The following is a 57,371-nucleotide window of genomic DNA, read 5'->3' as shown; positions in this document are numbered from 1 at the left end:
CTCGGCCATCGCGGTGAGTCCGACCTGGCGGAGCAGGTCGATCGGGGCGCGGTCGGCGGGGTCGGCGAGCCAGGCGAGCAGTTCGGTCACCGGGGCCTTGCCGCGCGCGGCGGCCAGGAACAGCGCGGTGAGCGTGTTCTGGGCGGCCGAGATCCAGAAGTCCTTCGTCGCGCTGTCGTCGTTGACCGACGCGACGAAGTGGCCGGCCATCCGGCGGGCGCCCTCGATGGTGTGGCACTCGCCGAGGATGTTCCACCACATCGCGCGCGGGGTGTGCGCGATGCCCTGCGGGTCGAACGTCCACACCGTGCCCGCCTTCGCGCGTTCGGCGCGGGTGACGGCGTACACGTCGGCCTTGTTGGACGTGAGCAGGACGGCGCCCTGGGCGCGCAGCACCCGGGGGACGGCGATGCCGGTCGACTTGCCGGCGCGGGGCGCCATGAGGTCGAGTTCCACGTCCTCGTAACTGCTGCGCAGCTCGGGGCCCTTGGGCTCCAGGTCGCCGAGCAGGTTGCCGGTCTCGTCCGGGTGCACCCGTTCGCGGCCCTTGAGGCCGGGGCGCAGGTCGCGGGCGCGGGCCTCGATGCCCTTGGGGCACATCGCGGCGAGCTCCCGCCGCCCGGCCAGCCCCTTGGGGCGGGCCGAACGGTCCGTGAAGAGGCGTACGACGAGGGCGACGGGCAGCGTCACCAGCGCGAGCAGGCCGGCCATGCCCCCGTAGACGGCGGCGGCGGGCGCCTGGGGCCACAGCGCGCCCGGCCCGTCGGAGACCAGGCGGGTGACGGTGGACAGGGCGAACGGCGGGGCGGCCCAGCCGCTGCCGGACAGTCCGGAGCCGAGGGTGCCGCCGGACCAGACGACGGTGAACACCAGCAGACCGGTGCCGGCGAGCGCGACGACGGCCCACGGCAGCAGGTCGTGCGGGTCGCTCCCGCCGCGCGGGCCGCTCACGCGGTCCACCGCCCGGCCGCCTGGGCGCCGGGAGTCGCGGAGGTGCCGGGGGTGCCGGGAGTTCCGGGGATTCCGGGGAATCCGTGGACACCCTCCCGCGCGGCCCGCGCCACCTGCTCGGCGGCGCGGGCGGCGGCCTTCTCGACGGCGTCCTCGTTCGGCGTCCAGCGGGTGTTGGTGTTGTGCAGATGGCGCTCCGCGTCGGTGATGGCCACCTTGATGGGGATGCCGGGACGCCCGCCGACCTTGATGAGGAAACGGCCGCGGCCCGGCGGTTCCTCGTTGTCGCCGCTGACGCCCCAGCCCGGCGGCGAGGACCAGGACGACACGAGCTCGATCTCGCGCCGCGACAGCCCGACCACCTTGCCCAGGTCCTCCATCTCCGTCTTCGGCAGCCCGGCGCACACCACCATCCCGGCCCGCTCGACGAAGCCGCGGGCCTTGGCCCGGTCGGCGTCGGTGCCCAGCGCCTCGGCGTCCTTCAGCGTGTGGGTGATCTTCGCGTCGCCGAGGCCGAGCGAGCGGTTCAGCCGGGTCAGCGCGTCGATGCGGTCGACGATGCCGGACGCCGCGCGCAGCGGGCGCCACAGCTCGTCGAGGACGGTGAAGAACCAGCGCCTGGGCGCGAGTCCGGCGTCCGCGAGGGCGTGCGAGGCGGCCACCGTGCCGAGTCCGTCCGACCAGGCCGCCAGCATCGCCGCGGCCGTGAGCTGGGTGTCCGCCTCGCCGATGCCGGAGATGTCGATGCACACGGCCGGCGCGTCCGGGTCGATCCGGGTGGAGGTCTCGGAGGCGAAGGTGTCGCCGAGCGGGCCGTCGAGGATGCCGAGCAGGGAGCGGTGCAGCGGGTCGACGGCGTCCCGGTAGCGGGCGTCGTCACCCCGGTCGAGCGTGACCGCGCGCACCCGGGGCGGCCCCTCGGTCAGCACCCGCAGCACGTCGGGCAGCAGCAACGCCCGCCCTTCGGGGGTCCGTTCGCGCAGATGGTGCAGGACGGCGGACAGCACGGACTGTTCGTGGTCGTCCATGGGCCGCCCGCGCACGATGGTGATGAGGGCGGCGACCATGTTCAGCACACGTCCGTGGGCCTCGGCCTTCAGGACCTCCCCGGCCTCGCCGCCGATCTTCACGGCGGCCTCGCCCATCGCGCCGGGGTCGAGGACGTTGATGCCGCCCCGGCCGCGGCCGATGGAGATCACCTGGCCGCCCAGCGCGCGGACGGTGTCGGCGTAGTCGGGCTTGAGGTCGCCGAGGACGAGCGGGACCACCCCGGTCGCGGCGAGCCCGATCAGCATGCGGTTGACCAGGGTGGACTTGCCCAGGCCCGGCATGCCGAGCATGAACAGGGAGGGGTTGGAGATGTAGCGGGCCCGGGTGAACCAGTTCAGCGGGTCACCGCAGACGGTGGCACCGGTGAACAGGTGCTGCCCGAGCGGCACCCCGGTCATGGGCGATCCGGAACCGGCGGCGAAGGGCCACATGCCGCACGCCTGCACGGTTGTGGCCCGCCACATGGTGGGCGGATCCATGTAGCCGACGCGCCCGCCGCCCACGCCGTACCAGCCGCGATGCGGCACGAACAGCTCCTTGGGCTTCGCCGCCCCCTTGTCCGCCCCCTTCCCCGAGCCCTTCGCCGAGCCGTTGGCCGAGCTCTTCGCCGCATCCTCGGCCGGGCTCGTCCCCAGACCCGTCCCCGGACCCGACTCCGGTCCCGTCTCCAGGCCCTTCACCGGGTTCTTCGCCGTCCTCCTGTGCGCGGACGTCTCCGCGCGGCGGTCCCCGCGCGCGCCGCGGCCGCCGTCCAGGGCCGTGAGCGCCTGCCGCTCCTCGGCCAGCCGGTCGGCCCGCTCCGCCCGCTTCTGCTCGCGCCGGCTCACAGCGCCTCCTGCAGTTCGTGCGGGACGAGGGTCTGCTCCCAGGGGAGGATCCCGGCGGGCAGCGTGCAGGTGAACGCCGCCGCCTGCATCCGGTCCGCGGGCCGCATCAGCACCCGGGACGCGGCGGTCAGGTTGCGGATGGTCACGCTCGCGTCCGCCAGCTCCTCCATGCTGTCGACGGTGACCGTCAGCATCAGCGAGAACTCCACGAGCCCCGCGCCCGAGGCCTCCTCGTTCGCGGTCTGCTCCGCCGCCCGCACCTCGGAGGCCGCGCGGGCCTGCACCATGCCCTTGCCGGACGAGGCCATGAACTGGGCGCTGCGCCGGTCCGCCTCGACGATGCGGGCCGAGGTGGCCGGGTCGATGGGCCGGTAGACCAGGGCGACCCGCTTGCGGCGGGTGCCGGGGGCCGCCTCCAGCATGCCCCGCAGCACCGAGGAGCGGACGGTGCCGCGCGGCGCCAGGGTCAGCAGCCAGGTGCGCGAGACACCGGAGTCGTGCTGGTAGCTGTTCACGGTCTCCACGGCGGCGGCGGGGCCCGCGTCGTCCCACTCCAGGCCCGTTCCGCCCTGCTGGGCACGGGCGGTCAGGACGTCGGCGGCGACGGCGGGGTCGTAGGCGACCCGGACGACCTCGGCGATCCGCTCGGCCGACAGCGGGTAGGCGGCACCGCCGCCCGCCGCGACGAGCCCGCTGAGCAGGCCCGGGATACGGACGGCGAGATCGGCGATCACGTCGTCCTTCTTGCGCCGCTGGTTCGGTGGGACGCCGTAGGTCAGCGTGACGTAGGTGTGCATCTCCGACGACGCGCTCGGGTACCGCTCCACGACCTCCTCCATGACCGCGCGGGCGGCCGGCGGGGCGTCGGGGTGGATGCGGGGCAGCACCTCGTGGGCGAGCCGGGTGCCCGGGTCGGGGGCGGTCTCCACGATCACGGTGGCGCCCTTCAGACCGGGTTCGTGGGCCAGCCGGGCCAGCCACTCGCCCCACAGCGCCACCCACACGTCGACCTGGTCCGGGTCGATGAGCGAGCCGCCGTCGGGGTCGCAGCCCAGGACGATCGTGTACAGGTTGCGGACCGGGTGGTGCAGCACGCCGAACGGACGGTCGTAGGCGTCCCGGCCCTCGGTCGCGGTCACCTTGTTGAGCAGGCCCGGCGGGCGGAACCGGCCGCCGGGGCGGGCGGACAGCGGGCCGGAGACGTACAGGTGCGCGCCCTTGGCCTTGCGGCGCCACCACCCGACGCGCAGGGTGATCAACTGGTAGACGTTGCGCCCGTCCTGCGTGCGGATCGCGAGTGGCACCAGGAACACGACGACCGGGACGAGTACGACCAGCGCCGCGTACAGCGAGATCAGCGACGCGAGCAGGGTGATGATGAGCCCGCCGAACACCCCGAAGGTGCCGACGAGTCCGAGCGGTCCGAGCCCCGGCCGCCGTGGCCTGCGCCAGTTTCCGTAGGTCGGATGGATGACGGCTTCCGTGGACATGAGTCCGGTTTCCCTTCGTGAAGTGACGTGTTGGGGGGCACAGCGACGGCGAGACCGCCGGGCTCCCAGGGGGGAGCGGGAGCCCGGCGGCCGTTCGGGGGAGGGGAAGACGGCGAAGACCACACCGTCCGGCACCGAGGCACGCCCCGGCCGGTGCCAGGAACGCGCCCCGGCCGGCTACGGGAACGCGCCCGGCCGGTGCCGGGAGCGCGCCACCGGTCAGCGGCGGATCGCGCGCCCCGGCCGACGGAGCACACCCATCGGCCGGTGCCGGAGTGTGCCCACCTGCCGGTGCCGGTCGCGTCCGCGTGGTGCGGACGGTGCCGTCTTCCCGGGGGTCATTTGTTGTGACCCAGTTCGCCGTCGGCGCCCTCGACGGCGCCGGTCACCGTGGAACCGGCGACCTGTGCCGCGGACACCGCCGCGAGGACGGCGATACCCGCGGGTCCGGCGGCAGCGGCGGCACCGCCCGCCGCGGAGGCACCCGAGGCACCGGCCCGGCCCGCAGCGGCCGCGCCGTTCGCGCCGCCCGCCCCGGACGCGCCCGCCTCTCCGCCCGACCCGGGGGCACCCGCCGAGCCGCCCGCCCCGGACGAGCCGCCCGAGCCGCCGGAGCCGGTCGCCCCGCTCGGCCCCATCTGCCCGCCGGACCCGGAGGAGCCGCGGCTGCCGCCGAGCTGGACCGCGCCGCTGGCCAGGCTGGAGCCCGCCTGGCCCATGGAGGACATCGGGTTGCCGGTGCCCAGGCCGGCGGTCGCCGGCACGATGAGCTTGAGCAGCGCGGGCAGGGCGATGGCGGACAGCAGCATGACGCCGATACCGGCGATCCGGGTGTTGATGGTGGCGACGTCCCCGGTTCCGCTGTTCCTGCCCGAATTGATCATCGCCATACCGGCGTTGAGCACGAGGGCGACGGCGGGTTTGTAGAGCAGCCAGGCGATCATCCAGCCGATGTGCTTGCGCCACCAGCCCGAGCCCCAGTCGGTCATCGAGGCGGCGGCGGCCAGCGGGAGCGTGCCCAGCAGCAGCATCATCACACCGAGCCGGATGTACATCAGGACCGTGTGGACGATCCCGGCGATCAGCAGCAGGAACGCGAGGACCAGCAGCAGGAAGGACTGGATCCCGCTGCCGTCCGAGCAGGCCCCGACGTTGTTCAGCGAATCGCGTACGGCGTTGTTGAACAGGTAGTTGGAGTAGCTGTCCCCGACGGCCGCGGCGGCCACGACGACGGTGGTGGCGGCGCCCGAGACGAGCACCACCCGCATGATGCCCTTCAGCGCCGTGCGGCCCGCGTCGCCCTTGCGCTCGATGGCCATGCGGCAGGCGGCGAACAGCAGCGAGCCGACGGCGAGGTAGACCACGATCCACTGCGTGTCGCTGCTGATGTCCTTCGACGTCTGGGTCTGCTCCAGCGTCGGGACGTTGGTGGTCAGCGCCGCGAACACCGCGACCGCGCCCGCGAGGATCGTCTTCGCGATGAGGTCGACGATGGTCCCGATGGGATCGCCGAGAAAGCTGAAGAACCCCTTCACCAGGTCGATGACCGGGTTCCCGGACGTGCAGTTCACGTCAAATCCCCCAAAGGATGAAGCCGTTGGTGCTCTGGACGGCCGACACCGGCGAGTGCAGCGAGCCGTTGTCGTCGGGCTGGACCTTCCAGTCGCCGCCGCTCCAGCGCAGGGAGATGTCGGTCGCCGCGTATCCCTGGGCGCTCTTGAGGAGCAATCTGACCCTCGCCGCCTCGTGCGTGTACGAGCTCACGGAGAAGCCCACGTACGAGGCGACCGCCGTCCCGCTGCTCTGGCTGTCGGTGTTCTGGACGGTGGCCCGCTGGAACTCGAACATGTCGCGGCCCCGTCCGGAGACGACCTGCTGCTCGGTGACGGTGCGCCAGTCCGAGCCGCTCATCTGCGAGGGGATGACGTGGGCGGCCAGCGCGGCCCCGGTGGGCGTGTGCGCGTAGCACCACCACAGGGGCCCCTGGATCCGGGTCGGTCCCGCGGATTCGGAGACGGGCACCCGCGTGACACCGAGCGTGCGCCAGCCGACGTCCTGCGGTGCCTTCTCGGGCAGCGTCGTGCCCGCGCTGTCGTCGGTGGTGCAGCCCCGTGGCCGGCCGTCCTTCGCGGACGGGCCGGCCAGGGGGCCCGCGGTGGCCGCGGCGTTCGCGTGGGCCGTGGTCGTGTCCGGGCCGGACAGCAGGGTGACGATCCCGCCCACCACGACCACGACGGCCAGGAACCCGGCCGAAAGCTGCCAACTGCGCTGCCTGTAGTACGGCCCGGATTCCACGGGCCGGCGCTCCCTGCGCTTGAACATCGCGACCGTCCGCCTGGCCTACGCGAAGACGAAGCTGACGAGCGGGCCCGCGGTGGCCACGAGGACACAGCCGCCGAGCACCATGCCGAGCCGGCTCATGTGCTCCGAACTCTCGCCCCGCTTCACGGACATGGCCATCATCGCGCCGGTGATCAGCACGCCGGCCACACCGGCGGCGGTGCCGGCCCAGGCGGCTATGCCGAGGACCGTGTTGACCTTGGAGGTGAGTGCTCCGGGGGCGTTGGCCGCGGGCTGCGGGACACCGGCGGCGAGGATGTTGCTGGCTTCGTACAGCAGAGAGGACATGAGGATCTCCGAAGGGTTCGGTGCCCGCCACGAGCGGTGGGCGGGAGGGTGACGTGCTGGTGCGGGAAGGTGCGTCGGGGGTCAGGGCCCCAGGAGTTGGAGGCTGCCGAGGGCGGCGACGAGCGGACCGGCCGACGTGGCGACCAGGCAGCTCAGGGTCACGAAGAAGACGCCGCGGAAGTGCTCGCCGCCCTCGCCGGGATCACCGCGGCGGAGCTGGAGCGCCATCTGGATGCCGACGATGATCAGTCCGCCGACACCGCAGGCCGAGGCGCACCAGGCGAGCAGGCCGAGGATCGTGTCGGCCTCCACGGGCGGGGTGTACGCGGCCAGGAACCGCGCGTCGAGAAAGGGCTGGGTCACGACGCGGCCCCCTGGCCCTGCTGCTCGGCGCCCACCAGCCGGGCGAGCGTGGCGAGTTGCCTGGGTGCGGACTTGGGGCTGCCGCCCGTACGCCAGGCCGGTATCCACGGCACGCGGTGCACCCGGGCGACGGAGCGCAGGACGCGGATGCGGCGCAGCAGACCGAGCGGGAGCCGGCCCGGAGCGTCGGCGACGAGGACCACGCCCAGCAGTTCGAGCCCCTGGGGGGCGTTGCCGTCGTCGAGGGCGCCGAGCGCCTGGGAGACGGACCGCAGTCCGCGCGCGCTGGTCCGGCCGACCAGCACGACCCGGCGCGGCTCGCCGCGGGCGGGGTCCGGCCAGCGGGCCCCGACCTCCACCCCGCCGAACAGCTCGGCGAGCGAGGTCGCGCCACAACCCCCGTGCGCCTTGACCCATCCGACCTCGTCACGTGACGCGCCGCGGGCCGCCCGGGGCGGCTTCGGCCGGCCCCAGGACGGCTCCCCGCCGGGAGCCGGCGCCGCCCGCCGCCCGGCCCCGGCCCGCGCCGGAACGGCCTTGGACCGCGCGGCGGGGTGCGCACCGGACTGAGCCACGGCTTGAGCCACGGCTTGGGGTGCGGCCTGCGCACCAGGCTGAGCCACGGTCTGCGGTACGGCATGAGCCGCGGCGCGCGGTACGGCTTGAGCCGCGGCCTGCGGTACGGCCTGCGGTACGGGCTGCACCCCTGCCTGCGATGCGGGCTGCGCCCCGGCGTGTGCCGCGGGCCGGGCCGCCGCCTGCGATCCGGCGTGAGCAACGGGCTGCGGTGCGGCTTGGGTCCCGGTCTGCGCAACGGGTTCCGGTGCGGGGGCGGTCGGGGGTTCGGCGGCAGCGGGTCGTGGCTGCGCTGGTGCCGGTTGCGGGTTCTTCGGTCCCCGTACCCATGACCCCGGGCCCGACGGCATCGCCGAAGGAGTGCCCATGTCTGTCCCGCCCCCCTCATCGCTCGTTGATCGGCTGCTCTGGCTCATCTGGTTTCCACTGGTTTGAACTTATTTGCCCCGGGGCCCGTTTGGATCTGTCGAGCCCGACGGACAGCACAACGGGCCATGTGGCCGCAGCGGTTCAAGGCGAGGGGAAGAAGGCGGGCGCTCATGAGCCAAGAGAGCGGGGAAGGCGGTTCGTCGACCGCCGTGCGGAACGGGATCATCGCGGGCACCGGCTGCGGCTGCCTGCTGTCACCGCTCGCCCTGGCCGGAACGCTGGTCGTCGTGGTGATCATGGGCGGGTTCGGCGTCCTGCTGGCCCCGCTCATCGCGCTGTACCTGCTGTTCCACGGAGGCGGGGGCGATCCGCCCAGTCAGGACACCGCCGACCAGACCCTCGGCATCTTCCAGGGCGACGGCAAGGGCGAGCTGGACACCTCCACGGTCCCCGCGGACCTGGTGGACCCCATTCAGAAGGCCGGTGAACTGTGCGGGGCCATCGGCCCGATCGTCATCGCCTCGCAGATCGAGAAGGAGTCCGGCTTCAACAGCGCCCTGACCGGCCCGAACGGCGAACTCGGCCTCTCCCAGCTGCCGCCCGACATCTTCAGCCAGTACGGCAAGGACGACGACGACAACGGCAAGACCTCCGCCCTGGACGCGAAGGACTCGATCATGGCGCAGGGCCGGTACATGTGCGAACTCGCCAAGCAGGGCCAGCAGATGATCGACGCCGGGCAGGTGAACCAGAGCGACGGGAACGGGACCACCAACACCGTCCTGGACCTCGCGCTGGCCGGCTACGACGTCGGGATGGACGCCGTGCGCGCGGCCAAGGGCGTGCCGCAGACGAACGAGGCCCAGGGCTATGTCCTCGCCGTCCGCGCCCAGTTCGCCAAGTACCAGGGCATCGGCGCCCCGCCGTCCGGTGCCACCCCGGGGGTCACGCCCGACCCGGACTCGACCACGACCGGCCCCGCGCCGACCACCACATGAGCATGAGGAGGACGGTCATGGACCGCTTCGATGTGTACATCTCCGGCGACGGGCTCGCCGAGATCGACGGACACACCCTGGTTCCCGAGCCCGGCCAGTCCGTGCACGAGACCGTCCTCGACCGCCTCCAGGGGTACGCGCAGGAGCGGGCCGGCGCCGTCGTGGCGACGGTCTACGACGGCCCCGGCGACGCCCGGTTCCTGCTGGAGGTGCTTCCGGACGGGTCCAGCCACGTCCTGGACCCGGAGGAGGACACCCTCTACGAGCCCTCCGCCGAGGCCCCCGACGCCCCCGCCGGCGCCGAAGCTCCCACCGCCACCGCCACCGCCACCGCCACCGCCACCGCCATCGCTGACGCCCCTGTCCGCGTTGAAGCTTCCTCCGCCGACGGTTCCGCCGTTGTCGGCGCCCCAGCGGTTGCCGGCGCTCCCGCCCCCGTCGTCGTTCCGGCCCCGGTAGCGGCCACCGCCTCCGCCGTCGCCACCGCGGTCGCCCGGGCCCGCGCCACGGCCGCCGCCCGCGCCGAGGTGCCGGACCCGGCCGCCGTCGCGGCCCCCGCCGTCACCGCCGCGCTCCCCGCCGACCTCACCGAACACATCGGCCGGATCAACGCGCTGGCCTCCGGCGGACGGCTCGACGAGGCCTTCGCCGACGCGACCGCGCTGCGCGAGAGCCTGACGGGCTCGATGGGCGCCGACCACCCGTACGCCGTGGAGGCGCGGGCCGTCGAGGCGTACCTCGCGCACCTGCGCGGCGACCACCGGGAGGCCATCGTGCTGGCGCTGGCCGTGGCGCGGATGCGCTGCGGGGCCAGGGACGGCCGGGCACCCGCGGAGGTGGCGCGGGCGGCGGCGGCCTGGCAGCAGCTCGACGACGACCGGGCCGTCGTCGCCCACGGGCGTGAACTCCTGCACATGTGGGCCATGCTGGACCGGCATGGCCTGCTGCCCCCCGGGTACGCGGCGCTCGTCGGACAGGTCCGCAGACAGGTCGACGCCCTGGAGGCCTACGTCTGAGCCCCGACTGCCGCGCGCAACCTCTCGGCCACCCCGGCCGCCCCGCGCAACCCCTTGTCCACCCCTGGTCACCCGTGATCGCACCGGCCGTGACCAGCCCGTCCATCGTTTCGTACACCCGACGTCAAACGAACGTGGAACGCCCCTGGCGACACTCCGTTCCCTCGGAGGCCCCGGCTCCGGTCCCCCCTGACCGGTGCCGGTCCTCCCAAGGAACAGGAGCACTCCATGAACGTCACCGTCATCGGATCGGCGAGCGCGGTCTCTTCCGAGGCGCGGGCGCTGCGCGACCTCTACCTGCAGCACGGCCCGGCGCTCTACACCTACGTGCTGCGCATGCTGGGCGGGGACACGCACCGTACCGAGGACGTCATCCAGGAGACGCTGCTGCGCTGCTGGAACAAGCGGAACCTGGTCGACGGCGAGGGGATGGCCGTACGGCCCTGGATGTTCCGGGTCGCCCGCAACCTCGTCATCGACGCCCACCGGACGCGGATGGCGCGGCCGTTGGAGATAGGCGGTGCCACCTGGCTGAACGAACTGGGCGCCGAGGTGGACGACATCGAGCGGATGCTGTCGTCCATCGTGGTGCAGGAGGCGCTGCGGGCGCTCACCCCCGCGCACCGGGACGTGATCCGGGCGACGTTCCTGGAGGACCGCACCACGCAGGAGGCGGCGGAGGTCCTGGGCATCCCGCAGGGCACGGTCAAGTCCCGGGTGTACTACGCGCTGCGCAGCTTACGGCTGGCGCTGCGCGAGCAGGGTGTCGTGGCGGACGAGAACGGCCGCCTGCACCGCCCGGACGCGCCCCCGCCCTCCGCTACGAACCCGGTACCGCCCTCCGGCGCTCCGGCCCCGGCGTCCGGCGTGACCTCGATGCCGGACCCCGGTCCGCCCGCGATCTCCGGTGCGAACCCGGCGTCGGTGTCGGCCCCGAAGCCGGACGCGGTACCGAGGAGGGCCCCGGCACCGAAGACGAAGTCGCCCTCGGCCCGAACCGCCGCCTGACCGCCCGCCCTGCGACCGGGGCCCCGTCCCGCACCCGGGGCCCGCCCGCCCTGCCCTCTTGGCCATGCCCGGCCGCCCGGCCCCGCCTTTTGGCGAAGCAGGCCAGGCCACCCCGGCACATCCGGCAACCCCCGGCGCATCCGGCCACCCCGGCGCGACCGGTCGCCTCCGCCGCCCCGGTCGGTCACACCCCGCCGCGCCCGGTTCCTTCCGTTCCTGGCGCGGTGCCCTCCGCGGGATCGGAGGCGTCCAGGTCGCGCAGGGTCTCGCGGAGGTCCGCGGCCTCCGGGTGGGAGCTCTCCTCCAGGAGGGCCAGCGCCGCCCGGAACGCGCCGACCGCCGCCTCCCGGTCACCGGCGGCGAGCCGGGAGTCGGCGATGTGCCGCAGGGTGTCCGCCTCCAGATAGTGGTCGCCGATCTCGCGGTACAACGCCAGCGCGCGCTCGAAGCGTTCGACGGCGTCCTCGTACTGGCCGAGGTGGTGGAGGGCGTAGCCGACGCTGTCCTGTGCCGCGGCCTCGCCGACCGGGTCGCCGGTCTCCTGGTGCAGGGCGACGGCCTTCTCGCAGTACTCCATGGCCTTGCCGTGCTCCCCGAGCAGGATGTACGTCCAGCCGACCTCGTTCAGGACGATGGCCTCGTTGCCGACGTTGCCCTCGGCCTGGTACAGCTCGCGGGCGTGCGCGTAGTGGTCCAGAGAGACGGTGAACCGGCCCTCGCCGTTGGCCTGGTAGGCCAGGCAGCGCCGGGTGCGGGCCTCGCCGGGCCCGTCGCCCGCGTCCCGGAACAGCTCCAGCGCCCGCCCGAGGTCCCGGCGCGCCTCGGCGGAGTGCGCGAACCGGGTGTGGAAGAAGCCCAGGCCGCGCAGGGCGTGCGCCTCGCCGACCCGGTCGCCGACGGCCCGGGCGGCCCGCAGGGCGACGCTGTTGATCTCCATCAGGTCGTGCCAGAAGCCGAGCCGGTCGAAGTACAGGTCGAGGCCGACGGCGGTGCGCCAGGCGTGGTCCTCGTAGCCGTGGGCGGCGGCGTGCTCGACGACGGCCCGCAGGACGTGCCGTTCGGTGCGCAGCCACTGCATCGCCTGTCTGCGTCCGGTGAACCGGAGCGTGCCGCTGTCCGTTGTGCTCGGCGGCAGGGGCAGTGTCTCGCGGCGCGGGCTGATGATCGCGGAGGCGTGGTGGGTGGTGTGGAGGTAGTGGTCGTTCATGCGCAGCAGCGCGGCGCGGCGCCGCTCCTCGGTGTCCTCGGTGTCGGCCAGTTCGCGGGCGTAGGCGCGCAGCAGGTCGTGGAAGGCGTAGCGGCCGGGCGCGTGTTCGCCGAGCAGGCTGGCCCCGGTGAGTTCGGCGAGCAGCGCGCGCACCGGGCGCACGGGCGCCGCGGCCAGGGCGGCGGCGGAGGCCGTGCTGATGTCGGGTCCCGGGTGGAGGGACAGCCGGCGGAACAGTTCCGCCGCGGCGGGCGGCAGCGCGTGGTAGGACCAGGAGAAGACGGCGCGTGCGTCGGTGTGGGCGTCGCCGCCGGCGAACGCGTCCAGGCTTCCGTGGGACTCGCGCAGTTCGCCCGCGATGTCCGCGAGCCGGAACCCGGGGTGGTGGGCCGCGCGGGCCGCCGCGATGGCGAGGGCCAGCGGCAGCCGGGCGCACAGGTCGACGATGGCCTCGGCGGCTTCGGGTTCGGCGTCCACGCGCGCGGGGCCGATGCGCCGGGTGAGCATGGCGCGGGCCTCGCCGTCGGTCAGCGGGCCCAGGGTGAGCGGGTGGGCGCCGTGTCCGGCGACCAGTCCGGTGAGCCGGTTGCGGCTGGTGACGATGACGAGGCAGCCCGGTGTGCCGGGCAGCAGCGGCCGTACCTGTCCGCTGTCGCGGGCGTTGTCCAGCACGATCAGGACGCGCCGGCGGGCCAGGACGCTGCGGTAGAGGGCGGCCTGCGCGTCGAGTCCCTCGGGGACGGCCTGCGGGGCCACGCCGAGGGCGACGAGGAAGGTCTCCAGCGCCTCGGAGGGGTCCATGACGGAGCCGCCCCGGTCGTATCCGCGCAGGTTCACATAGAGGCTGCCGTCGGGGAAGCGGTGGGCGACCCGGTGCGCCCAGTGCACGGCCAGGGTGGTCTTGCCGGCTCCGGCCATGCCGTTGATGAGGCCGATGACGGCCGTGTCCGGATGGCCGTCGGCGGGCAACAGCGCGTCCACCTGGCCGAGTTCGGTGTCACGGCCGGTGAAGAGCGGCAGGTCCGCGGGGAGTTGGGAGGGGTGTACGTCCCCTGCGGTGCGGGGCGGATCGTCCCGGTCGCAGTCGTGCGCGGGGCCGGCGTCCGGGGTGTCGTCGGTGTCCGGGGCGCCGGTGTCCACGGCCGGAACCGGCACCGGCGGCGGCGACAGGTCCGGGTCCCCGGCCAGCAGCCGTGCGTGGGCGGCCCGCAGGGACGGGCCGGGCTCGATGCCGAGTTCGTCGACGAGTGTGCGGCGGGTGCCCGCGTAGACCTCCAGGGCCTCGGCCTGCCGGCCGCAGCGGTACAGGGCCACGAGCAGCAGTTCGCAGACGGCCTCGCGCAGCGGCTGGGCGGCGTGCAGCGCCACGAGTTCGGGCAGCACCGCTTCGTGGCGCCCGAGTTCGAGCTCCACGCGCAGCCGGTACTCCAGGGCGGCCAGCCGCCGTTCGGTCAGGCGGGTCCGCTCGGTCTCCGCGAACGGTCCGGGAACGCCGGCCAGGGGGGCGCCCTGCCAGGCGGCGAGCGTGGTGTCCAGCAGCCGGGCGGCTCCGCGGCTGTCGCCGCGGGCGCGGTGGCGTTCGGCCAGCACCAGGTTGTCCTCGAACTCGCCGAGGTCGCAGGTGATCTCCTCGGTCCGCAGGGCGTAGCCGTCGCCGATGGACACCACGAGCCGGGGCGGGGCGCCCGGGGTCCGTCCGGGCTCCAGCAGCTTGCGCAGCCGGGACACGTAGGTGCGCAGCACGGGGACGGCGCCGGCCGGCGGGGCGTGTCCCCAGACGCCGTCGACGAGTTCGGCGACGCCGACCGCGCGCCCGCGGCGCAGGAGCAGCACCGCGAGGACGGCCTTCTGCTGTGGCGGTCCGAGTGCCAGTTCCGTCCCGCCCCGCCAGGCCCGCAGCGGGCCCAGTAAGGAAAAACGCAGCACTTCCGCACGATCAGTACCCCTCACGGCACCAGACAGTAGCGAGGGCTGTTACGAACACTCGGTCGATTCGGCCATTTCCCGGATCGTGTCGCGTACGCGACACACCTGCGTGCTCCCGGCGCTAGCCGTGGTCCCCGTCCCTGTTTGCGTCCCTGTCCGCGTCCCTGTCTCTGTCCCCGTCCGCGTCCGCCGCCGCGGTGTCCTGCGGGGCTGTCCTGGGGCCGGCGTGGAGGACTTCGCGGGCCTGTTCGGCGGCGCGGGTGATGCTCTCGCTGATGAAGTCGAGGAAGCGGGCGACGTTCTCCAGGCGGACGGCGGCGGGGGTGTCGCGGCCGAGGACGGCGACGCCCTGGCGGGCGGTCCTGACGACCTCGTCGTTGGCCCGGGCGCTGGCGATGGTCGCCTGGTAGAAGAGCTCGTTGTCGACGACGTAGCGGTCGCGGCGCCCCTCGTCGCGCTCCCGGCGCACGAGGCTCTGGCTCTCCAGGAACGTGATCGCCTTGGAGATGGACGCCGGGCTGACCTGGAGGCGCTGGGCGAGTTCGGAGGCGGTGAGGCTGCCCGCGTCGGAGGTGAACAGGCAGGTCAGCACCCGGGCCGGGATCTTGGGCATGCCCGAGCCCATGAGGACGGTGGTGAACGTCTCCTCGTACTCGGCCACGGCCTCCGCGTCACGCCCGTACGCCAGGGGTGCCGCCTCCGGCCCGCGGGCGGGGGAGGTCCTGCGCCGGTGGGCGCGGCGTTCGGTGGCGCGGTGGGCCAGGTTGGCGCGATAGGCGGTGGGACCGCCGTTGCGCATCACCTCGCGCGTGACCGTCGAGGTGGGGCGGCCCAGGCTCCGGGCGATCTCGGCGTAGGGGAGGCTGTCGGCCAGCCCCAGCGCGATCTGCTGGCGTTCCTGCTGGGTGAGTCTGCCTCCCGGCATCGCGGTCTCCTCGGTGATCCCTCGCAACGGTCCTCTGACCCGCCACTATAGCGTTCACCGCTCACCCATTGCAATGATCGAGTCGAGGGATGTTGCGTTACTCCACGATCGATTGCAACGTTTTCCAGCTCTTCACCTGCGTGAATGCCAATTCTATGCAACGAGCATGTTGCCCAAAGATGGAAAGCAACGTAGCGTTTCCAATGTCAGAAACGACCTGTGAGCAAAGGGAGAGCACGATGCAGACGTTCGCCACCACCGCCCCGGTCTCCGCCGTCCTGGACATCCCCGCCGGACGCGTCCGGTTCATCGCCACGGACCGCACCGACACCACCGTCGAGGTCCTGCCCGCCGACCCCGCCAGGAGCCGCGACACCAAGGCCGCCGAACAGGCCACCGTCACCTGCGCCGACGGCGTCCTGCGCGTCACCGCCCCCGGGGCCGGCAACGGCCTCCTCGGCGCCACCGGATCCCTGGAGGTCACCGTCCAGCTCCCCGCCGGCTCGCATGTCGAGGCCAAGGCCGCCGCCGCCGAACTGCGCTGCGAGGGACGCCTCGGCGACGTCGCCTTCGACGGCGCCCACCGCCGCATCCGGATCGACGAGGCCGCGAGCCTGCGCCTGACCGCGAGCGACGGCGACGTCGAGATCGGCCGGCTGGACGGCCCCGCACAGGTCAGCACCCAGCGCGGCCACATCCGTATCGCCGAAGCCGTACGCGGCACGCTCGAACTGAACACCCGACTCGGCGACATCACCGTCACCGCCGCCCCCGGCACTTCGGCCCACCTGGACGCGGGCACCGGCACCGGCCGCATCACCAACACCCTCAAGAACGACGGCGCCGCCGCACTCGACATCCGCGCCACCACCTCCAGCGGCGACATCACGGCCCGCAGCCTCTGAAACCCCGAAGCAACGCGACTCAGGACCAGGAGAAGCCCCCCATGAACAAGAGCAGGAACAGGAAGAACAAGAACAACGCCCCCGCGAAGGGCGCGACGTGGAGCGGAATGATCCCCGTCGACGACACGGCCCTGGCAGTCACCGACACCGGCGGCTCCGGCATCCCCGTCCTCTACCTCAACGGCCAGTTCGCCACCCAGGGTTACTGGCGCCGGGTCATCGCCGAACTGGGGCCCGGATGGCGCCACATCACCTACGACGAACGCGCCCGAGGCAAATCAAGGCGCTCGGCGGACTACTCCTTCGAGGCGGCCGTCCGTGACGTCGACGCCGTCCTCGCGGCCCGGGGAGTGGACCGCGCGGTGGTGGCCGGCTGGTCCTACGGCGCGTTCGTCGGGGCCCACTGGGCCCACCGCAACCCCTCACGCGCCCTGGGTGCGGTCCTGGTCGAAGGCGCCCAGCCCTACGACTGGCTGGACGAGGCCATGGAGGCGCGGATCCGGAAACTGTTCCGCAGGATGGGCTGGTTCCTGCCGCTGCTGCGCCCCACGGGCCTGGCCCCGCGGATGAACGCCGAACAGATGGCCGCCACGAACATCGAACTCGGCAAGCTCGCCCGCGAAAGCGAACTGGCCCCCGTCCTGGACGCCATCACCGTGCCGGTGCGCTACGTCGTCGCCTCCGGAGCGTCCCTGGGAAGCAAGGGCGACGAGCAGGAACGGATCCGCGCGGCCCTCGACGCGGTGACCGCCCGCAACCCGAACATCAAGATCAGCGCGAAGGTCCCCAGCAACCACGACGCGATCCTGAAGAAGGACTACGCGGCGGTGGCCAAGGCCATCCAGGACACGACGCCCCTCACCCGGACCCCGAACTGACACCACGACGACCCGGCCCCACGCGAGCCATCACCGCAACGCCACCGCAGGATCGCGCGGGCCTGGAGCCCGGAGCGCCGTACTGCTACGATTGATCTTGAGCTGAACGGCGGAAGTCGCGCTGGTTGGTGATGCGTTGGTGGTCCAAGGAAAGACGCCCCGCTTCCTGCGGGGAAATGCAGGTGCAAGGCCTGCCCGGCGCTCTGTGAAGACCCTGTCCCGGTTATCCGGGACAGGGTCTTTTTCGATGCCCGGGGACGGAAGTCGGAGCCGGGGCGGGGTTGGACGGTTGGACCGTAGCCCGGAGCGAGGGGGCGAAGTGTCTGCCGGTTCGCGATCCCTTGGCCGCCGGTCCGTTCCGGTCAGCCTCGCGTGATGCAGAAGGGATGTCCGGCGGGGTCGGTGAGGATGCGTGCTCCGGGCTCGTGGGGCTGATGGGCCGGTTTGCCCGCGCCCAGCTCCAGCAGCCGGGCCTCGGCTTCCTCCAGATCGCCCTCGACCTCGAAGCAGAGGTGAAGCTGCTGAGGAACGACCTGGCCGGGCCAGACCGGAGCCCGGTAGTGGTCGACCCGCTGGAAACCGATGAACAGTCCGTCCTCACGGTTGAGGCCCGCGAAGTCCGCGCCCGACTTCGGGTGGAGTTCGAAGCCGGTGGCCTGCTGGTAGAACGCCGCCAGGGCCGGCGGATCAGAGCAGTCGAGGGTGATCGCGCTCAACTTCATTTGCAGGGGCATGACACCTCCGGGCAGGCCAGTGGACTTGCTCGGTCAACACCCTAGAGACGGCTGCCCACCGGGCGGGACGCCGGGCACACGGTCCTGTCCGGTTCCCGTCCCCCTCATCTCCGGGGCACCGGCACGCTGCCCCGGCCGGCGACTCCGGGCTGGCCGACGCTCACGGCGTCCAGCAGTAAGGGAATTGGAGGGAATTGATCGGTCCGCGGTCCGCAGATCGGTGGAACCCAATTCCCTTTGCATCCGGACCGCTTCCCCGCCCAGACTGTGCCGGTGCTGATTCGACGCGAGACACCCGCCGACATCCCAGCCGTGTTCGCCCTCACGGCAGCCGCGTTCGCCAAGCCGGGGGTCCAGGTCCCCGTCGAGGCCACCCTGTTGGCCGAACTGCGCAGCTGCGAGGGCTGGCTGCCCGGCCTGTCGCTCGTGGCGGTGAACGACCACGACGAGCCCATCGGGCATGTGATGTGCACCCGGGCACACGTCGACACCGCCCCGGTCCTGGGACTCGGCCCGCTCAGCGTGCACCCCGACCACCAGCGCCGCGGCGTGGGACTGGCGCTCGTCCACACCGCGCTCGGCGCGGCGGACGCCCTGGGCGAACCGCTCGTCGCCCTGCTCGGCAGCACCGCGTACTACAGCCGTTACGGCTTCCACCCCAGCACGCGCTACGGCATCACCGCACCGGACCCCGCCTGGGGCGACTACTTCCAGGTCCGCACCCTCTCGGCGTACAAACCGACCCTGCGCGGCACCTTCGCCTACGCCGAGCCCTTCAACCACATCTGACCTGAGCAGGTTCGGCCGCCCGGCCACGCGCACCCGGCAGCACACCGCCTTGTGGCGTCCTGCGACTCCGGAGAGAGTGCGCGTCCAGGCTGCGACCCGGCGAGTCACCGCAGTGACGGCCCCGAACTGTGCCTCCGTACGGCCATGTTGGCAGTCATGTCGATCACCAGTTGTCTCTGGACAGTCCATATATAGCCTATGTAGAGTACGAGTATGGCTATGTTGCGGATGACCCTGCAGACCCAGCTGGTGCTGCGGGCCTTGCTGGAGGATCCCGCGAGACAGCGGTACGGCCTGGAGCTCTGTGAGCTGGCGGGACTGCCGTCGGGGACGATCTATCCGATCCTGGCCCGACTGGAACAGGTCGGCTGGGTGGACAGCACCTGGGAGGACCCGGCCGTGCACGAGCAGGCCGGCCGCCCGCGGCGGCGCTTCTACCGGATCACGAACGACGGCGCCGAGCAGGCCCGCGACGCCCTGGCACGCGCCTACCGGTCCCGCAGGCAACCACTGCCCGGATGGGCGGCCCGCCCGGCCACGGACGGGGGAGCGTCGTGACCAATACGCGGTTACGGACCCGGCTCATCCGGCGCGGGGACAGGCACCCGTCCCTCGACGATCTGCTCGCGAGCGTCCGCGCCCACCACCCCGCCGCCGATCCGGAGCTCCTTCACCGGGCCCACTCGGAGGCCGCCCGGTGGCACCAGGGCCAACTCCGCCGCAGCGGAGCCCCGATGGTCACGCACTGTGTGGCCGTCGCCGTCATCGTCGCCAACTGCGGCATGCCACCCGAGGTGGTGTGCGCCGCCCTGCTGCACGACCTCGAAGACACTCCCTGCCCGCCCGAACGTATCGCCGAGCTGTTCGGCCAGTACATCGCCGACCTCGTACAGGCGATCCCGACCGCCCCGCTGGACCCCTCACCTTCGGACTCCGCCCGGGCGGTGCCCGGCGGTGCGCCCTCGTTCGAGGCGGCCCTCCTGGCCATCCGCCTCGCCGACCGGCTGCACAACATGCGCACCATCGCGTTCGTGTCCCAGAACACCCGCTATCGCAAGGCCCGCGAAACCGCCGACGTCTTCGCCCCGTTGGCGAACGCGGCAGGCCTGCACCACGTCAGCCGTGAACTGCGAGACCTGGCCTCCGCCGTCCTGCGCGGCCCGACCGTCTCCTACGCCGTCACCGGACGGACCCTGGCCCTCCTGACGCTGCTGCTGCCCTCCCGCCACCGCTCCCGATGGCAAGAGGAATGGACCGCCGACCTGGCAGCCCACGACACCCGGCGGACCCGCACTCGCTACACCCTCCGCGTGCTGTGGCACACGCCCCGCCTGTCGATGACGCTGCGACGCTCCGCCGGGAAGGAGCAGGCATGGTGAACGTTCTCGCCCGCGCCGGAAGCGTGCTCGGGGCCGCGGCGGCCGCCTGTGCGATGGCCTTCGCCGGCGGTGGACTGCCGGCCTGGATGGCCGTGGCCCTGTGTGCCGGACTGCTCGCCCTGGCCGGGGCCGTGCTGTTCTGGCCCACCGAGACCCCCGCCCGCCGTCTGACCCATCTGATCCAGGCATGGAGAGGATCCAGCCCACCCCGGCCGGACCAGCCCTCCAACCCTCCAGCCCGCCAACGCGCCGGAGACAGCCGGAGGCACCCAGAGGCAGAAGGCGCGTGACACGGATGACGACGACGCGGACGGGCCCCGGAGTGAGCGCCTGAAGAAGCCCGAGGGCTCGGGTGGCAGGGCCCGGCCGGGGTCGTGTGATGCTGACGGTATGACTGATCAGAGCGCGGTTTCCGTCCTCCGCCGACCGGGCCGGAGTCTTTCCGCCGAGGACGGACTGGCCGCGTTGCTGGCGGCCTACCACCTGCGGACGGAAGCCGAGAAGGGTGAGGCCGTCGCCGATGTGGACGCGCTGCCCGACCGCTACCGGGCGGAGATCGAGGATCCGCAAAACGCGTTCGCCGACGACGTGGTGCTGATCGCCCTGAGCGGGAGCGCCACGGCGGGCTGTCTGGTCGTGACCGCCCCCGCCGATGGACGGTCGGAGATCAAGAGGCTCTGGACGGACCCGGAGTTCCGCGGCCGGGGCATCGCCTCGGCCCTGCTCCACGCCGCACTCGCGCAGGCCGGCGAAAGCGGCGCGAGCACCGTGCGTCTGTCGGTGTGGAAATGGCGCACCGGGGCCATCACTCTGTACGAGCGCCTCGGCTTCACCGTCACCGAGTCATGGGACGACCGGGGTCAACTGGTGTGCATGCAGCGTGCTGTGTGAAGCCCAAGTGGGCCTACGAAGATGGCCGGTTGTGACGAGCATGCACCGGCCGGCGGAGAGGGCGAGGACCTCGGGCGAGTGCCCACCGGCCGGCCGAGAGCATCGGGCGAGCGCCCACCGGTCGGCGGAGAGGGTGAGGGCATCAGGGGGGTGCGCACCGGTCCGCGCCCGCAGGTGCAGCCGGCTGACCTGACGGCCCGCCAGGACGCTCCCGCATCCCGGGGTACCCGCCCCGCCCCACCCCACTGTCCGGCAGTGCCACGCCCACCACTCACGCGGCGCCGCCCGCACGCGAAGCAGCTCAATCGCTTGTGCGTCAGGGGAGTTGGAGGGGAGGAACCCCGGACCGTCGGACCCGGGAGGACATCAAACGGCGTGGCTCGACGCACGGCTCGCGCGGCCCCGCCTCGATGCCGCACGAGCCGGCCCGGCCCGTTCCACGAGCGAGGCGGCGGCCCCCTCCCACTCGGGGTGGGTGAAGGAGAAACCGGCTGCCCGCAGTCGGCCCGGCACCACCCGACGGCTCTTGAGCAGCAGCTCCGTGTCCGAGCGCAGCGCGAACGCTCCCAGCTCGGCCATCCAGCGCGTCGCCGGCAGCCCCACCGGCACGCCCCAGGCCCTGCGCAGCGCCCGCATGAAGTCGCGGTGCGGAAGGGGGCCGGGCGAGGCGAGGTTCACCGGTCCCTCGAGGTCGTCCCGGGCGATCAGGAACTCCACCGCCCGTACGAAGTCCTCGTCATGGATCCAGGAGACGTACTGCGCACCGCCGGCCACCGGCCCGCCGAGCCCCAGCCGCGCCAGCCGGGACAGGACGTCGAACACACCGCCCCGATCCGGGCTCATGACCATCGCCGAGCGCAGCGCCACCTTGCGGGTCGCGGGAGTCGCCGCCCCGGCCTGCGCGCGCTCCCAGTTCTTCGCGATCTCGACGCTGTACGCCCAGTAGTCCGGCACTCCGTCCTCGCGGCCGCCGATCACTCCCGTCGCCTCGTCGTGTGCCGACTCGAAGCGGTGGGAGTAGACCGTCGCCGTACTCATCTGCAGCCAGACGCGCGGTGGCCGCGCGGCGGCGGCGATCGCCTCGCCGACCACCCGCGCCGAATCCACGCGGGAATCCATCATGGCCCGCAGGTTCTCGGCCGTGTAGCGGCAGGAGACGCTGCGCCCGGCCAGGTTGATCACGACGTCGCAGCCGTCGATCGCCGAGGCCCAGCGGCCGAGCGTGGCCCCGTCCCATCCGATGTCGTGCGCCCGCAGAGGGCGCCGGGTCAGCACCGTGACCTCGTGGCCGGCCGCCGTCAGCGCACGGTCGAGAATCGTGCCCACCTGTCCGGTTCCCCCGGGCAGAACTACCTTCATCGAACCCCCTCGGCTGTCCGGCAACAGGGTAGCCATTCTTTTTGAACATGTTCAACTCGATCGGGTACGGGGCTGCCGCCCGGCTCCTCAAGAACCGGGCCCGCCCCGAAGGGCACCGGTTCCGCGATGGCTGGCAGAACACGCCGCCACCACGGATCCTGAGAGGAGGGGAGCGGCGCGCAAGACCCCGGGTTCCCCGGCTCCTCACGCGACAGCAGCCGATGGGATCCCCATGCCCGACGCAGACGCAGACGCAGACCCAGATGCAGGCGCAGACGCAGCCTCCCGAGCCGAGCGGCGGATCGAGCTGGTCCGGGACGACGTGGCCGCACGCCTCGCGCTGGCCCAGGAGTTCTACACGCACTCCTCCGACCCCCTGCGCCGGTACGGCCGCGCCGAGCTGAGCTTCCTGCGCTGGTCCGCCGCACGCGGCGTGCTCGCCACGGAGTCCGGCGCCCGCCCGGGCAGCGCATGGTGGCGTTCCGTGAACGAAGGGCTCCTCAGGGACAAGGTGGAGGCGGGCCTGCTGTGCGCCGGCGCCCCGGGGGAGGCGAGCGCCAGAAGCGTCGAGTACTGGATGGACTGCATCCGCAGGCCGTCACCCGCCGCCTGGTACCGCGCCCACAACGCCAGCATCGTCGCCGGCTACCTGCGCCACGAGGACCTGGCCGCGCCGGAGTCCCAGGTGGAGCGGTTCATGATGAACGTCGCCCTGCTCCGCGTCCTGTTCACCCACGCCATGCTCGTACGGCCGCGGCTCATGCTGGGACGCCTGGCCCCGCTCGGGCCCCGGCTCGTGGACCCCCGCCACGCGACCGTGAAGTGGTTCCTCGACCTCGGCCGGTCCTTCCCGTCGGTGTACCCCGTCACGCTGACCACCGCGGACACCATCCTCGACGAACACCCCCTGGCCCGGATGCTCGACTACGGCGTGATCGCCCCCCGGGCTGACACCGCTGTACGCGCTCGCGGCCGCGACACTCGAAGAACCCCGCCTGATGACCCTCCTGGACGCGGGCGTGCCGGCGTACGTCTGGACCAGGGCGGAACGCCCGCTCTGGTACGTCGGCAACACCGGCGCCCATCTGCGCCTCATCGCCCGCACGACCGGCGTGCACCTGCGATGGCCGCCCTCACCGGCCCGCCGCCGCAAGATCCCGCTGTACGGCTGAAGCCCTCCGCCCCCTACGCGATCCGGCACCCTTGTGGAGTGCACCCCACGCCCATCACGCCCGACGCGCCGGCCGCGGTGCGCAGTCCGCTCCTCACCCAGCGGTGGCTCGACCTCGCCTTCGTCCACTGGGCCCTCGATCCCGCGGCCGTCACCCCGCTGCTGCCGCACGGGCTCACCGCGGACACGGCCGCCGCGGGGTCGACGGCCCATGGACGCCCCGGGGCTCGTGCCAGCGCTCTTGGGCCGCCTCGGCTTCCGCCTCCCGTATCTGTGGTCCCGCATGGACGTACGAACGGACGGCGCCACTGTCACGTACAGGAGTTCCCGGCATCGGCCCGGAGCCTCCCGGGTGCGGAGCCGCATCGTCGTCAGGGTCGGCCGGCCTGTCGTCCCGGACCCCGACCAATCTGGAGCATTTCCTCACGGCCCGGTTGGGGCATGCACAACGCCTTCTCCGGCGGCACCGATTACCGGGATGAACCGCAGTGCCCCGGCCTTCAGGCCGGGGGGAAGCGATTCTGAGAAGTGCTCTGGCCTGCGGGCTGGAGTAGATGGTTTTGCTGCTCGATGTACTGGCGGACGATCGACAGCGGTGCTCCGCCCACGGAGCCGGCGAAGTAGGAGCCGGACCACGGCATAGTGTGGTCTCTGCTATGCAGCTTCGGTACACCTTCCGCATCGAGCCGGGACCCAGTCAGCGCATCGCGCTGGGCCGGGCGTTCGGCTGCGCGCGGGTGGTATACAACGATGCGTTGCGGGCCCGGGAGGACGCCCGTCGGGAGGGTCTGCCGTTCCCGAAGACCGGCGACTTGTCCAAACTGCTTATCACCGATGCGAAGCACAGATCCGATCGGGCGTGGCTGCGCGAGGTCTCCACCGTCGTGTTGCAGCAGTCCTTACGGGACCTGGACGCTGCGTACCGCAACTTCTTCGACGGATTGAATGGCAAGCGTCCACGCATGGGCGCACCCCGCTTCAAGTCGAAGCGGGACAACCGGCAGGCGATACGTTTCACCGCGAATGCCCGCTGGTCGATCACGCCGGGCGGGAAGTTGCGCCTGCCGAAGATCGGTGACATCAAAGTCCGCTGGTCCCGTTCGCTGCCCTCGACGCCGTCCTCGGCGACTGTGGTCAAGGACGCGTCTGGCCGGTACTTCGCGTCGTTCGTCGTTCAAACGGACGCCTTGGGGGTGCTGCCCGAGACGATGGGCGAGACCGGCATCGACCTGGGCCTGACGCACTTCGCCGTTCTCTCCGACGGCCGGAAGATCGCCTCACCGAAGTTCTTCCGCCGCGCCGAGCGCAAGCTCCGCAAAGCGCAGCAGAACCTCTCCCGCAAGGCGAAGGGGAGCAGCAACCGCAAGAAGGCTGTCGTGAAGGTCGCGCGGGCACACGCCCGCATCGCCGACGCGCGCAGGGACTTCCACCACAAGCTGTCTACGGCGATCATCCGCGAGAACCAAGCGGTGCACGTCGAGGACCTCCCGGTGAAAGGCCTTGCCCGCACGCGCCTCGCCAAGTCCGTCCACGACGCTGGATGGTCGGCGTTCGTGTCAATGCTGGAGTACAAGGCTTCCCTGTACGGACGCACCCTCACCCGAGTGGACCGCTTCTTCCCTTCCTCGCAACTGTGTTCGACCTGTGGCTTGAAGGACGGGCCGAAGCCCCTGGACCTCCGTGAGTGGACGTGCAGCGGTTGCGGGTCCGTCCACGACCGGGACGTCAACGCGGCCCGCAACATTCGCACCGAAGGATCCAAGGTCGCCGCCGGACAGGCGGAGACCCAAAACGCCCGTGGAGCGCAGGTAAGACCGGTACTCGTACCGGCACCGCGCGCAACCCGCACCTCGGTGCGGAAGAAGCAGGAACCCACCCGAAGCTGCCAGCCGACCGGCTGGGTGCAGGCGGGAATCCCCAGCCTTTAGGCCGGGGAGGATGTCAACTCGCCAACGACCATCCGCGCGGCGCGCTGGCCGCTCCATCACGCGGAGCTGATCACCTGCGAGGAAAACCTCCTCCCGGCTCCCGACCGTCCGCTTGTCAGCGTCCTGTACTCACCCGGAGTCCCGGTGTGCCTGGGCCGACCCACCAGCCTGACACCTCGCAGAACGTCCCGCCAAAGAAGCCCTGACCCCGACCCGCCGGCCGGGCCGGTCTCCCGCCGACAGGCCGGGGATCCGCAACTCCTCCCGAGCGGACCGTTTCCCGTCCCTTTCGGGGGTACACGAGCGCCGAACCCCACCGGAGAGCGGCGTCAGGAGTGCCATGCGTGTCAAGGTCGGATACTTCAGGACCAGGTCACTCAGGAGACGTCTGCGCCGCTGCGCCCGCGAGGTGTTCGGCTGGGAGCGACTGCGCCCCTCCCAACTCGATGCCATGACAGCCGTGATGCAGGGGCGCGACACCATCGTGGTGATGCCGACGGGCGCCGGGAAGTCCGCCGTGTACCAGGTGCCAGGTGTGCTGCTGAAAGGGCCGACCGTCGTGGTCTCGCCCCTGATCGCGCTCCAGCGGGACCAGGTCGCCCATCTCGCCCGCATCGAGGGATCCGATGCCTCGGCCGTCAACTCCGCGCAGCGCGCGCGGGACAACGAAGCGGTGTGGGAGCGCGTACGCGAAGGCCGCCTGGACTTCCTGTTCGTCTCGCCCGAGCAGCTCGCGAAGGACGAGGTGGTGGAGCAGATCGCCGCGGCCGCCCCCGCGTTGATGGTGGTCGACGAGGCACACTGCGTCTCCTCGTGGGGATACGACTTCCGGCCCGACTACCTGTCCCTGGGCCAGGTCCGCGAACGCATCGGCCGGCCTCCCCTCCTCGCCCTCACCGCCAGCGCGGCGGCCCCCGTGCGGGCAGACGTCGTGGAGCGCCTCGGCATGCACGAGGCGTACGAGGTGGTCGCGGGGTTCGACCGCCCCAACATCGCTCTGGAGGTCGTACGGCACCGGCAGAGCGCGGACAAGCGCCGGTGGGTGGTGGAGAGGGCCGCGGCCGAGGCCAAACCGGGCATCGTCTACGCGGGGACGCGGCGGGAGACGGAGGAGTACGCGCGGGAGTTGACGGCGCTCGGATTCGACAGCGCCGCCTATCACGCGGGGCTGGCGGCGGCCGAGCGCTCCCGCACCCACGACCGCTTCCGGGACGGCGAACTCGACGTGGTCGTCGCCACCTCCGCGTTCGGCATGGGCATCGACAAGCCCGACATCCGCTTCGTGCTGCACGCGTCGGTGCCGGGTTCCCTCGACACGTACTACCAGGAGATCGGCCGGGCGGGCCGCGACGGAGAACCGGCGACGGCGATCCTCGCCTACCGGCCCGAGGACCTCGGCGTGCAGCGGTTCCGGGCGGGCGCTTCCCCCGACCCGGAGGTGCTGGGCGGGCTGATCGACGCGGTGCGCGAGCACCGGGGGCCGGTCACGGCGACCGCTCTGCGCGAACGCACCGGGCTCTCTCCGACCCCGCTGACGTCGATGCTGCACCTGCTGGAGGAGGCCGGAGCCGTGACGACGCGAAAGCGCGGTGCCATCGGGGCCGTGCCCGGGGCGCGGCGGGACGCCTGCGTCCGTGAGGCGGTGCGGATCGCTTCCGCCCGGGTCGATCTGGAGCGTTCCCGGGTGGAGATGATGCGGGCGTACGCCGAGACGAACGGCTGTCGCCGCAGGCACATGCTCGGATACTTCGGGGAGAGTCTGGCGGAGGGCGACTGCGCGGGCTGCGACACCTGCGCCCGTACACGGGAGTTGAAGGACGCACCCCTCAGGACGGAAGACATCCTGTCTGGTACGGGTCCCGAGCCGCTCGGGCCCGTGGCGTCCGGCGGTGCCTTCCCGCCCGGGACGCGGGTGGGACACCGGACGTGGGGCGAGGGCGAGGTGATGAGCGAGGAGGGCAACAGGATCACCGTCCTGTTCGAGAGCGTCGGCTATCGCACCCTGTCCCTCCCCGCCGTCCAGGCGAGAGGCCTGCTGACGCCGGTGCCGACGCCGACGCCTTCGGCCGCGACGAGCGACTGACGCACCTCTGTGCCGCCGGCCGCCGCCTGGTGACCGGGGCCGTCAGGAACAGGTGTAGCTGAACGTCCCCTCCGCCTCGGACTGCTCGCCCTGGTGCACGATCCGCAGACGGGCCGTTCCGCGGAAACTACCGGGGCCGCGGACCGTCCAGCGCAGGTGCACGGTGACCCGGCGCTCGCCGCGGCGGGCCGTGCGGACCAGCTCGCCGGAGTCGTGGCCGTCGCTGCGCAGCCAGTGGTACGTCACCGGGCCCCCGCGTCCGTCGGTGGTCACGACGCCGACCAGATCGGCGGTCTGCCCGCAGTGCAACCGCCCGACGGGCGCCCGGACCTCGACGGCGGTGACCGTCGGGGCGGGGGAGGGGCGCAGCAGCAGCCACAGGAGGACGGCCGCGACGGTCAGGAAGACCGTCGTGGCGATCCAGGTCCACCGTCCGCGACGGCGGGGGCGACGGTCAGGCGGTACGGGCGCGGTGCGCCACTGGGCGCGCAGGGCGTCCTGGTCCTCCACGGGGACGCCGGGGCCGAACCGCAGGAGGATCTCGCCGCCGTCCCCGCCTTCGCCGGCCGGGGACGGCGTCGACGCCTCGGCGGGGGCCGCCGTCGGGGGTCCGCTGGGTGCCGCCGCCAGGATCCCGGAGGGGGCGGCTGCCAGGGGTTCGGCGGGGGCGCGATTGCGCTTGCCGAGGAGGGTGACCTGGTCGTCCGGGGCGGCGGAGCGGGGCCGGTGCGGGGCCGAGCGGGTGCGGCCGGGCAGGGTGAGCTGCTCGTCCGGCACGACGAGCCCGAGCCTGCTCCCTTCCGGGACCACGTCCCCGACCCCGGGGCCTGCGCCCTGGGACTCCGGGCTCTGGGATTCCGGGCTCTGGGATTCCGGGCTCTGGGATTCCGGGCTCTGGGCCTCCGCGCCCCCGGCCTCCGCGCCCCCGGGGTCGGGGACTCCGTCCACGGCGGTCGCCACCGTGGCCACCGCCGCACGCAGCTCCGTACGCCGCAGAAAGCCCTCCGGCAGCGCCGCGCGCCCGGCGACCAGTGCCGCCCGGCCCGCCGCAAGCCCCTTGGAACCGGCGGCGGCGCAACAACGCGCGAACACGGCGGCCGCGGGGGTGCCGGGGGCCACCCACGCCTCGCCGAGGGTGCGGGCCAGGCCCGCCCAGGCCGCGACGTCCGCCGCACGGCGCGCGGCATCCGTCTCCCCGCCCGATGTGTCGCCCAGTACGGTGCCCAGCGCGGCCTCGGCGAGCAGGGCGACCCCGTCCGGGGCGAGGACGACGGTGTCCGCGCCCAGCGCCCCGTGGGCGAGACCGGCCGCGTGCAGCGCGAGCAGGGTCTGCGCGGTCTCGTTCAGGACACTGGCCGCGCTGCCCGCGTCGGGCCCCGTACCCCCGCCGGCCAGCAGGTCCGCGAGGGTGGGAGCCGCCGGCCGGGCGGTGATCAGCCACACCTCCCCGGCCTCCGCGACCAGGTCGACCGTGCCGAGCACCCCGGGCAGCCGGAGTCTGCCCACGGCGAGCACGGCCGCCGCGAGCCGATCACGCGTGCCCTGCGGCGCGAGCAGGGCACGGTCGACGCGCAGCGCGCCGAGCACCGGCTGACCGGACTCGGCCGGGAGCAGCGCGTGCCAGGCGCCGTGGCGGGCGTCGCGCGACCGGCCCGACAGGGTGCGCCCGGCGACGGTGGTGGCCTTCATGAAGTCGATCCGTTCTCGTTCTCGCCAGGTACGGCATCCTCGCCCTGTACGGCGTCCTCGCTCTGCGCGGTGTCCTCGCCCTGTACGGCGCTCAGCACGGCGGCGCGTCCAGGGAAGCCGTCTGCGGTCCGTTCGCGGCGGCCGGAGTGCTGGTGAGCGTGACCTTCCAGGTGCCCCGGCACGGGTGGTTGGCGAAGTCGGCCACGAAGGTCACGGCGTAGTGCGTGCCGCCGGACAGCACCCGGGTCTGGTTGCCGTAGGGACTGGCGGGTGTGTCCACGTAGTAGTCGGCCGTGACGGTCACGGGCCCGGTGCCGGTCGTGTCGACGGTGACGGCGGCGACCAGCGTGCCGGGGGTCTGCCCCCGCTGCCAGGAGCCGACGCCGATCGTGACCGTGCCCGGTGCGGGCGCGGCCGGGCTCGCGGCCGTCGGCGTGGGGGACTCGGCCGGCGGGGCGGCACTCGCCGTGGGGGTGGGGGAGGCCGACGGGCTGTCCGAAGAGGATTCGGACGGGGTGGTGTCCGCCGTCGGTGAGGCACCGGACGCGGACACCGAGGCGGAGGGCGAAGAAGGCGACGGCGTAGGCGAGTCGAGGTCCGAGGGCACCGAACTGGCCACCGTCGTCGACGTGTCGTGCGGCCGGGCCGCCACGGACGTCACCCCGCCCGCCACGAACGCCAGCGCGGCCGCCCCGACGGCGGCCTTCCAGCCGCTCCGCTTCACCCGCCCCAGCAGCGTCAGCGCCTGTGCCGGCGCTTCGAGCGTCGCGGTCGCGGTGAACGGGAACAACAGGGCGAGCAGCGCGGTGAGTTCGGCGAGCCTGCGGCGTCCGCGCTCCTCCCAGCCGGCCCCGTACCCCTCGACGGCGGACCGTTCCAGATCGGCCAGGAAGGCCTCGATGCCCGGCCGTTGCGCCGGGTCCTTGGCCAGCCCCCGGCGCAGCAGACCCCGTACAGGAGCGGGTACGTCCTCCAGGGGGACGGGGGCCCGCAGGTGCTGCAGGCGCAGCGCGGCCACGTCGTCTCCGGCGAACGGGCGGCGTCCGGTCAGGCACTCGTGGAACACCGCCGCCGCCGCGTACACGTCGCCGGCCGGTCTCGCCGGTTCGCCCTGCCACTGCTCGGGCGCCATGTAGGCGGGCGTGCCGGCCGCCTCGGTCTCGCGTCCCTCGCGCACCGCGATCCCGAAGTCGGCGAGCGCGCTCGTACCGTCGGCGCGGACCAGCACGTTCTCCGGCTTGTAGTCGCGGTGGACCACCCCGGCCGCATGGGCCGCGCCCAGGCCCAGCAGCGAGCCCTTGAGCAGCACCAGAGCGGCCTCGGGACCGGTCGCCCCGTGCCGGCGCAGCAGTTGGCGCAGACTGACGCCGTCCACCACCTCCATCACGATCGCCGCACCGCCGCGCGCCTCGACGTACTCGTACAGCCGCACCACGCACGGGTGCCGCAACTCGCCGAGCAGCCTGGCCTCCGCGCGGAAGCGGGCAAGGAACTCCCGGTCGCCGCGCAGGCGTTCACCGAGGTACTTGACCGCCACCGGCACCCCGGTCACGGTGTGCCGGGCCAGGACGACCCGTCCGCCGCCGCCCTCGCCGAGCGTACGCACCTCCTCGTAGCCGGACACGGCCCACGGGCCGCGCCCGCCGGCGTCCTCGCTCATACCGTCCTCGCTCATGCCGTTCCCGGTCATGCGGTCCCCTCCACGGCCGCGGCCGCGGTCGCGCCCATCGCCGAAGCCGGCGCCGCGCCGCGCGCCTCACGCAGGCGCCGCACCCTGCGGACCAGCCACCGCACCGGAGCGGACCACACCGGGAAGGCCACCAGGGCCACCACGACGGCCTCGACGACCGTGGTCCACGCCGGGGACAGCCACCCCTCCAGCAGACCGCCGATCCGGGAGCGCCAGGCCAGCAGGGCCAGGACGAGGAAGCCGTACGTGCCGACGACGACCGCGAGGCCGTACGCGGCCATGCCCGCCTGCCGCGGGCCGGGCCGGCTGCCCGCGCGCAGGTCCTGCCACAGGCCCTTGCGGAAGTACGCGCTCGCCTCCTCCCGCAGCCGCGGCACGCGCAGCGCGTCGGTCAGGGCCTGGTAACCGTCCAGCGGCATCAGGGGGTTGAAGTTGTAGAGCGTGTTCAGATAGAGCCCGAAGGCCAGATGGAACAGGACGGCCGAGGCCGGTCCGGCGGGCAGGACGGCTGCGCCGGCCGCGCACCATCCGGCCAGCGCCGCCGTCGACAGCGGCCCGGACAGCGCGACGACCACGCGTGACCAGCGGGTGCCGAACCACATGTCGCTGGTGTCCACGAACGCGAACGGCATCCCCATCATGAGCAGGAACCCGCCGCGCCGGACCTTGCGGCCGTACGAGGCCACGGCCAGCGCGTGCGTCAGCTCGTGGACGACCAGCGCGGATATGTACCCGGCGGCCAGGAGCACCGGACCCCAGACGCCCGCCCCGCCGAAGTCCAGCAGATGCTGCCGCTTCTGCGCGGCGAAGAACGCGACCAGACCGCCGGCCACCGACAGCCAGACCAGCGTCACCCCGGTCCGGGTGAACAGCCGCCAGCCGAAGGCCTGGTAGAGGCGGGTGACGACCCGGTCGAGGCCGGGGACGGAGACCTCCAGCTTCAACAGCGCCCGGTACACGGCGTGTCCCGCGCGCCGCCAGCCCGTCCGCGCCGCCTCCTCGGGCCGGCCGGGCAGCCCGCGCAGCAGCCCCGCGTCCGCGAACGCGGCGAGCGCCGACTCGATACGCGGGAGGGCGAGTTCGCCGTAGCGGTCGGCGTAGACGAACAGCAGGTCCCGCACGGTGTTCTCGCCGTCGACCGCGTTCCAGAGGAAGACCTGACGCTCGTCCAGCTCCAAGTACCGGCCGGTGCGGGTGTTGTTCAGCACCCAGCGGGCCTCACCGCGGTCGGTGGGCAGCTGCTTGAGCGCCCAGCCGGAGCGGCGGCGCGGACGAGCGGTGAGCGGGCCGTTCGCCTCCGGCGCCGCCTCCTCCTGTGCGGCGGTGGGCAGTTGGGTGAACTGGGTGCCGACGACCTCGGTGCGCTGACCGATGTGGGCCTCGCGGGGCTGCTCGAACACCAGACGTACGTCACCGACGCACAGCTCGGTGCCGTCGGCGAGGTGGGCCGCGCCGCCGTGCAGGTCGACGCCCGCGACGGCCGTGCCGTTGAACGAGTCCAGGTCCTCGATCCGGAAACCCGACTCCGTACGGACGATCCGGGCGTGGCGGCGCGACACGCTGGCGTCTGCCAGGACGACGTCGCTGTCCGCGCCCCGGCCCAGCGTGGTGACCGGGCCGGTGAGCGGGACGAGCAGGGCGGGGTCGTCGAGGCCGCGCAGGTGCGGCGCGGCGTACGACGTCGGTGCCGCGCCGCGGCGCAGGGTGCCGCAGTGCAGGCAGTACGGGAAGTCGCGCCGCACGTGGACGCGACAGGCGTGGCAGAGCATGCGCCGGCTCAGCCCGCGGAGCCGCTGAGCGGGGCTCCGCCGGAGAAGCCGCCGTCCGTGTCGGGCGCGGAGGGCGAGAGGTGGGTGGAGATGCCGTCGAGGCCGGGGGCGCTCACACCGCCGCGTACGCGCTCGGCACCGCCGAGGACGCCCGCGCGGCCACCGCCGCCGCCTTCACCGCCCCCGCCGTCGCCACCGCCGGGTTCCCCGCCGCCGCCACCGGGTCGGCGCCCGGTGTTCTCCTGGTCACCCCCGCCGCCGCTGCCGTCGCCACCACCGGGTTCGCCACCGCCGCCGCCGGGCCGCCGCCCGGTGTTCTCCTGGTCGCCGCCGCCACTGCCGCCGCCTTCGCCGCCCCCACCGGAACCACCGGAGCCGCCGTCGTGACCGTGCCCGCCACCGTCTTCGCCGCCCCCGCCACCGGAACCCCCACCGTCGCCGCCACCGGAACCGCCGCCGTCGCCCCCGCCGGAACCGCCGTGCCCGGAGCCACCGTCACCGGTTCCGCCGCCGCCCTCACCACCACCGCTGCCGCCACCCTCGCCGCCGCCGCTCCCGCCGCCCGGCCGGCGTCCGGTGTTCTCCTGATCGCCACCACCGCCACCGCCACCGCTGTCTCCGCCGCCACCGCTGTCCCCACCACCGCTGTCCCCACCGCCGCCGTCACCCTCGCCGCGGTCGTAGATGCCGCCGTGCCCGAAGTGGCCGTCGCCGCCGCCCTCGCCACCGAAGCCGCCCCCGTGACCGCCGAGGTCACCGAACCCGCCACCGGATCCGGCACCACCGTCACCGAAGCCACCGCCGGACCCGCCGCCGAACCCACCGTCACCGAACCCGCCGAGGCCGCCGTCGCCACCGCCCCCGAACCCACCGTCACCGAAGCCGCCCCCGGTACCGCCGTCACCGAGGCCACCGCCGCCGAACCCACCGTCACCGAATCCACCGAACCCGCCGTCGCCACCACCGCCCCCGAGACCACCGTCGCCGAAGCCACCACCGGTACCGCCGTCGCCGAAGCCACCACCACCGAGGCCGCCGTCACCCAAGCCACCACCCCCGAGGCCACCATCGGAACCGCCAGTACCGAAGCCGCCGTCGCCGAGCCCGCCGAAGTCACCCATGCCGCCGTCGGAGCCCCCGCCGGCATGCCCTCCGAGCCCTCCGAGTCCTCCGAGCCCGCCGAGGTCCGTCCCGGCCTCGTTCCCGAACCCTCCGCGGTCACCGAAGTCACCGAAGTCGCCGAACCCGCCGCCCACATCGGCCGGCGACTCCTGGCCGAGCCCGCCGCCGAGCAGGCTCTGGGCGCCGGTGGCAGAGACGTCGAAGCCGCCGGCGCTCTCATGGGCGTCGGCGGAGAAGGGCAGTTCGGGCGTGTGATCGACGGAGGCGGAATCTCCCGGCACATGGTCGGTGGGGACATCCGGAACGTCATGGTGGGCCAACGCGTGTGCCGCGCCCCCGAAGAACAGGGACGACTTGGACAGGCGCGGGTCGAGTGCGGCCGGTCCCGCGGTGGTGCCGGACTCGACGCGCAGGGCGCGGAGTTCGCCGACCTGCGCGGGTGTCAGGCCCAGTCTTCGGGCCACCTCCTCGGTGTCACCGTCGAGTTCGGCCCTGAAAGCCGGGTCGACGGCAAGGCGGGTCATGGCATCGCGAAAGGCGTTGTCGGTCATGTCCTCGGCTCTCCGTGGGTCTGCGTACGCTGCTGCTGATCCCGGCGGAGCTGAGGATCCCCCTGGCCGACGGCACCTGCCATTTCCGGCCATCCCCACCGATGCCTGCACGGACGGTTATAAGGGCCATGACATGGCCCGCGCAAGGCTGGGAGCAGCGCACCCCGCTGAATATGCCTCCGGAAAGAGGCGGCCGCATCGGGCCGCACACCGATCGAATGCGGCCACTGGTGAGACGTTCCTGTCCGGCGGAGCGGTCAGCGGCACGCCCGTCAGATCGGTCGGCCGCTGCGACGGCTCAGATGCGCATGCTCGGGGTGCCGCGAACCGCATAGGCCGGCAGGCGGGCTTCCTTCAGACAGGCCGGTGGGAGCGAGAGGCCGAACCGCTGCTCGATGATGCCGAGGGTGCGCCGGTAGGTATCCGCGTAGTGCTCGTCTTCGGGCGCGACGAGTGTTCCGTCGGGCCGCAGCACGTGCCCGTCGACGAGGTCGGGAAGCAGCAGGTCGGGCTCCTGACCCCAGCGCCATATCTCCTCGCCCAGTCCGAAGCCGCAGAGTTCCACGCCGTCCCGGGCGTAGAAGACGGTGGCCGGCGGGTGCTCCTGCATCGGCACGTAGTGGACGGCTTCGACGCCTTCCCGGGAGATCTCCGCCAAGCGGTCCCCACCGGTCGAGTCCCCGTACTCCAGGGCGAACGACCAGCCGTCATGTTCCCCGACCCGTACGACACCATCGTCTTCCTCGCCGGGCCTGTACCACTGGCCGAGGCCCCAGGCTTCGGCGTCGGTGATCGGCTCGGTCGCGCCGTCCCGGTCGCCTCCCATGCGCACCGCCAGTTCCCGCGCGGATATCCCGCGCGCGAACACCACGCTGGACATCCAGTGCTCCAGATCGACCAGCCACCGAATCCCGTCACGCACGCCTGCCCCCTCGGCCATTGATCGTCGGGTGCACCCTATGCGGCACCACCGACAAGGCGATCCCGCCGCACAACGCCAAGTGATCACGCTGTCGGGCAGGGGCGCTTCTGGTCGGTCAGCAGGTCGTCCCCTCGGGGCGGAACGACCCCACCGCCGTGACAAGTGGCCCTCGGACCAGGGGCTCAGGCAGTGCTTCGGTGCCGATGGCGACAACTCCGGGACACCGCACGGTCCTACCCCCGGCTGCCCCGCTGATGCTTCTTGACGAATGTGTAGCCTTTCGGGACCCTGTGCGATCCGGCGAGACCGGCCCGTCGGTGCTCTTCCTCGTATGCGGCCTTGGCTTCGTCGCTCGCTGTCTTGCCGAGGTGGCCGATCTGCATGAGATGCCCGGCCACCTCGTGGCGGGCTGTCGTACTGGGCAGGATCACGACCTGGTGCTGGGTCTCGACCGGGGCCGGGTGCAGGTTGGGTGTGTAGCACACCAGACGGATCGTTACGTGTCCCGGCCGGGCGGGGAAGTCGAGCGTGCCGTCGGTTCCGTGGCTTCCCGTCTCCCAGGTGAGGTGTCCGTCGGCGATGAGCGCGTTCACGGACGAGCGGATCGCGTCGCTCGCCCACGAAGAACCGCGGGACGACGTACGGATGTTGGTGATCAGATTGCGCATCGGCAGGAGCGCGCGGCCCTGTTCGTCGAGGTAGCCCAGTTCCCGGACGGTGTCCCGCACGAGACGCCCGAGTTCGGACAGGTTGGCATCCCGTTTCGGGTTTCCGCCCTTGACCAGTTCGCGGGCCACGATGCGGGGATCGTATGCGTGGAGCATTCTCCGCCCGGCCACGTCCACGGGCTGTTCAAGAGCGGTGACCACCAGCTTGAGATTCTGCCCCGGGCTCCATCTGCCCGTGATGCGCGTGCCGGTCATGATGCCTGCGTGCTGCCAGTCCACCTGCTTCAGGTGCCGCTGGTCCTTCGTGAGCCGAGCGTGCAGGGGCGTCTCCAGCAGAAGCTTTCTGTGGTGTCCGCCGCAGATGATGGTGAGCTTCGGAGACCAGGTCGTGTAGCGGGATATGGCCGAAGAGGTTGCCTGGGTGAGCTGCTGTGCCACCTGTGGGGGCAGGGGGCAGTGCCTGGCGGCCAGATGGCGTTTGCGGAGTACGAACTTCCACTCGACCGCGGTCCCGTCCTCGACCACCGCGTGCGGATCACCGGGATCGAACTGCCGGATCACCACGTCGGTTTCGCCCTCGTCCTCCGACGGGGTGTCCCGCGGCTCGGAGGTGCCGCGAGGAGGGACGGCCGCCTTCTCCGAGAGGCCGCGCCCGTAACATCCGTTGCAGCACAGCATCTGGGAACCGTGCACCGGAACAGCAACCGAACGAGCCGTCTTCGTCTGATGGCAGCGACTGCAGGTGAACGAGGCGACGGATTCCAGCCGCAGCAGCTGCCACCCGAAGCGAGGCGGATGCCTCTGCACGATTTGCCGGTTGAGAAGAGTCGACTCCTCGGTCTCCATGGCATGCCCCCCACGGACGCACATGACGGCTGACAGCCGGGCCCCCTTTCGGAAGCCGATGGCTGAAAGGTACGACGTCACCGATACCGTGATCAAGATGTACCGCGCTGCCCGGCGCGCCGATCAGTTCCTCGGCGGCAGCGTCAAAGCGCGGGTGAGCGCGCTGCCGACGCGCTGCGAGTGGTCCGGCAGATGCTCGGTGGCCCAACGGGCGGCCAGGGTCAGGAAGTCGGCGAGATCCTCTTCCACGGCCGTCAGCAACTGACGCAGTTCGGGCACCGGAACGTCGATCCAGGGGCTGGTGTCCGCGGCGGTGTCGACGGTCAGGCGGACCGTGGAGCCGTGGCGTTCGGCGGAGGGCGAGGGATCGTGACCGAGCCACGCGGCGCCGCCGTCGCCGTCGAGGACGTCCCACCAGTCGCCCCGGTCCTCCAGCCCGCTGCAGCAGCCCGGCACCAGACGGGTGCCGGTGACGGTGTCGGTCACCTGCAGCCCGCCCACCGCGAACAGCGGGTCCATGGTCAGCAGCCCATGGAGGAAGCCGCCGAGCGGGTCGTCGGGACGCGGTGGACGGTCGTCCCCGGGATCGAGGTCGTTGCAGGAGGCCAGCGCCATCACCGCGGTGCCGACGCCGTCCGGTGCCAGCGTCCCGTCGAGCGCCAGGAAGGTGAAGGGCTCGACGTCCGAGACCGGCCACAGGCCGAAGGACTCATGGCCCGGGATCTCCAGGACGGGCCGGACAGTGATCATCCATGCATCATGCTGCACGTCGTTCGCGGGGGCACGGCCATTTTCCGGTCCGGGTCCGGGTTCCGGTGCCGTGTCCCGGACTCCGCGACCGCACGTCCCGGACCCGCGACCGCACGTCCTGAACTCCGCGACCGCACGGCCTGGCTGCACCGGGCTCGGCGAACCTCCTGTGCCGAGGTGGGTCCCGGGCTTCGGCCCGTCCCGCCCGTGGATATCCAGTTGGGCACGCGGCCGGGGAATGACAAGGTGACGCCCATGCTGTCGCCCACCGCCGAAGAAATCCTCCGGGAACTGCACGCCTCTCTCACCCTGCGCAAGCGTCCGGAGGACGTGGCCCGGCTCATCCAGGATCTGTACGCGGCCCAGGGCACCGAACTCGACGAGGCCACCGAGACGGCACTCGGCAAGGCCGCCGAGCACTCGCTGCGCAACCTCTGGCACGGCTACACCTCGATGCGGGAGGACTTCGCCCGCCCGGTCGGCGCCCAGCGCCAACTCGCCCGTGCGGCAACCCTGTTCACGGACGTGCCGGAGCTTCTGGATCTCCGGGACAGCGCCGCGGACGATCCGGAGCGGATCGAGGCGGTGATCCGGCGCGCGGGCGAGTCCATCGGCCGCGCGTACGGCCAGAACGACTTCGGCATGGACCGTCTCGACCGGGCCGAACGCACCGCCGCCGGCCTCGGCGAGGTCTCCAAGCGCCAGTACAACAAGCGCTTCCGTCTCCTGCGCCGCATGGAGGCCAAACTCGCGCGGCTGGTCCACGAACAACAGCGCCGCGAGGTGACGTTGACGGGCAAGGGAGCACTCGCGCACGAGCTGCCGTACGGTCTCTTCGCCGCGGACCCGGACACGGCGGCCTTCATCGCGTACGCCACGGCGCGGGGTTACATGCGCAGCGTCTTCACCAACGGCCGCCAGCGCCAGGTCTACGACGAGGTCGCCGACGCGCTGTTCCGGCGTCTGCGCGCGCGGCCCGAGCGGACCTGCTGGTTCGCCCTCGCGCACGTGCATCCCACCGCGGAGGTGCTGGCCGCGGTCTCCGACGAGGACCTCACCCGGCTGCTGGTCCGCTGGAACCGTTTCCTGCGCCAGGTCGCGGACCTGCTGGAGGACGCCTGGAACCGGCACCCGCTGGAGCGCGACACGATGATCGTGCGCCGTGGCGACGACTCGTCGACGTGGAACCAGGCCGCGCAGGCGTGGAATGCGGCCCGGGCGCACTGGTTCGCGATCCTGTCCGAGCTGGGCCAGGAGGACATCCTGGACCGGTTCTGCCCGGGCAAGGTTCCCCGTCTGATGGCTGCCGATGTGGCGTACTGGCACCGCATGAGCGGCGGCGGGCTGCACCCGGACACCTACATCTGGGCGGAGCTGCCGCTGCCCTGGGAGGTGCTGCGGGGAGAGAAGGAATGCCCGCGTTCGCTGGTCGAGGCGGTCTGCGCCCGGCACCGGAGGGATCCCGTCGCCGGCGCCTGGACCGCCCCCAGGCCGGCCGCCGAGGCCGTCGCCTTCCGCCGGACACCCGAACTCGTCCATGGTGTCGCCGTGGCCGACCCCCTCATGGCCAGTGCCCTCCGGTCGGCGGGCGTCTTCTCCGGCAACGGCAAGCGCGCGGCGGCGGGGGAGTGGCTGTGACCGCGGCTGTGACCGCGTGCCCCGGATCCCCGGAGAAACAAGTTGCCCCGGAACGCCGGCCCCAGCCATGATCGCCGTGGCGACGAGGAAGCTCTGCGGAGGAGCGCCCGGCTCTGATCCCGGGTGGACGTAGGTTCGAATCCTGCCCTCGTCGCCTTCTCACGTGCCGTGCCGATCCCGCGTACGGCCGACGACATAGCCGCACCGGCCGCGTCCGACGTGTCCGACCCGCCGGGCGGCGGCGCGCACGGCCCTCGCCGAAGCGCACCTACCGGCCCTGCCGACCGCGCCCCCGGCGAGCACCTGATCCCCGACACCGGCCGCGTCCCCGGTGAGCACCTGATCCCCGACACCAGCCGCGTCCCCGGTGAGCACCTGATGCCTGACATCGGTCGCGTCCCCCGGCGAGCACCTGATCCCCGACGCCAGCCGCGCCCCCGGCCCCGGCGAACGGGCCGTGTCCCGGCCGTACATCGGCCGCGTCGGGTCGGTGGTCAGCGCCCCGAGACCTCGGTGGGCTGCTGCCGCTCCGGTGCGCCCTCCCGGACGGGATCGCCGGGTTCCGGGTGGCCCGGGCCGTCGGCCGCGGCAGCGGCGCTCAGCGCGGCCTCGACCCGGCGGTTGCCGGTCATGCTCGCGGTGACGGCGGTCATGGCCAGGAGGAGGCCGGCGGCGGCGTAGAGCGGGGTGCGCACGTCGTAGGCGGTGGCCAGCCAGCCGCCGAGGAAGGCGCCGAAGGGGGCGGCGCACATGGCGAGCATGCGGGAGGTGGAGGCGACCCGGCCCATCAGGTGCGCGGGGACGATCGCCTGCCGCAGGGAGGGGCCGAGCACCATCGTGGCGCCCATGCCCGCTCCGCAGACGGCGAGCGCGAGGCCCGCGGCGTACGGGTTCGGGGCGGCGGCAAGACCCAGGATGGCGAACCCCTCGACCGCGGCCGTGCAGGTCAGCGCGGTGCCGGTGCCGAGGCGCCGGCCGAGGAAGGAGGCGATGCCCGCGCCGAGCAGACCGCCGGTGGCCTCCGCGGTGAGGAGCAGACCGAAGCCGAAGGTGTCGATGCCGAGACGGTCGTGCGCGAAGAGGGCCAGCACGGTCTCCACGGCGAGGAAGGCGATGTTCCCGACCGCCGGACGCAGCGCGAGCCCGAGCAGCAATCGGTCCCGGAAGACGTACGAGGCTCCGGCCCGCGCCTGACTGAGCAGCGACTCGCGCGCCTGCGGTACGGGCCGGGGCGCGGTGGGCAGCGATCGTACGAGCAGTGCGGACAGCGCGAACGACACCGCGTCGGCGAGCAGGGGAACCGCCCGACCGAGTGCGAGCAGGGCGCTGCCCGCGGGCGGCCCGGCGAAGCCGGACGCGGCGGTCTGGGTGCCGCGCAGGCGGGAGTTGGCGCGTTCCAGGAGCGCGGGGTCGCGGCCGAGCAGATCCGGCAGATAGGCCGTGGCGGCCGTGTCGAAGAAGAGTCCGCCGAGGCCGAGGAGGAAGGCGACGGCCGCGAGCAGCGCGATGCTGAGCACGTCGAGCACGGCTGCCGCCGCCGGTGTCGCGAGCAGCACCGCACGCGCCGCGTCCGCGACCCACATCGTGCGCCGGCGGTCCCAGCGGTCCACCAGCGCACCGCCGAGTATCCCGAAGAGCAGCCACGGCAGCGTCCCGGCGGCCGTGACGACGGCGAGCGCCATCGGATCGCGGGTCAAGGTCAGCGCGAGCAGCGGCAGCGCGGCGTGCGTCACCCCGTCACCGAGCGAGGAGATCGTCTGCGCGGTCCACAGCCGGCCGAACCCGGCCGGCAACTTCCGTATGTCTGTGGTCACTTGGCGTCTCCTTCGGTCTGCTCGCCTTCGGTCTGCTTGCGTGATGCCGGGTGGAACAGTGCGAAGACGAGGGACGTGTCCGGCAGCGACGGGTCGGACAGCTCCCGGTACTCCTCCGCCAGTGCCTGCAGCCGCTCCCCGAGTTCCGTGAACTGCTCCTCGGTGAGCCGCAGGTGCGCCATGCCCACGTGCCGCTCGCTGTCCGCCGGTGCCGCCTCCAGGTCCGCCACCGCGTGCCGCATCAGCACGTCCGGCCCGCCTTCGCCCGGATCCGGCAGCACGATCGACCGTGCGGCCATCGCGTAGTACCGCTCGGTGACCCCCCGCACCTTCCGCGTCCGCACCACCTTCACCAGCCCGGCCCGCTCCAGCAGCCGTACGTGGTAGCTGGAACTCCCCTTCGCCAGGCCCACCCGCTCGGCGATCTGCGTGATCGTCGCGGGCTCGAAGCGGAGCACGGCCATGATCCGGTGCCGCGTGAGGTTGGAGACGGCGCGCAGCTGGTCCTCGGTGGTGACGTGAAACGTCTCGGGAAGATCGTCGGTAGGCATGCGCACAATGGTCAACGATTCTTGACCATTAGGCAAGGGGGAATCGCTCAAAGGCGTGGGACGTGTCGCGAAAGGGGGCTTCGGGCTCGTGAAGCGGCGCGAAATGGGCGGAGCGACAAGGGCGTTGGTCTCTGCATGACTCAACGACCTGCACCCCGACCGCTGTCCGACGAAGCGCTTTCCGGCCTGCTCGGCCGCCATCGGTTCGGCACGCTCGCCACCGTCAGGCGCAGCGGCCACCCCCATCTGACGACCATGGCCTACAGCTGGGACCCCGAGGCCCGCGTCCTGCGGTTCTCGACCACGGCCGACCGCGTCAAGGTCCGCCACCTGCGGCACGATCCACGGGCGGCGCTGCACGTACCGGGCGGCGACGTGTGGTCGTTCGCCGTCGCCGAGGGCGAGGCCGTGGCCTCCGAGAGCACGACGGTGCCCGGAGACGCGGTCGGGCGGGAACTGCTCGCGCTGATCCCGAAGGCCGAGAGGCCCGAGGACGAAGCCGCGTTCCTGCGGGAGCTGGTCGCCGAGCGCCGGGTGGTCATCCGGATGAAGGTGGACCGGCTGTACGGCACGATGCTCGACGTCGACGGCTGACGAACCCGGCAGGGCGCGTCCTGTCCGCAGCGTCTCGTCTGCCCGGTGGTGTCCGGCACGCGCCAGGGCATGCCGGGTCCGTGCCGGCCGCGGTCACTCGTCGAGGACTGCGGCCAGGCACGCTCGCCTCACGCCTCACGCCTCACGGCTCATGCCTCACGGCTCATGCCTCACGGCTCATGCCTCACGGCTCACGCCTCAAGGCTCACAGAGGGGTCTGTTCCCACTCCCAGGGCCTGGCGTGGATCTCCCGCAGCAGTTCGGCGAAGGTGTCGCCGTCGAAGAGCAGGCCGTTGTACTCCGCGGGGATGGCCACGCACAGCACGGCCCGCCGCCCCTCACGCACCATGCGCCATCCCTGATCTTGCGTGGGTATCCCCAGCTTCAGCCAGGGAGGGAAACGCATCCTTGGATCGCAGGCGCGTAGTGCCGGAGTTCGCTGCTTCTCTTCGATGACGGTCAGATGGGCCGCTTCTGGGCCCTCGATGTACTGGCGGACAAACTTAGTAGGGTCGTGCGAGCCGACCAGAAAAGAGGGGGGCGGGCCGGGTGATCCGTGCGTACAAGTTCCTCATGCGGCCCACCGTGGGCCAGGCCGCCGCGCTCGGCGAGATGCTGCGCAATCACTGCTCGCTCTACAACGGGGCCTTGCAGGAACGCCGGGACGCCTACCGGCATGCCTCGAAGGCGACGATCCGGTACGGGCAGCAGTCTGTGCAGCTCAAGGACATCCGGGCCTTCGACCCGGAGGGTCAGGGCCGCTGGTCGTTCTCCAGCCAGCAAGCGACCCTGCGCCGCCTGGACAAGGCGTTCGCGGCGTTCTTTCGGCGCGTGAAGGCCGGAGACAAGCCGGGGTATCCGCGTTTTCGCTCGGGTAAGCGGTTCGACACCGTGGACTTCCCAAAGGACGGCGACGGCTGCCGCTGGGACTCCACCCCGCACGACCCCACCACCCGCGTCCGCCTCCAAGGCGTCGGACACGTCAAGGTGCACCAGCACCGGCCCGTGGCCGGCAAGGTCAAGACGATCAGCGTGAAGCGCGAAGAGCGCCGCTGGTACGTCATCCTGACCGCCGAACAAGCCCAGCCCGAACCCCTGCCGCAGACCGGTTCCGTAGTCGGCATCGACATGGGCATAGCCAACTTCCTCGCCGACTCGGGCGGTCAGTTCATACCCAACCCCCGCCACGCGGCGAAGGCCGCCGCGAAACTCGAAGCCGCACAGCAGGCCCTCAGCCGCCGCAAGCGCGGCAGCAAGCGACGCCGCAAGGCCGTGGAGACACTCGCCCGGCTGCACCGCAAGGTCCGCCGTCAGCGCCTGGACCATGCACACAAGACCGCGCTTCGTCTCGTTCGTGAGCACGACTTCATCGCGCATGAAGACCTCGAGATCCGCAATATGAGCAAGGTCCCCGCGGCCAGGCCGGACCCCGCACAGCCGGGCAGCTTCCTGCCCAACGGGGCCGCAGCGAAGGCGGGACTCAACCGCTCGATCGCCGATGTCGGATGGGGGGTGTTCCTCGCGATCCTGGCCGCCAAGGCGGAAGGAGCCGGACGGCAAGTGATAGCGGTGGACCCTCGCAACACCTCCCGGCGGTGCCCCGAATGCGGGCACACCGCGAAGGAGAACCGGCCCACCCAGGAGAAGTTCCACTGTCAGGCGTGCGGCCACAACGCGCACGCTGACACCGTGGGTGCGATCAACGTTCTACGGGCCGGGCTGGTCCGTCGCGACGCCAACCCAGCGTAGCGAGAAACCCTCTCATTCATGAGGGGGAGGAGTCACGGGGATGTCCTGCTTGCTCAGCGCGCGGGCGGCGATGGCCGACTCCTGCTAGCTGAGCCCCATCCCCGTGACGGAGATCAGGTTCTTGACCTTCTTCAGCGGCCTGGACGGTGTCCTTTACGGTCGCGGAGGACGAGACCTCATCCAAAAACGGAAAGCGGAAAGCCTCTTGGTGGATCGGCGCCGTGTGCGGTGCGCGGAATCCCATTCCGGGGAACGGACGGCACCGGTGGCGGTGGAGCGTGCGGCAGGCGATTTCGTCCGAAGCAGGGAGAGGCCACGAGCGGGAGCACGCGTACGACCCTGTCGCGGCTTCCGGCGCCGGAAGGCGCCGGCCGGCCGTTCCGGCCCCGTGGCCGGGCAGACCCGTGTGCCCCCGTGTACCAGGGCCGGGCGGAGACCACGGACGTCGGTCGCGTCGGCTCGTCCGGTCCCGCCCGTTCCGGTCCCGTCGGTGACGGGTCAGTCGGCCGGTTCGTCGGTCAGGGTCAGGTTGGCCCCGGAGGTCGGGTCGAAGACGTGCATCTTGGCGGTGTCCACCCACAGTTCGGCCCGGCCGCCCTCACGCACCTGCGTGGAGGCGTCGAGACGGGTGACGATCTGGTGCCCGCCCGCGCCGGTGTCGGTCGTCCCCGAGTCGGCCGCGAGCTCGGCGAGTTCGGAGGTCGCGGTGGGCTGCCACTCGTCCTCGGTGAAGTACGCGTAGACGTCGGAACCCAGCGACTCGACCACGTCGATGTCGACGCTGAACGTCGTGCCCGATCCACCCCTGGCCGGGTCCACCAGGGCGGCGTCCTCGAAGGCCTCCGGGCGCAGCCCCACGATCAGGTCCCTGGGGGCGCCGTGCCGTTCGAGGACGCGGCGCAGCCGGTCGCTGAGGTCGAGGTCGCCCACCGACGTGCGCAGCCTGCCGCCCTCCGCGGTGGCGTGCAGGAAGTTCATCGCGGGCGAGCCGATGAACCCGGCGACGAAGAGGTTCTTCGGCTGCTCGTAGAGGTGTTGCGGGGTTCCGATCTGCTGCACGACTCCGCCGCGCATCACCACCACCCGGTCGCCCAGGGTCATGGCCTCGGTCTGGTCGTGGGTGACGTAGACCGTGGTGCTGCCCAGACGCTGCTGGAGACGGGAGATCTGGGTGCGCATCTGGACACGGAGTTTCGCGTCCAGGTTGGAGAGCGGCTCGTCCATCAGGAACGCCTTCGGGTTGCGCACGATGGCCCGCCCCATGGCCACGCGCTGGCGCTGGCCTCCGGAGAGATTGGCAGGCTTGCGTTCCAGATGGTCCGTCAGGTCAAGGATGCGGGCGGCCTCTTCGACCTTCTCGCGGATGGTCGCCTTGTCCACCTTGGCCAGCCGGAGCGCGAAACCCATGTTGTCGCGCACGCTCATGTGCGGGTAGAGGGCGTAGCTCTGGAAGACCATGGCGATGTCACGGTCCTTGGGAGTCCGGTCGTTGACGACTTCCCCGTCGATCAGGAGGGTTCCCTCGGTGATGTCCTCCAGCCCGGCGATCATGTTGAGGGTGGTGGACTTACCGCAGCCGGAGGGACCGACGAGGATGACGAACTCACCGTCCTCGACACGGAGGTTGACGTCCTTCACCGCCACCGCACCATCGGGGTAGCGCTTGGTGATGCCTTCGAGAACGATCTCTGCCACGGTCGGTCCTTCTTGTCCTGACGAACTTCTCCCGACGAACGGCTGCCGCCGGGTCAGCCCTTGACGGCCCCGGAGGTGAGCCCGGCCACGATGCGCCGCTGGAAGAGCAGCACGAACACGATGATGGGGATGGTGATCACCACGGCGGCGGCGGCGATCGAACCGGTGGGCTGGGCGAACTGACTGCTCCCGGTGAAGAACGCGATGGCCGCCGGCACGGTCCGGGCCGCCGAGGTCGAGGTCAGCGAGATCGCGAAGAGGAAGTCGTTCCAGCAGAAGATGAACACCAGGATCGCCGTGGTGAACACCCCCGGCGCCGCGAGCGGAGCGATCACCAGCCGGAACGCCTGCGCCGGGGTGGCCCCGTCCACCTTGGCCGCCTTCTCCAGGTCCCAGGGGATCTCCCGGAAGAACGCCGACAGGGTGTAGATCGCGAGCGGCAGGGAGAACGTCATGTACGGGATGATCAGCCCGGTCCAGGTGTCGAAGATGCCGATGATCCGCTCGATGTTGAACAACGGCGAGACCAGCGAGATGGGCGGGAACATCGCGATGAGCAGCGACATCCCGATCAGCAGGCTCTTGCCGGGGAACCGGAGCCGGGCGACGGCGTAGGCCGCCATGGTGCCCAGCGCGACCGCGATCACTGTGGAGATGAGGGCGATGCCGATGGAGTTGATCAGCGCCCGGGTGAACTCGGAGGTCTGGAAGATCCCGCGGTAGTTCTCCCACGTCCACTTGGTCGGGATGAAGCTGCCGTCGGTGAGGGTGCTGGGGTCCTTGAAGGACAGAGCGATGATCCACCAGACCGGGAAGAGCGCGTAGGCGATCACGAGGATGTTGACCACGGCCCATCCCGACATCCGGCGTCGTCCTGCGGCGGACATCAGCGTCCCCCTTCCTGGGCACCGGGGGCGGCCGCCCCGAAGAGTCTGATGAAGGCGAAGGCGATCAGCGCCACGCACAGGAAGATGAGGACGGAGATCGCCGACCCGATACCGAGGTTGAGCGCGGTGAACAGGTTGTCGTAGCCCAGGATGGACACCGAACCGGTGTTGTGCGCGCCGGAGGTGAGGATGTAGATGTTGTCGAAGATCCGGAAGGCGTCCAGGGTCCGGAAGAGCAGGGCGACCAGGATGGCCGGCTTCATCAGCGGCACGGTCACCAGGAAGAAGCGCTGCCAGGCACCGGCACCGTCCACCTGGGCCGCGCGCAGCGTCTCCTCCGGTACCAGGGCGAGGCCGGCGAGCAGCAGCAGGGCCATGAAGGGCGTGGTCTTCCACACCTCGGCCAGGATGATCAGACCGATGGCCGGCCACTGCTCGGTCAGCGGCGCGTCACCGGAGGGCAGCAGATCGGCCAGGTAGCCGGTCTCCGGGGTCCAGGCGTACTGCCAGGAGTAGGCGGCGACGACGGTGACGATGCCGTACGGGATCAGGATGGCGGTACGGACCGTCCCGCGGCCGAAGATGGTGCGGTGCATGACCAGCGCCAGGGCGAACCCGAGGACGAGTTCCACGGCCACGGAGACCACGGTGATGAACACCGTCACCCACAGGGCCTGCCACCAGAACTCGGAGGACAGGACGGCGCCGTAGTTGCTGAAGCCGACGAAGTGCGCCTGCTGCGGGAAGCGCAGATCGTAGCGCTGGAGCGAGAGGTAGATCGCGTAGACGATGGGGTAGGCGGTGACGGCGAGCATGACGACCACGGCGGGCGCGCACAGCAGCCAGCCCAGCCGGCGCTCCTGCCGGGCCCCTTCGGACAGGGCGCGGCGGTCTTCGGGAACCGGTGCGGCCTGAGGGGAGGCCGGAGCCGACGAGGTCACGGGATCAGCCCCTTCGAGTCGAGGGCGTCCTCGATCTGGTCACCGATCTTCTGCACGTCCGGTCTCGGATCGATCCCGTTCGGCGGCGACAGGGTGTGCGAGATCGCGATGGACACGTTCTGGTAGGCGGGCGTCTTGGGCCGGATGCTGGCGCTCTCCAGGGCCGCCAGAACGGTGGAGGCGAAGGGGTAGTCCTTGACCAGCGACGGGTCCGAGTAGAGCGGGCGCAGCGTGGGCGGCAGTCCGCCCTCGAGCGCCGCGGTCAGCTGGTTCTGCCGGTTGCGCAGGCACAGCGCCGCCTCGAAGGCGAACGCGGAGTGGCGGGAGTAGGCGCCGACGGCCAGGTCGATGCCGCCGATGGTGGGCTTGGCCGGCCGGCCCTTCTCGACCGCCGGGTAGGGCGCCCAGCGGAACTGCTTGAAGAGCTTGGCGTTGTTGGCCTTCATCGACGGATACACGAACGGATAGTTGATCTCGAAGGCAGCGCTGCCCGACTCCATGGCCAGCCGGTTCTGGTCCTCCATCTGATTGGACAGGGACGGGTCGGCCGCGGGCGAGGTGGCCAGGGTCTTCATGACGGAGGCCGCGCGCACGGCGGGCGGTCCCAGCCGGGGAGCCGTCGCGGTCGCGTTCAGGATGGAGCCGCCGGCGCTCTCCACCAGCGTGTTGAACCAGACCGTGAGCCCCTCGTACTGCGCGCCCTGGATCTCCACGTAGTGCGGCTTGCCCTGCTTCGCCAGACGGCCGGCCATCAGGATCATCTCGGCCCACGTCTCGGGCGGCGTGGGGACCAGATCCTTGCGGTACCAGAGCAGTTGGGTGTTCGTGTTGTACGGGACGGCGTACAGCCGGCCCTTCCACGTGGCCGTCCGCAGCGGGACCTCCAGGGTGTCCCGGACGGCCGCGGCGCGGTTCTTCCCGGTCCACGGCAGGATCCACTTGGCTTCCGCGAACTCGGCGGGCCATGTGACGTCCAGCCCGATGATGTCGACCGTGTCGTCCTTGGCGGCCAGCCGGCGCACCAGCTGCTGGCGCTGCCCGTCCGCGGTACGGGGCAGCTTGTTGTAACTGATCCGGTAACGCCCCCCGGACCGCTTGGAACAGGCACTGGCCGCACTGGCCAGCGCACCGGAGTCGTCGGGGAAGTTGTACCAGTTGAGCGTCACCGTCCCGCCGCCTCCGCCACCGCAGCCGGCCAGCAGAGCCGCCGACAGGCACAGAGCCAGCAGAACCCGCAGCAGGCCACGGATGCCGGACGAAGACGCCACCCCACACTCCTTCCGGACCGGTGCGAGAAAGTCCGGACACGGATGAGGAAGCCCGAACGCGCGACAGGCTAGGCCCGCCCCCGCCCCCCACCTGCCACGCCGCACCGCCCGGTCATCCGATCGGCCGCACGGTCCGTCGGCCGGGCACGGGTGCGGGCATCGGGGCTCGCGCCCTCGGCCCGTAAGGCTCGGATCCTCCGGGGCAAGGGACGCACCGACCTGCGCCGAAGTGGCGTCGCAACCCTGCTCGCGCCTGCGTCCGGACGTCGGGCGAACCGTCCTCGCCGGCCCTCGCGAGCGTCACCGTGTACGGCTCGGCAGGCCGGGCCACCACCGCTTCCGCGGTGCCGGCCGGGTGAACAGGGCGGTCAGGCCCCTCTGTTCCCCGTGACCGTCCGCAGCACCCGGCACGCATCCGGCACGCCGGTCCTCGGCCGTCCGCGGACCGCCTCCGGCCGGGCGTGGACGTGAGGCCCTGAACGCTTCGCCTTCACCGGACGCCGAAGGGGACCGGTCCCGCCCCGCCGCGGACGGTGACCCCGAACCGGGTCCGCATCCGCCGCAGCTCCCACAGCGAGACGGCGGTCACCGACAGCGGCCCGCCCAGCAGGGAGCAGAACTGGAAGACCGGCGGGCCCTGCGGCATGCCGCTGCCGATCAGGTTGAAGACCACGAGTACCCACACCAGCACTCCGGTGAGCACGGGCGGCAGCATCGGATGGACGTGGGCGGTGTTGAAGGCGCTGCGAGCGGAGTACAGCGACGCCAGGAAGAAGAAGGGGAAACCCCACACCATCACGGCCAGCGACAACAGGAGCATCACATAGACGAACCAGTCCTTCCGGTCCCCGACGGCGACCTGGGACGTCGTGTACAGGACACCGCCGATGACGAGCACCGTCAGCAGGTACCAGCCGACCGCCTTGAGCGGCACATGGAGCCGGGAGCGCAGCTGCGGGCGAAGGTGTGAGGGTGCGTAGAGGATGAAGCCGAGGATGACCAGCGGGCCGGCGCAGAGCAGCAGAACCGGGGTGATGATCATGTTGGCGACGCCTTCGGTCGCCGCGTTCTCCCAGCGGTCGGCATCCACGCCGTAGACCAGGACCAGCGTGAGGGCGGCGGCGACGCCTAGCACCGTGCGGGCCACCTGGACGCGGTCCACGGTGCGGTCCTCGATCCGGCCCTCGCCCTCCTGCACGAAGAGGCGGGTGGCGACGCGGTGCGCCGAGCGCAGGACGAGGCCGGCGAGGAACGGGGCGGAGAAGTACCACAGGCGGCTGCGGCGTCGCTGCGGGCGAGCGGGCGCCGGGGCCGGCCGGCCGTAGGGATACGGGTTCCCGGGCGGATACGGGTGCGGCGCGGGCGGACCGTGGGGATCGCCGGCCGGCGGCGGCCCGTAGGGGCTGTTGGCCGGCGGCCCGGGAGGACCCCAGCCCTGGCCGCCCGGTCCGTTGCCGCCTGGTTGCCCAGGCCCCGGACCCGGCCCCCATCCCCCGCCTGCCATGTCTCTTCCCCCGTCGGTTCATTGCCGAGCGCGTCTCGCACAGCGGCATCGCGGCAGCCTAGTGGCTCAAGAGCCGCCTCTCCCATGGTCGTTGTGTGGACCCTGTCTGCTTTCCGGGGAGACTTCGGGCCGACCCGGCCTCCCTCCCCGCTCGGCTCCGCCCGGGGCGATGGCCGACAGCCGGGTGCGGTCACGGCGAGACGCATGAGCAGGGGCAGGCCCGTGCTCCACAGGAAATCGCATGTCAGTGCGGTGCGCGTCCTACTAGCGTTCGCCCATGAGCGACGACACGTGGGCGGGAGTCCGGGAGCGGGTGCTCCGGATCGCCGGACACCCCGGAGCGGACAAGGTCTTCGGGGCGCGGGGGCACGGCTTCCGCCTCACTCCGGTCCTGGACGAGGAACGGCTCCGGGCACTGGAGGCGGACCTGGGCATCGGCCTGCCCGCGCAGTACCGGAGTTTCCTCCTCCACGTCGCGGGAGGGGGAGCCGGCCCCGACTACGGCCTGATGACACCCGTCCTGGGCGACGACGGATGGCAGTGGACCGGCACCGGGCTCACCTACCCCGCAAAGCCGACCACCGCCGAGTTCGCCGGACGCCCCTTCACGGCCGAGGCGCTGCACAACGAGATCGCCGCGCTCGATGCCCAGGAGCCGCAGCGGGACGCCCATGCGACCGAGGACGAGTTCCTTCACGCGCACGCGGCCTGGGACGCGCGCTACGAGGAGCTGTACGACGCCCAGGAGGCGGGCGCGGTGTTCCTCGCCGAGCAGGGATGCGGCTACGCGTCGCTGATGGTGATGACGGGGCCCCACCGAGGTGCGATATGGGAGGACCTGAGACCGGCGGACGGGGGAATCGAGCCGACCGGACACGGCTTCGCGCACTGGTACCAAAGCTGGCTCGAACGCACCGAGCAGCAGCTCGGTGTCACACCGCCCGCGCGGACCGGTTGAAGGGACACGCTCCAGCGACCGGTCTCGTACGGGCGGCGGACCGAGGGACCGTCAGAGATCCCGTGCCCAGGCCCCGTTCGTGACCGGCGCACGGTTGCCTTCCGGCGTGTCCCTCGCCCGGGGCCGGACCCCGACGCTGCTTGAATCGCCATATGACAAAACGTGACGATGCAGAGCTTTTCGGCAACCGGTTCCTGACCATGCCCGCCCCCGCGGAGACCTTCCCCGAGGAGGGCATGGCCGCGACGGACGCCATGAGGCTCGTGGACGTGGACCTCGCCATGGAGGGCGACCCGCAGCGCAACCTCGCCACGTTCGTCACCACCTGGATGGAGCCGGAGGCGCAACGGCTGATCGCCGAGAACCTCCACCGCAATTTCATCGACCACGCGGAGTACCCCATCTCCGCCGAGATCGAGCAGCGCTGCGTACGCATGCTCGCCGACCTCTTCCACGCGCCGGGCAAGACGGCCGGCTGCCGGACCCAGGGCTCGTCCGAGGCGATCATGCTCGGCGCGCTGTCGCTGAAGTGGAAGTGGCGCGAGCGCCGCCAGGCGGCCGGCCTGTCGACCGACCGGCCCAACCTGATCTTCGGGGGAGACGTCCACGTCGTCTGGGAGAAGTTCTGCCGCTACTTCGACGTCGAGCCGCGGATCGTGCCGCTCGCCGAGAACAAGTACACGATCGGCCCGGAGGACGTGGAGCCCCACCTCGACGAGAACACGATCGGTGTCGTCGCCGTCCTCGGCACCACGTTCACCGGCCACAAGGACGATGTCGTCGGGATCGACGAACTCCTGCGGGAGGTCCGCAAGAAGCGGGACCTCGACATCCCGATCCACGTCGACGGCGCCAGCGGCGCGTTCGTGTGGCCCTTCCTCTACCCGGACTCGAAATGGGACTTCCGGCTCGAGCAGGTACGGTCCATCAACGTCTCGGGACACAAGTACGGCCTGGTCTACCCCGGCATCGGATGGCTGGTCTTCCGCGAGGAGTCCGACCTGGCCAAGGACCTGGTGTTCTACGAGAACTACCTGGGCAAGACCGACGCGACGTTCACGCTGAACTTCTCCACGGGCGCGTCGATGGTGCTCGCGCAGTACTACAACTTCGTACGGCTCGGCCGGCAGGGCTACACCTACGTCATGAAGATGATGCAGGAGAACGCCCGCGCCCTGGCGGACAACCTGCGCGACAGCGGCCGCTTCGAGGTGATCGGGAGCGACCTCGAACAACTCCCGCTGGTCGCCTTCCGCCTGGCCGGCGAGCACGCCTACGACGAGTCCGACATCGCCTGGCAGCTCTCGGCCGAACGGGGCTGGATGGTCCCGGCGTACACGCTCCCGCCCGACGCGGAGCGGGTGAAGATCATGCGCGCCCTGGTCAAGGAGACCATGAGCCGCGAGCAGATCGACCGCCTGGGCCAGGACATCGCCGACGCGTGCCGCACGCTGGACGCCAAGGGCGCGACCCACGGCACCGAGCGGACCCAGGTCAAACGCGGCACCGGCTACTGACGCACCGCACGCACCGCACGCACCGCACGCACCGAACCGGGCCGGACGGGACCAGCCGTAGGGCCCGTCTTCACCAAGTGGACGTGCAGGTTGTGGACGACGTGAGGGCCGGTGCGTACGTCGGGATTTGGATTCCATCGTGGTGACATGGACCAGAGGGCAAAATGATGGACGTGCAGCTTCGGTACAGCTTCCGCGTGTATCCGAGTGCCGGTCAGCGCATGGCGTTGGCGAGGGCGTTCGGGTGTGCTCGGGTTGTCTTCAACGATGCTCTTCGGGCTCGTGAGACCGCCCGGGCCGCCGGGCTGCCGTTCGTTTCGTCCGGGGAGTTGTCCAAGCAGCTCACCGCCGCGAAGAAGACTCCCGAGCGTGCGTGGCTCGCCGGGGTGTCATCGGTCGTGTTGCAGCAGTCCCTGCGGGACCTGGAGGCCGCCTACAAGAACTTCTTCGACGGCCTCAAGGGCAAGCGCCCGAAGATGGGTGTGCCCCGGTTCAAGTCCCGTAAGGACAGCCGGCAGTCGGTCCGGTTCACCGCCAATGCCGGATGGAGGATCACGACCGGCGGAAAGCTCCGGCTCCCCAAGGTCGGCGACCTGTCCGTGAAGTGGTCGCGTTCCCTGCCGTCGGTTCCGTCCACGGTGACCGTGGTCAAGTGCAGTGCGGGCCGTTACTTCGCGTCGTTCGTGGTCGAGACCGACGTCGAGATGCTTCCCGCCACGGACAACGTCGTCGGTATCGACCTGGGCCTGGGTCACTTCGCGATTCTCTCGGACGGCACGAAGATCGACAGCCCGCGCTTCCTGCGCCGGGCCGAGAAGAAGCTGAAGAAGGTGCAGCAGGATCTCAGCCGGAAGGCGAAGGGGTCGAAGAACCGGGCGAAGGCCCGGGTCAGGGTTGCGCGTGTTCACGCGCGGACCGCCGATGCGCGGCGCGAGTTCCACCACCAGCTCTCCATGAAGATCATCCGTGAGAATCAAGCGGTTGCAGTGGAAGATCTGGCGGTCAAGGGACTGGCGCGTACCCGCCTCGCGAAGTCCGTGCACGACGCCGGATGGTCGGCGTTCACGACGATGTTGGAGTACAAGGCCGCCCTGTACGGGCGCGCCTTCCACCGCATCGGCCGATTCGAGCCCACGTCCCAGGTGTGCTCGGCCTGCGGCGTCAAGGACGGCCCCAAGCCGCTGCACATTCGTACGTGGACGTGCGGGGCCTGCGGGGCGCGGCTTGACCGGGACATCAATGCGGCGGTCAACGTCGCGAAGGCTGCCGGACTGGCAGTGTCAGCCTGCCGAGCGCGGGTAAGACCGGGACTCCTCCCGGCACAGCGCGAAGAAACAGGAACCCACCCGAAGGCGAGCCGGTCATCCGGCAGTCAGGCGGGAATCTCCGTCCTTTAGAGCGGAGAGGATGTCAATTGAGGATTTCCAGCATGCGGTTGCCCAATACCGCGGCGGAGTGCGGGTTTTGGCCGGTGACGAGGTTGCGGTCTTCGACCATGTACGGCTCCCACATGGGGCCCCGGCTGTAGTTGACGCCGACCTTCTCCTTGAGGTCCGTCTCCAGCAGCCATGTCGCCCGGGAGGCCAGGCCGACGGCGTCCTCCTCGTCGTTGGTGAATCCGGTGGCGTTGTAGCCCTCGAAGGGCGAGACGCCGTGGATCCGCGTGGAGAGCATCGCGGCGGGTGCGTGGCACACGATGAACAGCGGGTTGCCCGACTGCAGTTGGGCGGTGAGCAGGCGGCCCGCGTCGGCGTCGAAGGCCAGGTCCGCCATGGGGCCGTGGCCGCCGGGAAGGTATACGGCGTCGTAGTCCTCCAGCCGCACGTCCGACAGTTGCAGCGGTCGGCGCATGACTTCCGCGTCCCGGATGATGGCCTCCAGGTCGAGGGCGCCCTGTTCACCGCCTGCCATGGACGGGCGCAGGCTCATCATGTCGACGTTGGGTGTGGCGCCGCCGGGTGTCGCCACCACGACGGAGTGGCCGGCGTCGGTGAGCAGCTTGTAGGGGTTGGCGAATTCCTCGGCCCAGTAGCCGGTCGCGTACCGTGTGCCGTCCTTCAGCACCCAGTAGGTAGCGCCGCTCACGATGAACAAGACCTTTGCCATTGCTGGGTCGCCTCCTCAGCGTTTTAGCCCGTTTGGCGCATTTAGGTCCCTTTTCGGTACGCTAGTGTCTTCGCGGTCAACCCGCACATCGATCAGCTGCGGTGCGCAGCGGCGGCTCACAGGTGTCCAACGGCCCCCGGCATGCCGTGTGTTCATGTCGCGGCGTGGTGCGGGGGCGCCTCGCGGACATGCGGTACCTCAAGACCTCACGAAACCGCGGCCTCGCGTGAAGTGTCCCCGGCGGGTGTGCGGCTCCTGGCGTCCAGGGTGCCCGTCGCGCCGGTGGTGCGGAAGCGGGCACGGTAGGCGCCCGGGGTGGTGCCGAGCTTGCGTACGAAGGCGCGGCGCAGTGACTCGGCCGAGCCGAAGCCTGTGCGGCGGGCCACCGTGGCCATCGGGTCGTCGCCGCTCTCCAGCAGTGCCTGGGCCCCTTCCATGCGGATCTCCTCGACGTAGCGGGCCGGTGTGGTGTCCAGTTCGTCGTGGAACATGCGCGTGATGTGGCGGGGGCTCACGCCCGCCCTGCGTGCCATGGCGGCGACGGTGTGGTTCGCCGGGGGGTCTGCGGCGACGGCGTCCAGGACCTGGCGCAGCACCTCGTGGCGTACCTGCGGGGTACGGGTGCGGACGCTGAACTGGGACTGTCCGCCCGGGCGTTGCATGAAGACCACCATGTCCTTGGCCACCGTGCGGGCGGTGTGGGCGCCGTGGTCCTCCTCGACCAGGGCGAGGGAGGCGTCGATGCCCGCACTGACTCCGGCCGAGGTCATGATGTGGCCGTCGCGCACGAAGAGGGCGTCGGGGTCGACCGTCACCGCGGGGTAGCGCAGGGCGAGTTCGTCGGTGAAGCGCCAGTGGGTGGTGGCTCTGCGGCCGTCGAGGAGCCCGGCCGCGGCGAGCAGGAAGGCGCCGGTGCAGACCGACACCGTGCGGCGGCTGCGCGCGTCGAGTGCCCGGACGGCGTCGAGCAGGGTGTCGTCCTTGATCAGGGACGGCCATTCGGGGCCGCCGGGGACGACGAGCACGTCGCTGTCACCGGTCACCTGCGCGACGGCCAGCTCGACGCCGAGGCGGGTGCCGGCCGAGGTGACCACGTCCGCTCCGTCCGGGGAGACGACGCGGACGCGGTATCGGCCCCCGAAATCGTTGGCCGTCGTGAACACTTCTATGGGTCCGGTGACGTCCAGGATCCGTACGCCCGGGAAGACCAGCACCGTCACCAGCAGCGGATCCCGGGTGGACGATCTGGCCTTCATGGTGTGCCTCCATGTCGGGCGGACACCCCTCAGGCTATCCCGCGACGGGTACGTTGACTGAACTCGGTCAGGAGTGTCGGAGGCTGTCGCGGGACCCGGTGCGCGGGGCGCTCGCCTGCCGTTCCTCGCCCGTGTTCAGCGGTCTGCCGCCGTCCGCCGGTGGCCGCGCCAAGGGACACGACACCCTCGGATCGGGACATGCACGGCCGCACCCAGACCCGGACCACACCCGCACCCGCCCCGCTCCCGCACCCGCTCCCTGCCCATGGGTCGAACGGCGCGGATGTCCTGGTACGAGGGCATCGTGGCGCGCGGTGGCCTGTGGCGGGCTCCCGCGCCGCCCGTAGCTTCGTCGAGGCCAACGGGCCGACGGTCCCGCCCGCACACCCCGGGCGGGCCGGGCACCCGTCGGCCTTCTGCCGTTCACCGCCCCGCGCACGCCATCCGGCCACCGGGCACGCGCGCCGTCGGTGCCGCCGCCGCACGAGAAGACAAGGCTCCGCACTCAGTGACATCGCACTCACGTACCACCCGGCCCGTCCAGGACGAGACCGGCCCGACTTTGGAACACACCGAAGAAGCCCGCGCCCGCCCCGACGGGGCCCCGCCGGAGCGCCGCACGAAGGGACGGCTCGCTCCCGGCTGGTTCGCGGCCGTCATCGGCACGGGAATCGTCGCCGACGCGGGGGCCACGCTGCCGCGCCACATCCCCGGGCTGCGCGACGCGGCCACGGTGCTCTGGGTGGCCACCGCACTGCTGCTGGTCGTCCTCGCCGTCGGCTATCTCCGGCAGCGGGCCCTGCGCGCCCACGCCGACGACCCCGTACTCGTCCATTTCCTGGGGACGATGCCCATGGCCCTGCTCATCGTCGGTGCGGGAACCCTGCTGCTGGGACACCGTCTGATCGGTACGCGGGCGGCGGTCGACGTGGACTGGGTGCTGTGGTTCGCCGGCACGGCGCTGGGGCTCGTCACCGCGTGCGCCGTGCCGTATCTCATGGTCACCCGGCACCGCTTCGCACCGGACGCGGCCTTCGGCGGCTGGCTGCTGCCCGTGGTGCCACCGCTGGTCTCGGCCGCGACGGGCGCCCTGCTCGTTCCGCATGCCCCGGCCGGCCAGGCACGGCTGTCGCTGCTGCTCGGCTGTGCCGCGTTGCTCGGGCTCGGACTGGTCGCCGTCATGCTGGTCCTCGCCATGCTCTACAGCCGCCTGGTGCATCACGACGCGCCCGCCGGTGCGCTGGTCCCCACGGTCTGGATCGGCGTGGGGGCCCTGGACCAGGCCGTGACCGCGATGGGCGCACTGGCCACCACGGCCCCGAGCGGGCTGCCCGCCCCCTACGCGCGAGGGGCCGCGGTCGTGGCGCTGCTGGGCGGCGTCGGGTTGTGGGGATTCGCGATGCTGTGGCTGGTGCTCGCCACCGCGTTGACCGTA

General features: G+C 71.8%; 48 protein-coding genes, 1 tRNA gene and 3 pseudogenes (2 of these 52 cut by a window edge). 23 read left to right on the top strand and 29 right to left on the bottom strand.

The genetic code is table 11. The features are described from left to right. The 8 genes from ACFYYF_RS29740 to ACFYYF_RS29705 all read right to left on the bottom strand — a co-directional run. Positions 1–951: the 5' portion of a type IV secretory system conjugative DNA transfer family protein gene (locus ACFYYF_RS29740; RefSeq protein ID WP_388780615.1), read on the bottom strand. It extends 846 nt beyond the left edge of the window; only the first 951 of its 1,797 coding nucleotides appear in the window; it begins with the start codon at positions 949–951; its stop codon lies off the left edge, out of view. Then, positions 948–2,828: an ATP/GTP-binding protein gene (locus ACFYYF_RS29735; RefSeq protein ID WP_388780614.1), complete on the bottom strand. Its 1,881-nt coding sequence runs from the start codon at positions 2,826–2,828 to the stop codon at positions 948–950. Before ACFYYF_RS29735 ends, ACFYYF_RS29740 begins: the two co-directional genes overlap by 4 nt. After that, positions 2,825–4,318, bottom strand: a complete 1,494-nt coding sequence (locus ACFYYF_RS29730; RefSeq protein WP_365490168.1) for an SCO6880 family protein — start codon at positions 4,316–4,318, stop codon at positions 2,825–2,827. The genes ACFYYF_RS29735 and ACFYYF_RS29730 overlap by 4 nt, the downstream gene beginning before the upstream one ends. Positions 4,319–4,656: 338 nt before the next feature. Beyond that, positions 4,657–5,889 (bottom strand): hypothetical protein, encoded by a 1,233-nt coding sequence (locus ACFYYF_RS29725; RefSeq protein ID WP_388780613.1) that lies wholly within the window; start codon positions 5,887–5,889, stop codon positions 4,657–4,659. 1 nt (position 5,890) lies between these two features. Beyond that, the gene (locus ACFYYF_RS29720) at positions 5,891–6,613 is read right to left on the bottom strand and encodes a hypothetical protein (protein ID WP_388780612.1); all 723 of its coding nucleotides are present in this window, start codon (positions 6,611–6,613) and stop codon (positions 5,891–5,893) included. Between the two features lie 45 nt (positions 6,614–6,658). After that, on the bottom strand, positions 6,659–6,946 hold the full coding sequence (locus tag ACFYYF_RS29715) for a hypothetical protein (protein ID WP_365490176.1): 288 nt from the start codon (positions 6,944–6,946) through the stop codon (positions 6,659–6,661). A gap of 81 nt (positions 6,947–7,027) precedes the next feature. Beyond that, complete coding sequence (locus tag ACFYYF_RS29710) at positions 7,028–7,309, bottom strand: hypothetical protein (protein ID WP_388780611.1); 282 nt, start codon at positions 7,307–7,309, stop codon at positions 7,028–7,030. After that, positions 7,306–7,884 carry a DUF6668 family protein gene (locus tag ACFYYF_RS29705; RefSeq protein WP_388780610.1) on the bottom strand — a complete coding sequence of 193 codons (579 nt, stop codon included), beginning with the start codon at positions 7,882–7,884 and terminating at the stop codon, positions 7,306–7,308. Before ACFYYF_RS29705 ends, ACFYYF_RS29710 begins: the two co-directional genes overlap by 4 nt. Positions 7,885–8,424: 540 nt before the next feature. Here ACFYYF_RS29705 and ACFYYF_RS29700 point away from each other — a divergent pair. The 3 genes from ACFYYF_RS29700 (at position 8,425) to ACFYYF_RS29690 (ending at position 11,276) form a co-directional block, all read left to right on the top strand. Further along, positions 8,425–9,252, top strand: a complete 828-nt coding sequence (locus ACFYYF_RS29700) for a lytic transglycosylase domain-containing protein (protein ID WP_365490185.1) — start codon at positions 8,425–8,427, stop codon at positions 9,250–9,252. A 17-nt stretch (positions 9,253–9,269) separates the two neighbouring features. Beyond that, positions 9,270–10,268 (top strand): hypothetical protein, encoded by a 999-nt coding sequence (locus tag ACFYYF_RS29695; RefSeq protein WP_388780609.1) that lies wholly within the window; start codon positions 9,270–9,272, stop codon positions 10,266–10,268. A 228-nt stretch (positions 10,269–10,496) separates the two neighbouring features. Further along, positions 10,497–11,276, top strand: coding sequence for a sigma-70 family RNA polymerase sigma factor (locus ACFYYF_RS29690; RefSeq protein ID WP_388780608.1), 780 nt, complete (start codon positions 10,497–10,499; stop codon positions 11,274–11,276). Between the two features lie 184 nt (positions 11,277–11,460). Here the strand turns inward: ACFYYF_RS29690 and ACFYYF_RS29685 are convergent, their stop codons facing one another. Continuing rightward, complete coding sequence (locus tag ACFYYF_RS29685; protein ID WP_388780607.1) at positions 11,461–14,409, bottom strand: BTAD domain-containing putative transcriptional regulator; 2,949 nt, start codon at positions 14,407–14,409, stop codon at positions 11,461–11,463. A 121-nt stretch (positions 14,410–14,530) separates the two neighbouring features. Then, complete coding sequence (locus tag ACFYYF_RS29680) at positions 14,531–15,334, bottom strand: helix-turn-helix domain-containing protein (protein ID WP_388780606.1); 804 nt, start codon at positions 15,332–15,334, stop codon at positions 14,531–14,533. Between the two features lie 239 nt (positions 15,335–15,573). Here ACFYYF_RS29680 and ACFYYF_RS29675 point away from each other — a divergent pair, with 239 nt between their 5' ends. Continuing rightward, the gene (locus tag ACFYYF_RS29675; RefSeq protein WP_388780605.1) at positions 15,574–16,239 is read left to right on the top strand and encodes a DUF4097 family beta strand repeat-containing protein; all 666 of its coding nucleotides are present in this window, start codon (positions 15,574–15,576) and stop codon (positions 16,237–16,239) included. Between the two features lie 41 nt (positions 16,240–16,280). After that, positions 16,281–17,117, top strand: coding sequence for an alpha/beta fold hydrolase (locus ACFYYF_RS29670; protein ID WP_388780604.1), 837 nt, complete (start codon positions 16,281–16,283; stop codon positions 17,115–17,117). Between the two features lie 362 nt (positions 17,118–17,479). Here ACFYYF_RS29670 and ACFYYF_RS29665 read toward each other — a convergent pair whose 3' ends face one another. Next, entirely contained in the window at positions 17,480–17,851 is a 372-nt protein-coding gene (locus ACFYYF_RS29665; protein ID WP_388780603.1) for a VOC family protein, read from the bottom strand. Positions 17,852–18,124: 273 nt separating this feature from the next. Between ACFYYF_RS29665 and ACFYYF_RS29660 the strand changes: the two genes are divergently transcribed. From ACFYYF_RS29660 to ACFYYF_RS29640, 5 genes are all read left to right on the top strand, one after another. Further along, a complete protein-coding gene (locus tag ACFYYF_RS29660) occupies positions 18,125–18,640 on the top strand; it encodes a GNAT family N-acetyltransferase (RefSeq protein ID WP_388780602.1) in 516 nt (171 codons plus the stop codon). 213 nt (positions 18,641–18,853) lie between these two features. Beyond that, positions 18,854–19,198 (top strand): PadR family transcriptional regulator, encoded by a 345-nt coding sequence (locus ACFYYF_RS29655; protein ID WP_388780601.1) that lies wholly within the window; start codon positions 18,854–18,856, stop codon positions 19,196–19,198. Then, entirely contained in the window at positions 19,195–20,019 is an 825-nt protein-coding gene (locus ACFYYF_RS29650) for an HD domain-containing protein (RefSeq protein ID WP_388780600.1), read from the top strand. The genes ACFYYF_RS29655 and ACFYYF_RS29650 overlap by 4 nt, the downstream gene beginning before the upstream one ends. After that, the gene (locus ACFYYF_RS29645; RefSeq protein ID WP_388780599.1) at positions 20,013–20,309 is read left to right on the top strand and encodes a hypothetical protein; all 297 of its coding nucleotides are present in this window, start codon (positions 20,013–20,015) and stop codon (positions 20,307–20,309) included. Before ACFYYF_RS29650 ends, ACFYYF_RS29645 begins: the two co-directional genes overlap by 7 nt. Positions 20,310–20,409: 100 nt before the next feature. Next, positions 20,410–20,910, top strand: a complete 501-nt coding sequence (locus tag ACFYYF_RS29640; protein WP_388780598.1) for a GNAT family N-acetyltransferase — start codon at positions 20,410–20,412, stop codon at positions 20,908–20,910. Positions 20,911–21,276: 366 nt separating this feature from the next. Here ACFYYF_RS29640 and ACFYYF_RS29635 read toward each other — a convergent pair whose 3' ends face one another. After that, positions 21,277–22,269: a TIGR01777 family oxidoreductase gene (locus tag ACFYYF_RS29635; RefSeq protein ID WP_388780597.1), complete on the bottom strand. Its 993-nt coding sequence runs from the start codon at positions 22,267–22,269 to the stop codon at positions 21,277–21,279. Between ACFYYF_RS29635 and ACFYYF_RS29630 the strand changes: the two are divergent. Then, positions 22,151–23,620, top strand: a pseudogene (locus tag ACFYYF_RS29630) (hypothetical protein); the annotation flags it as partial. The gene ACFYYF_RS29635 and the pseudogene ACFYYF_RS29630 overlap by 119 nt on opposite strands. A 31-nt stretch (positions 23,621–23,651) precedes the next feature. Next, a pseudogene (locus tag ACFYYF_RS29625) lies at positions 23,652–23,780 on the top strand (DUF2071 domain-containing protein); the annotation flags it as partial. 160 nt (positions 23,781–23,940) lie between these two features. Here ACFYYF_RS29625 and ACFYYF_RS29620 read toward each other — a convergent pair. Continuing rightward, a pseudogene (locus ACFYYF_RS29620) lies at positions 23,941–24,075 on the bottom strand (transposase); the annotation flags it as partial. Between the two features lie 21 nt (positions 24,076–24,096). Between ACFYYF_RS29620 and ACFYYF_RS29615 the strand changes: the two are divergent. Next, entirely contained in the window at positions 24,097–25,368 is a 1,272-nt protein-coding gene (locus tag ACFYYF_RS29615; RefSeq protein ID WP_388780596.1) for an RNA-guided endonuclease InsQ/TnpB family protein, read from the top strand. Positions 25,369–25,708: 340 nt separating this feature from the next. After that, positions 25,709–27,451 carry a RecQ family ATP-dependent DNA helicase gene (locus tag ACFYYF_RS29610; RefSeq protein ID WP_388780595.1) on the top strand — a complete coding sequence of 581 codons (1,743 nt, stop codon included), beginning with the start codon at positions 25,709–25,711 and terminating at the stop codon, positions 27,449–27,451. A gap of 42 nt (positions 27,452–27,493) precedes the next feature. On the opposite strand, the gene ACFYYF_RS29605 is transcribed toward ACFYYF_RS29610, so the two are convergent. The 3 genes from ACFYYF_RS29605 to ACFYYF_RS29595 form a co-directional block, all read right to left on the bottom strand. Continuing rightward, positions 27,494–29,140 (bottom strand): hypothetical protein, encoded by a 1,647-nt coding sequence (locus tag ACFYYF_RS29605; RefSeq protein WP_388780594.1) that lies wholly within the window; start codon positions 29,138–29,140, stop codon positions 27,494–27,496. A gap of 91 nt (positions 29,141–29,231) precedes the next feature. Continuing rightward, a complete protein-coding gene (locus ACFYYF_RS29600) occupies positions 29,232–30,830 on the bottom strand; it encodes a serine/threonine-protein kinase (protein ID WP_388780593.1) in 1,599 nt (532 codons plus the stop codon). Then, the gene (locus ACFYYF_RS29595) at positions 30,827–32,599 is read right to left on the bottom strand and encodes an FHA domain-containing protein (protein ID WP_388780592.1); all 1,773 of its coding nucleotides are present in this window, start codon (positions 32,597–32,599) and stop codon (positions 30,827–30,829) included. The genes ACFYYF_RS29600 and ACFYYF_RS29595 overlap by 4 nt, the downstream gene beginning before the upstream one ends. An 80-nt stretch (positions 32,600–32,679) precedes the next feature. Here ACFYYF_RS29595 and ACFYYF_RS29590 point away from each other — a divergent pair, with 80 nt between their 5' ends. Beyond that, positions 32,680–34,311, top strand: coding sequence for a hypothetical protein (locus ACFYYF_RS29590; RefSeq protein WP_388780591.1), 1,632 nt, complete (start codon positions 32,680–32,682; stop codon positions 34,309–34,311). Positions 34,312–34,570: 259 nt separating this feature from the next. Here the strand turns inward: ACFYYF_RS29590 and ACFYYF_RS29585 are convergent, their stop codons facing one another. From ACFYYF_RS29585 to ACFYYF_RS29575, 3 genes are all read right to left on the bottom strand, one after another. Further along, a complete protein-coding gene (locus tag ACFYYF_RS29585) occupies positions 34,571–35,194 on the bottom strand; it encodes a DUF6461 domain-containing protein (RefSeq protein ID WP_388780590.1) in 624 nt (207 codons plus the stop codon). Positions 35,195–35,427: 233 nt separating this feature from the next. Next, positions 35,428–36,555: a hypothetical protein gene (locus ACFYYF_RS29580; protein ID WP_388780589.1), complete on the bottom strand. Its 1,128-nt coding sequence runs from the start codon at positions 36,553–36,555 to the stop codon at positions 35,428–35,430. A 276-nt stretch (positions 36,556–36,831) separates the two neighbouring features. Next, the gene (locus ACFYYF_RS29575) at positions 36,832–37,458 is read right to left on the bottom strand and encodes a hypothetical protein (protein ID WP_388780588.1); all 627 of its coding nucleotides are present in this window, start codon (positions 37,456–37,458) and stop codon (positions 36,832–36,834) included. Between the two features lie 255 nt (positions 37,459–37,713). On the opposite strand from ACFYYF_RS29575, the gene ACFYYF_RS29570 reads away from it, so the two are divergent. Then, positions 37,714–39,096 carry a hypothetical protein gene (locus ACFYYF_RS29570; protein ID WP_388780587.1) on the top strand — a complete coding sequence of 461 codons (1,383 nt, stop codon included), beginning with the start codon at positions 37,714–37,716 and terminating at the stop codon, positions 39,094–39,096. An 81-nt stretch (positions 39,097–39,177) separates the two neighbouring features. Further along, positions 39,178–39,250, top strand: a tRNA-Gln gene (locus tag ACFYYF_RS29565). A gap of 340 nt (positions 39,251–39,590) precedes the next feature. Here ACFYYF_RS29565 and ACFYYF_RS29560 read toward each other — a convergent pair. Both ACFYYF_RS29560 and ACFYYF_RS29555 read right to left on the bottom strand, forming a co-directional pair. After that, positions 39,591–40,910, bottom strand: a complete 1,320-nt coding sequence (locus ACFYYF_RS29560) for an MFS transporter (protein WP_388780586.1) — start codon at positions 40,908–40,910, stop codon at positions 39,591–39,593. Then, positions 40,907–41,461 carry an ArsR/SmtB family transcription factor gene (locus tag ACFYYF_RS29555; RefSeq protein WP_388780585.1) on the bottom strand — a complete coding sequence of 185 codons (555 nt, stop codon included), beginning with the start codon at positions 41,459–41,461 and terminating at the stop codon, positions 40,907–40,909. The genes ACFYYF_RS29560 and ACFYYF_RS29555 overlap by 4 nt, the downstream gene beginning before the upstream one ends. Positions 41,462–41,596: 135 nt before the next feature. Between ACFYYF_RS29555 and ACFYYF_RS29550 the strand changes: the two genes are divergently transcribed. Further along, a complete protein-coding gene (locus ACFYYF_RS29550; protein WP_388780584.1) occupies positions 41,597–42,055 on the top strand; it encodes a TIGR03618 family F420-dependent PPOX class oxidoreductase in 459 nt (152 codons plus the stop codon). Between the two features lie 205 nt (positions 42,056–42,260). On the opposite strand, the gene ACFYYF_RS29545 is transcribed toward ACFYYF_RS29550, so the two are convergent. Next, entirely contained in the window at positions 42,261–42,404 is a 144-nt protein-coding gene (locus ACFYYF_RS29545) for a hypothetical protein (RefSeq protein ID WP_388780583.1), read from the bottom strand. A 200-nt stretch (positions 42,405–42,604) separates the two neighbouring features. On the opposite strand from ACFYYF_RS29545, the gene ACFYYF_RS29540 reads away from it, so the two are divergent. Further along, positions 42,605–43,804, top strand: coding sequence for an RNA-guided endonuclease InsQ/TnpB family protein (locus ACFYYF_RS29540; RefSeq protein ID WP_388780582.1), 1,200 nt, complete (start codon positions 42,605–42,607; stop codon positions 43,802–43,804). 498 nt (positions 43,805–44,302) lie between these two features. Here ACFYYF_RS29540 and ACFYYF_RS29535 read toward each other — a convergent pair whose 3' ends face one another. From ACFYYF_RS29535 to ACFYYF_RS29515, 5 genes are all read right to left on the bottom strand, one after another. Beyond that, positions 44,303–45,499 (bottom strand): ABC transporter ATP-binding protein, encoded by a 1,197-nt coding sequence (locus tag ACFYYF_RS29535; RefSeq protein ID WP_388780581.1) that lies wholly within the window; start codon positions 45,497–45,499, stop codon positions 44,303–44,305. Between the two features lie 53 nt (positions 45,500–45,552). Next, a complete protein-coding gene (locus tag ACFYYF_RS29530; RefSeq protein ID WP_361692836.1) occupies positions 45,553–46,386 on the bottom strand; it encodes a carbohydrate ABC transporter permease in 834 nt (277 codons plus the stop codon). Continuing rightward, positions 46,386–47,327 carry a carbohydrate ABC transporter permease gene (locus ACFYYF_RS29525; RefSeq protein WP_388780580.1) on the bottom strand — a complete coding sequence of 314 codons (942 nt, stop codon included), beginning with the start codon at positions 47,325–47,327 and terminating at the stop codon, positions 46,386–46,388. The genes ACFYYF_RS29530 and ACFYYF_RS29525 overlap by 1 nt, the downstream gene beginning before the upstream one ends. Beyond that, the gene (locus ACFYYF_RS29520) at positions 47,324–48,595 is read right to left on the bottom strand and encodes an ABC transporter substrate-binding protein (protein WP_388780579.1); all 1,272 of its coding nucleotides are present in this window, start codon (positions 48,593–48,595) and stop codon (positions 47,324–47,326) included. Before ACFYYF_RS29520 ends, ACFYYF_RS29525 begins: the two co-directional genes overlap by 4 nt. A 490-nt stretch (positions 48,596–49,085) precedes the next feature. Next, a complete protein-coding gene (locus ACFYYF_RS29515; RefSeq protein WP_388780578.1) occupies positions 49,086–50,099 on the bottom strand; it encodes a hypothetical protein in 1,014 nt (337 codons plus the stop codon). Between the two features lie 277 nt (positions 50,100–50,376). Here ACFYYF_RS29515 and ACFYYF_RS29510 point away from each other — a divergent pair, with 277 nt between their 5' ends. The 3 genes from ACFYYF_RS29510 (at position 50,377) to ACFYYF_RS29500 (ending at position 53,971) form a co-directional block, all read left to right on the top strand. Further along, positions 50,377–51,057, top strand: a complete 681-nt coding sequence (locus ACFYYF_RS29510; RefSeq protein ID WP_388780577.1) for an SMI1/KNR4 family protein — start codon at positions 50,377–50,379, stop codon at positions 51,055–51,057. A gap of 152 nt (positions 51,058–51,209) precedes the next feature. Beyond that, positions 51,210–52,574, top strand: a complete 1,365-nt coding sequence (locus tag ACFYYF_RS29505) for a glutamate decarboxylase (protein ID WP_388780576.1) — start codon at positions 51,210–51,212, stop codon at positions 52,572–52,574. Between the two features lie 173 nt (positions 52,575–52,747). Further along, positions 52,748–53,971, top strand: a complete 1,224-nt coding sequence (locus ACFYYF_RS29500) for an RNA-guided endonuclease InsQ/TnpB family protein (protein ID WP_388780575.1) — start codon at positions 52,748–52,750, stop codon at positions 53,969–53,971. A 13-nt stretch (positions 53,972–53,984) separates the two neighbouring features. Here ACFYYF_RS29500 and ACFYYF_RS29495 read toward each other — a convergent pair whose 3' ends face one another. Together ACFYYF_RS29495 and ACFYYF_RS29490 are read right to left on the bottom strand one after the other, a co-directional pair. Continuing rightward, positions 53,985–54,680 carry a type 1 glutamine amidotransferase domain-containing protein gene (locus ACFYYF_RS29495; protein WP_388780574.1) on the bottom strand — a complete coding sequence of 232 codons (696 nt, stop codon included), beginning with the start codon at positions 54,678–54,680 and terminating at the stop codon, positions 53,985–53,987. Between the two features lie 206 nt (positions 54,681–54,886). Continuing rightward, entirely contained in the window at positions 54,887–55,936 is a 1,050-nt protein-coding gene (locus ACFYYF_RS29490; protein WP_388780573.1) for a GlxA family transcriptional regulator, read from the bottom strand. Between the two features lie 508 nt (positions 55,937–56,444). On the opposite strand from ACFYYF_RS29490, the gene ACFYYF_RS29485 reads away from it, so the two are divergent. Next, a protein-coding gene (locus ACFYYF_RS29485; protein ID WP_388780572.1) for a TDT family transporter crosses the window boundary here: on the top strand, positions 56,445–57,371 show its 5' portion. It continues 228 nt past the right edge of the window; the window shows 927 of its 1,155 coding nt (coding positions 1–927); it begins with the start codon at positions 56,445–56,447; the stop codon falls past the right edge of the window.

This window comes from Streptomyces sp. NPDC001914, from assembly GCF_042891215.1.
Taxonomy (GTDB): Bacteria; Actinomycetota; Actinomycetes; order Streptomycetales; family Streptomycetaceae; genus Streptomyces.
The sequence above is the reverse complement of the archived record's forward strand: the minus strand, read 5'-3'. Positions and strand labels throughout refer to the sequence as shown.

Bases quoted from the DNA above. Each gene is read 5' to 3' on its own strand.
- ACFYYF_RS29690 (WP_388780608.1), top strand. From the start codon at position 10,497: ATGAACGTCACCGTCATCGGATCGGCGAGCGCGGTCTCTTCCGAGGCG.
- ACFYYF_RS29505 (WP_388780576.1), top strand. From the start codon at position 51,210: ATGACAAAACGTGACGATGCAGAGCTTTTCGGCAACCGGTTCCTGACC.
- ACFYYF_RS29615 (WP_388780596.1), top strand. From the start codon at position 24,097: ATGCAGCTTCGGTACACCTTCCGCATCGAGCCGGGACCCAGTCAGCGC.
- ACFYYF_RS29575 (WP_388780588.1), bottom strand. From the start codon at position 37,458: ATGATCACTGTCCGGCCCGTCCTGGAGATCCCGGGCCATGAGTCCTTC.
- ACFYYF_RS29715 (WP_365490176.1), bottom strand. From the start codon at position 6,946: ATGTCCTCTCTGCTGTACGAAGCCAGCAACATCCTCGCCGCCGGTGTC.
- ACFYYF_RS29490 (WP_388780573.1), bottom strand. From the start codon at position 55,936: ATGAAGGCCAGATCGTCCACCCGGGATCCGCTGCTGGTGACGGTGCTG.
- ACFYYF_RS29680 (WP_388780606.1), bottom strand. From the start codon at position 15,334: ATGCCGGGAGGCAGACTCACCCAGCAGGAACGCCAGCAGATCGCGCTG.
- ACFYYF_RS29610 (WP_388780595.1), top strand. From the start codon at position 25,709: ATGCGTGTCAAGGTCGGATACTTCAGGACCAGGTCACTCAGGAGACGT.
- ACFYYF_RS29515 (WP_388780578.1), bottom strand. From the start codon at position 50,099: ATGGCAGGCGGGGGATGGGGGCCGGGTCCGGGGCCTGGGCAACCAGGC.
- ACFYYF_RS29600 (WP_388780593.1), bottom strand. From the start codon at position 30,830: ATGACCGGGAACGGCATGAGCGAGGACGGTATGAGCGAGGACGCCGGC.
- ACFYYF_RS29655 (WP_388780601.1), top strand. From the start codon at position 18,854: ATGGCTATGTTGCGGATGACCCTGCAGACCCAGCTGGTGCTGCGGGCC.
- ACFYYF_RS29670 (WP_388780604.1), top strand. From the start codon at position 16,281: ATGAACAAGAGCAGGAACAGGAAGAACAAGAACAACGCCCCCGCGAAG.
- ACFYYF_RS29640 (WP_388780598.1), top strand. From the start codon at position 20,410: ATGACTGATCAGAGCGCGGTTTCCGTCCTCCGCCGACCGGGCCGGAGT.
- ACFYYF_RS29495 (WP_388780574.1), bottom strand. From the start codon at position 54,680: ATGGCAAAGGTCTTGTTCATCGTGAGCGGCGCTACCTACTGGGTGCTG.
- ACFYYF_RS29730 (WP_365490168.1), bottom strand. From the start codon at position 4,318: ATGTCCACGGAAGCCGTCATCCATCCGACCTACGGAAACTGGCGCAGG.
- ACFYYF_RS29645 (WP_388780599.1), top strand. From the start codon at position 20,013: ATGGTGAACGTTCTCGCCCGCGCCGGAAGCGTGCTCGGGGCCGCGGCG.
- ACFYYF_RS29665 (WP_388780603.1), bottom strand. From the start codon at position 17,851: ATGCCCCTGCAAATGAAGTTGAGCGCGATCACCCTCGACTGCTCTGAT.
- ACFYYF_RS29605 (WP_388780594.1), bottom strand. From the start codon at position 29,140: ATGAAGGCCACCACCGTCGCCGGGCGCACCCTGTCGGGCCGGTCGCGC.
- ACFYYF_RS29510 (WP_388780577.1), top strand. From the start codon at position 50,377: ATGAGCGACGACACGTGGGCGGGAGTCCGGGAGCGGGTGCTCCGGATC.
- ACFYYF_RS29700 (WP_365490185.1), top strand. From the start codon at position 8,425: ATGAGCCAAGAGAGCGGGGAAGGCGGTTCGTCGACCGCCGTGCGGAAC.
- ACFYYF_RS29545 (WP_388780583.1), bottom strand. From the start codon at position 42,404: ATGGTGCGTGAGGGGCGGCGGGCCGTGCTGTGCGTGGCCATCCCCGCG.
- ACFYYF_RS29530 (WP_361692836.1), bottom strand. From the start codon at position 46,386: ATGTCCGCCGCAGGACGACGCCGGATGTCGGGATGGGCCGTGGTCAAC.
- ACFYYF_RS29595 (WP_388780592.1), bottom strand. From the start codon at position 32,599: ATGCTCTGCCACGCCTGTCGCGTCCACGTGCGGCGCGACTTCCCGTAC.
- ACFYYF_RS29570 (WP_388780587.1), top strand. From the start codon at position 37,714: ATGCTGTCGCCCACCGCCGAAGAAATCCTCCGGGAACTGCACGCCTCT.
- ACFYYF_RS29550 (WP_388780584.1), top strand. From the start codon at position 41,597: ATGACTCAACGACCTGCACCCCGACCGCTGTCCGACGAAGCGCTTTCC.
- ACFYYF_RS29675 (WP_388780605.1), top strand. From the start codon at position 15,574: ATGCAGACGTTCGCCACCACCGCCCCGGTCTCCGCCGTCCTGGACATC.
- ACFYYF_RS29635 (WP_388780597.1), bottom strand. From the start codon at position 22,269: ATGAAGGTAGTTCTGCCCGGGGGAACCGGACAGGTGGGCACGATTCTC.
- ACFYYF_RS29555 (WP_388780585.1), bottom strand. From the start codon at position 41,461: ATGCCTACCGACGATCTTCCCGAGACGTTTCACGTCACCACCGAGGAC.
- ACFYYF_RS29695 (WP_388780609.1), top strand. From the start codon at position 9,270: ATGGACCGCTTCGATGTGTACATCTCCGGCGACGGGCTCGCCGAGATC.